The sequence below is a fragment of the Syntrophales bacterium genome (assembly GCA_023229765.1).
Classification (GTDB): Bacteria; Desulfobacterota; Syntrophia; order Syntrophales; family UBA5619; genus DYTH01.
On record JALNYO010000033.1, the window covers coordinates 1 to 43,218 of the forward strand.

At 51.3% G+C, this 43,218-nt stretch carries 36 protein-coding genes; 11 read left to right on the forward strand and 25 right to left on the reverse strand.

Annotation, left to right across the window (positions count from 1 at the left end):
• A partial coding sequence (locus tag M0P74_14120; protein ID MCK9364719.1) for an IS630 family transposase occupies positions 1-119 on the forward strand: 119 nt, incomplete at its 5' end.
• A 107-nt stretch (positions 120-226) separates the two neighbouring features.
• On the opposite strand, the gene M0P74_14125 is transcribed toward M0P74_14120, so the two are convergent.
• The 18 genes from M0P74_14125 to M0P74_14210 form a co-directional block, all read right to left on the reverse strand.
• Entirely contained in the window at positions 227-1,678 is a 1,452-nt protein-coding gene (locus tag M0P74_14125; protein MCK9364720.1) for a glycosyltransferase family 39 protein, read from the reverse strand.
• Positions 1,679-1,813: 135 nt separating this feature from the next.
• The gene (locus tag M0P74_14130) at positions 1,814-3,382 is read right to left on the reverse strand and encodes a hypothetical protein (protein MCK9364721.1); all 1,569 of its coding nucleotides are present in this window, start codon (positions 3,380-3,382) and stop codon (positions 1,814-1,816) included.
• Positions 3,379-4,488 carry a lipopolysaccharide heptosyltransferase II gene (waaF, locus tag M0P74_14135; GenBank protein MCK9364722.1) on the reverse strand — a complete coding sequence of 370 codons (1,110 nt, stop codon included), beginning with the start codon at positions 4,486-4,488 and terminating at the stop codon, positions 3,379-3,381. The genes M0P74_14130 and waaF overlap by 4 nt, the downstream gene beginning before the upstream one ends.
• Positions 4,489-4,540: 52 nt before the next feature.
• Positions 4,541-5,665, reverse strand: a complete 1,125-nt coding sequence (locus M0P74_14140) for a glycosyltransferase family 4 protein (GenBank protein MCK9364723.1) — start codon at positions 5,663-5,665, stop codon at positions 4,541-4,543.
• Positions 5,666-5,669: 4 nt separating this feature from the next.
• Entirely contained in the window at positions 5,670-6,746 is a 1,077-nt protein-coding gene (locus M0P74_14145) for a glycosyltransferase (GenBank protein MCK9364724.1), read from the reverse strand.
• A gap of 41 nt (positions 6,747-6,787) precedes the next feature.
• Complete coding sequence (locus tag M0P74_14150) at positions 6,788-7,801, reverse strand: glycosyltransferase (protein ID MCK9364725.1); 1,014 nt, start codon at positions 7,799-7,801, stop codon at positions 6,788-6,790.
• Positions 7,773-8,966, reverse strand: a complete 1,194-nt coding sequence (locus tag M0P74_14155; protein ID MCK9364726.1) for a glycosyltransferase family 4 protein — start codon at positions 8,964-8,966, stop codon at positions 7,773-7,775. Before M0P74_14155 ends, M0P74_14150 begins: the two co-directional genes overlap by 29 nt.
• 170 nt (positions 8,967-9,136) lie before the next feature.
• Positions 9,137-10,051, reverse strand: coding sequence for a glycosyltransferase (locus M0P74_14160; GenBank protein ID MCK9364727.1), 915 nt, complete (start codon positions 10,049-10,051; stop codon positions 9,137-9,139).
• 33 nt (positions 10,052-10,084) lie between these two features.
• Positions 10,085-10,807, reverse strand: a complete 723-nt coding sequence (locus M0P74_14165) for a hypothetical protein (GenBank protein ID MCK9364728.1) — start codon at positions 10,805-10,807, stop codon at positions 10,085-10,087.
• Positions 10,804-12,072 (reverse strand): polysaccharide ABC transporter ATP-binding protein, encoded by a 1,269-nt coding sequence (locus M0P74_14170; protein ID MCK9364729.1) that lies wholly within the window; start codon positions 12,070-12,072, stop codon positions 10,804-10,806. The genes M0P74_14165 and M0P74_14170 overlap by 4 nt, the downstream gene beginning before the upstream one ends.
• 108 nt (positions 12,073-12,180) lie before the next feature.
• Complete coding sequence (locus tag M0P74_14175) at positions 12,181-12,564, reverse strand: DUF6516 family protein (GenBank protein MCK9364730.1); 384 nt, start codon at positions 12,562-12,564, stop codon at positions 12,181-12,183.
• A complete protein-coding gene (locus M0P74_14180) occupies positions 12,561-12,884 on the reverse strand; it encodes a hypothetical protein (protein ID MCK9364731.1) in 324 nt (107 codons plus the stop codon). The genes M0P74_14175 and M0P74_14180 overlap by 4 nt, the downstream gene beginning before the upstream one ends.
• A gap of 222 nt (positions 12,885-13,106) precedes the next feature.
• A complete protein-coding gene (locus M0P74_14185) occupies positions 13,107-13,958 on the reverse strand; it encodes an ABC transporter permease (protein MCK9364732.1) in 852 nt (283 codons plus the stop codon).
• 110 nt (positions 13,959-14,068) lie between these two features.
• The gene (locus M0P74_14190) at positions 14,069-15,475 is read right to left on the reverse strand and encodes an O-antigen ligase family protein (GenBank protein MCK9364733.1); all 1,407 of its coding nucleotides are present in this window, start codon (positions 15,473-15,475) and stop codon (positions 14,069-14,071) included.
• Positions 15,476-15,539: 64 nt separating this feature from the next.
• Positions 15,540-15,794 (reverse strand): hypothetical protein, encoded by a 255-nt coding sequence (locus M0P74_14195; GenBank protein ID MCK9364734.1) that lies wholly within the window; start codon positions 15,792-15,794, stop codon positions 15,540-15,542.
• A gap of 10 nt (positions 15,795-15,804) precedes the next feature.
• Complete coding sequence (locus M0P74_14200; GenBank protein ID MCK9364735.1) at positions 15,805-18,075, reverse strand: AAA family ATPase; 2,271 nt, start codon at positions 18,073-18,075, stop codon at positions 15,805-15,807.
• Between the two features lie 51 nt (positions 18,076-18,126).
• The gene (locus tag M0P74_14205; protein ID MCK9364736.1) at positions 18,127-19,377 is read right to left on the reverse strand and encodes a polysaccharide biosynthesis/export family protein; all 1,251 of its coding nucleotides are present in this window, start codon (positions 19,375-19,377) and stop codon (positions 18,127-18,129) included.
• A gap of 9 nt (positions 19,378-19,386) precedes the next feature.
• A complete protein-coding gene (locus tag M0P74_14210) occupies positions 19,387-20,580 on the reverse strand; it encodes a nucleotidyltransferase family protein (protein ID MCK9364737.1) in 1,194 nt (397 codons plus the stop codon).
• Between the two features lie 657 nt (positions 20,581-21,237).
• Here M0P74_14210 and M0P74_14215 point away from each other — a divergent pair.
• The 3 genes from M0P74_14215 to ettA all read left to right on the forward strand — a co-directional run bounded on the left by M0P74_14215 (position 21,238) and on the right by ettA (position 26,860).
• A complete protein-coding gene (locus tag M0P74_14215) occupies positions 21,238-23,070 on the forward strand; it encodes an ABC transporter ATP-binding protein/permease (GenBank protein ID MCK9364738.1) in 1,833 nt (610 codons plus the stop codon).
• A gap of 265 nt (positions 23,071-23,335) precedes the next feature.
• The gene (locus M0P74_14220; protein MCK9364739.1) at positions 23,336-25,162 is read left to right on the forward strand and encodes an ABC transporter ATP-binding protein/permease; all 1,827 of its coding nucleotides are present in this window, start codon (positions 23,336-23,338) and stop codon (positions 25,160-25,162) included.
• A gap of 12 nt (positions 25,163-25,174) precedes the next feature.
• Positions 25,175-26,860 (forward strand): energy-dependent translational throttle protein EttA, encoded by a 1,686-nt coding sequence (gene ettA, locus M0P74_14225; protein MCK9364740.1) that lies wholly within the window; start codon positions 25,175-25,177, stop codon positions 26,858-26,860.
• Between the two features lie 248 nt (positions 26,861-27,108).
• On the opposite strand, the gene M0P74_14230 is transcribed toward ettA, so the two are convergent.
• From M0P74_14230 to M0P74_14250, 5 genes are all read right to left on the reverse strand, one after another.
• A complete protein-coding gene (locus M0P74_14230) occupies positions 27,109-28,020 on the reverse strand; it encodes a dihydrodipicolinate synthase family protein (protein ID MCK9364741.1) in 912 nt (303 codons plus the stop codon).
• 200 nt (positions 28,021-28,220) lie between these two features.
• Positions 28,221-28,709 (reverse strand): GNAT family N-acetyltransferase, encoded by a 489-nt coding sequence (locus M0P74_14235; protein MCK9364742.1) that lies wholly within the window; start codon positions 28,707-28,709, stop codon positions 28,221-28,223.
• A gap of 7 nt (positions 28,710-28,716) precedes the next feature.
• Positions 28,717-29,757, reverse strand: a complete 1,041-nt coding sequence (locus M0P74_14240) for a hypothetical protein (GenBank protein MCK9364743.1) — start codon at positions 29,755-29,757, stop codon at positions 28,717-28,719.
• Between the two features lie 147 nt (positions 29,758-29,904).
• Positions 29,905-30,876, reverse strand: a complete 972-nt coding sequence (locus tag M0P74_14245) for an ATP-grasp domain-containing protein (GenBank protein ID MCK9364744.1) — start codon at positions 30,874-30,876, stop codon at positions 29,905-29,907.
• 408 nt (positions 30,877-31,284) lie between these two features.
• Complete coding sequence (locus M0P74_14250) at positions 31,285-32,595, reverse strand: KamA family radical SAM protein (protein MCK9364745.1); 1,311 nt, start codon at positions 32,593-32,595, stop codon at positions 31,285-31,287.
• A 423-nt stretch (positions 32,596-33,018) separates the two neighbouring features.
• Between M0P74_14250 and M0P74_14255 the strand changes: the two genes are divergently transcribed.
• The gene (locus M0P74_14255) at positions 33,019-34,251 is read left to right on the forward strand and encodes an MFS transporter (protein MCK9364746.1); all 1,233 of its coding nucleotides are present in this window, start codon (positions 33,019-33,021) and stop codon (positions 34,249-34,251) included.
• On the forward strand, positions 34,251-35,405 hold the full coding sequence (locus M0P74_14260; protein ID MCK9364747.1) for a radical SAM protein: 1,155 nt from the start codon (positions 34,251-34,253) through the stop codon (positions 35,403-35,405). Before M0P74_14255 ends, M0P74_14260 begins: the two co-directional genes overlap by 1 nt.
• A 152-nt stretch (positions 35,406-35,557) precedes the next feature.
• On the opposite strand, the gene mnmG is transcribed toward M0P74_14260, so the two are convergent.
• On the reverse strand, positions 35,558-37,432 hold the full coding sequence (gene mnmG, locus M0P74_14265; GenBank protein ID MCK9364748.1) for a tRNA uridine-5-carboxymethylaminomethyl(34) synthesis enzyme MnmG: 1,875 nt from the start codon (positions 37,430-37,432) through the stop codon (positions 35,558-35,560).
• 164 nt (positions 37,433-37,596) lie between these two features.
• Here mnmG and M0P74_14270 point away from each other — a divergent pair, with 164 nt between their 5' ends.
• From M0P74_14270 to hisF, 3 genes are all read left to right on the forward strand, one after another.
• A complete protein-coding gene (locus M0P74_14270; protein ID MCK9364749.1) occupies positions 37,597-38,532 on the forward strand; it encodes a TIGR01212 family radical SAM protein in 936 nt (311 codons plus the stop codon).
• Positions 38,533-38,622: 90 nt separating this feature from the next.
• Positions 38,623-39,255, forward strand: coding sequence for an imidazole glycerol phosphate synthase subunit HisH (hisH, locus tag M0P74_14275; protein MCK9364750.1), 633 nt, complete (start codon positions 38,623-38,625; stop codon positions 39,253-39,255).
• On the forward strand, positions 39,248-40,027 hold the full coding sequence (gene hisF, locus M0P74_14280; protein MCK9364751.1) for an imidazole glycerol phosphate synthase subunit HisF: 780 nt from the start codon (positions 39,248-39,250) through the stop codon (positions 40,025-40,027). The genes hisH and hisF overlap by 8 nt, the downstream gene beginning before the upstream one ends.
• On the opposite strand, the gene M0P74_14285 is transcribed toward hisF, so the two are convergent.
• Positions 40,019-40,792, reverse strand: coding sequence for an SDR family NAD(P)-dependent oxidoreductase (locus M0P74_14285; GenBank protein ID MCK9364752.1), 774 nt, complete (start codon positions 40,790-40,792; stop codon positions 40,019-40,021). The two genes, hisF and M0P74_14285, sit on opposite strands and share 9 nt — an antisense overlap.
• Positions 40,793-41,363: 571 nt before the next feature.
• On the opposite strand from M0P74_14285, the gene pdxS reads away from it, so the two are divergent.
• Together pdxS and pdxT are read left to right on the forward strand one after the other, a co-directional pair.
• Positions 41,364-42,245 (forward strand): pyridoxal 5'-phosphate synthase lyase subunit PdxS, encoded by an 882-nt coding sequence (pdxS, locus tag M0P74_14290; protein ID MCK9364753.1) that lies wholly within the window; start codon positions 41,364-41,366, stop codon positions 42,243-42,245.
• Positions 42,246-42,264: 19 nt separating this feature from the next.
• On the forward strand, positions 42,265-42,978 hold the full coding sequence (pdxT, locus tag M0P74_14295; GenBank protein MCK9364754.1) for a pyridoxal 5'-phosphate synthase glutaminase subunit PdxT: 714 nt from the start codon (positions 42,265-42,267) through the stop codon (positions 42,976-42,978).
• Positions 42,979-43,218: the final 240 nt, after the last annotated feature.

Sequence of the window (43,218 nt, forward strand, 5' to 3'; positions counted from 1 at the left end):
CCAAAGCTATCAGCGACTTTATAACTGCTTATGGGCTAACTGCAAAGCCTTTCGTCTGGCGGAAAAGAGAAGTAAAAGGTTCGCAGCTGAAAAATACTATCGTTAACTTACGCAATTAAACACTAGCAAAGTTGAATATCGCATATGGTTTTGGTTATTGCCGGCCGATTTGTCGAAGCTATCCATTTAACGATAAAGTACCTAATGTGTTTTAAAAAACATGCCCCTATCTCAGCGAAAATACCGTCTGCCAATCCTTTTTACGAAAACTGACCGCCACCGGTTTGGAGAGGTTGTCATAGATGTGTGCACCGTCAATCGCAAGCGTCTCGTATCTGATGTTCATTGTTTTCAGGAACGTGACGAATTCTTTCTCCAGCGATGCTTCACCCGACCCGAAAAAAAAAGCCGGATTCCGCGAGTTAAGAACCTGCTCAGTATATTTTGGCCTTCTATCCCCAAACGGTTCATGAAATGGTAATAACATGGGCGAACCGATCAGTTCACCCTTCCCCATAAACATGATTGGATAGGCTGTCCAATAAGAGGCGTAGAACTCCCTGATGCCTCTACTGTTCATGATCCGTGCAACAGGCTGGGGATCAAACTGGGGTACTCTAAACTCGTGATTCCAACCAATCACCTGAAAAACACTTAAAAGAAGCAAAATGACAACAGAAACATTCTTAAAAGGGACATATATTCCGGACAACCCGAAAAGGGCGATGGGGATGATAGGGAAAATAGGCATAAAGTGACGGGGCGCGTGGAGACTGGCGGTCCACTGAAACAGGATAAACGTCAGTAAATAGAGCGCAAATTGTTGATAACAGAAATTCGGCGATCCTTTCGTTGCAATTCTTTTAAAAGAAAGTGCCATAAAAACAATGAAAACAATAATAAGCATCAGCCCGGAGGCAATCTGGATATTCCGTCCGAACACGACAGGCATTACATATTGCCCAAACATGAGGGGTGCATTAAATAGCCAATCCGCCAGATAAGCACTCTTCTGCAAACAAACACTTCGGAGCACTGCCAACGGAGACATGGCAAAATCGTCCCTGCCGATCAACAACATCCAAGCTGCTGCCCTTGTGAAAGTTCCTCCGCCTGTCATGAAATTATAGATAATAAGAGGGATGATTCCGATGATCCCTCCCCCGCAAAACAGCAATAATTGTTTAAGGCGGTTCTCTCCTAAGCGCCAGAGGGCTGGAATCGCAAAAACCAGAACAGCAGGAATAACGTAAAATTGAATATATACAAAAAAACCGCACGTGATCCCTAACAGGAAAGGGAGTTTCCCCACGGGCGGAATCTCTGCTTGATCCCTGATTTTCCAACTTAGCAGAACAATCAAAGCCGTGCCGAGAAACGACTCTCCATAACCACCAAAACCCCCCGTAGTGTAATTTAATACGATATAAGGACAAAATACCAAGAACAACGCACCTATCAAGGCTCCGGTTTCGCCGAAAAGTCTCCGATAGATGAAATAGAACAGCAATAAACCCGGTAAGACGATTAACATCATTGCAACTCGCAACTGAATAAATCCATCGCCAAAAATATGGAAAATCATTGCAGAAAGATAGGCTGCTGGAGCACCTGCATAATGATTTTCCCAATAGACGAGGGGGAATTCCTCCAGTGCGGCGATCTTTTGCGCCATCATGCCAAAAACCGCTTGATCGGCGTCTCCCAGACTTCCAGCCGGCGTGAATAAAAAAATGACCCGCGTTATCAAAAATAGCGTTGTTATTATAGCAATATGTGCTGTTATGTTAAAATCTCCTTAGGAAAAGGCTCTTCACCGCGCTGGTAATATCTTATAAATACGCAAGTTGTTGAATTTGCCTTCTGAGATATCAGAATAGGTTGATAATAGTTTGGAACACGGCCTGTCTTGCCAACAAAAATAGTAATTTATATGATATTTGTTGAGTTCCTTTAAAAGTTCGGGGTCATCAATTCTTGGCTTGGCAATGCCGTAGTACTTCGCACGTAAATGATAGGTAGCAAAAATCAAATCATCAAAGTGTCCGTTAGACACGATTCGTCCACTGACACCTATTTTCTTCAGTGCCTTTGAGAATAGATAGAAGTCCTTGCCCATTGTAGAAGTGGCTCTAAGATCGCGCAAAGGCATGAACATCATTGAAAGACATAAAAAGAGAATGGCAACTTTTTTCCGACCGTGTTCTCCAAAATCGTACCGGTCAATAAGATATCCCCCTAAAACAAAAATCAGCAAGATGTTCATGTAGAGGTACCTTTTTGTTACAAGCAAAGGCAAGTACCCTGCAGTATATAAAAAAATGGTTACGAGAATGAGAAAGACTCTGTTTACGAGTATCTCCCTTGTTGGCAGACCCATCAAATGAAGAACGGAAAAAATAATTATAGTCATCGAAAAAAGAGAACTTGCTTGGAAAGCATCTATGGCAGCGAAAATATTTTTGACGCTATTACGACCAATAGCAGCCATACGGTGCTTGATACCACCAAAAGGATGGTCCACTTCGGCAAACAACAGATTCGGATTATCCCAAACGCTTCCAGCCATAGGATCGGGCGGGGCTATAAACCCAATGCGGTCAAAAGGCATTCTCCAGTGATCACGGACTATTAACTTATAATTGTAGGAACCCGCATCATTGAATGTCACCCTGCCTGACTTTAAAGAGATGATAGAAATCCATAGGACGGAAATAAGCATGAAACTTGACAATCCCAGCAAAAAGCTCGCCAGTATCCTTTTTCTATGGAAGAGGTCCACCGTGGCAAAATATCTAAAAAGGTTCATTGCTGTAAAGTGTGACACAAAAAATGGAAAGGCAAATCCCTTGGTTAAATAAGCAGCTGCGCCGAGCAAGCCGCAAACTATACTGTTTCTATAGCTTTTGCCGTAATCCAAGGAAATAATTTTTTGCATATAAAAAAGTAAAATAACTGCAAGAAGAAAATCTGGATTTACGGTAATTAGGGTAAATGCATAAAATGCAGGAAAGAGCCCCAACATCAGTATATGGGAAACATCTTCAGAGACGGAAAAATCCAGAAGCAGTTTTTTCAAAGCAAAAAACGCAAAAACACCTGCTATCAAACCAATAAATTTGAAAGCTACAAGCCCCTCCATTCCCAACAGTAGGAAAGGTACCATAAGCCAAGATATCATTGGAGACCAAAAGCTATTGATTGCATCACTAATATGGCCAGTGGCATATTTTTCAGCAATTGCTATATATGTTGGGGCATCTGTATTGATATGATATTTATAGATATTTAGAAAAAATAATCCCATTATAAAATAGATAAGCAAGATTAAAGAAAAATAACGTTCATTATTAAAATAAATCCTTCTGAACCACACTTTCAAGATATCATCTCCCGGATGAACCTGATGACCTCCTCTGGCTTAATCAAGCGCATGCAGTCGTGCGTTTTTATTTTACAATATCCCAGATTGCAGCCGATGCAGGAAAGCTCGTTCCGGCGCAATACGCGGTGGCCCTCGCCGATCGGCATCCAGAGGTCACGGATCGTCGGCCCAATAAAGGAGATAGTCGGGATGCCGAGCGCCACGGCTATATGCAGAGGGCCGGAGTTGTTGCAGACAACCATTCGGCAGCACGCAAGCAGCGCCGACAATTTTCTCAAATCATCCTGAATTGCTACAACTACCTCCTCCGTGCTATCCGATAGGATTTCCTTAATGATGGGGCGATCGGCAGGGCTGCCGAACACGATGATTGCGGCGGAGGGTTCCCGACGAATCAGCTTGATCAGTTCAGCGTAATACTCTGCGGGCCACCGCTGGGTCGGGTAGTGGGCGCCTGGGTGGATGCCGATGATCTTCCGGCCGCCCAGCCCCTTTTCTTCCAGCCATGTTATTGCCCAGCGCTGTTCAGCGGCTGAAATATAAATTTTTGGCTTTCTCTCGGCGGCGGGGATGCCGATTGCACTAAGCAGGGCGAGCATAATGTCAACAAAATGTCCGCCAGGAATGCTCTTCGGTGGCGGGACGTTGAAGAGAACCTCACGGCCATAGGCAGCATACCCAAGCCGGTGGGCCGCACCGCTCAGAAAGGCAAGCCAGGCCGTATGCATTTCATAGTCGGCGCCGGGGTCGATTGCCAAGTCAAAACGCCGTATCCGTAATTGCTTCAAGAACCTGATCTTTTTCAAAATTCCCCAATGGCGATCATAGATTTGCACCGAGTCCACCGTGGGATTGTGTTGGAGAATCGCGGCATTGGCCGGACTGGCCAGCACCGTCAATTCCGCCTGCGGCAGCGCCTTTTTGAGCGCCGCGAAGGCCGGGGTGGAAAGAACCATATCGCCGATCCGATCCGTCCGGATAAATAATATCTTATGGATTTTTTGCAGGCTGATGGGGTCAGGACTTCCGGGAAGCAAGAGGCTGAAAATCTTCAGACAGCCGTATCGTGTCCACAAGTAAAGGGATTTAATAATTGTTTTCACTGAATATCACGACATTTTAGCGCAGACCAAACCTCAGGGACTATAAAAATTGCTATTTCCAGGCCAGTATCTCCTCGTAAAGCCGCTGGGTTTTGCATATATTCGCCTCGATGGAAAAGCGGCTCTCGACACGCTCTCTGGCCGCTTTTCCGAAGCGCCGCCGCAGGGTTGGATCCCGGGCAAGAATCAGCAGGCGCTCGGATAGTTTCGCGGCGTCGCCGGGCGGCACGATGAATCCGGAAACGCCGTCTTCGATCGCCTCCGCCGCGCCGCCGACATCGGTGGCGATAATCGCCTTTCCCATCGCCATCGCCTCGATGATCGCCCGCGAAAACGCCTCGCCAAAGGAGGAAGGTAAAACAAAAATGTCCGTCTCGCACAGAAGCTGCGGGACATTTTTTTCATGGCCGGTAAATATGATTAAATCAGATATTCCCAATTGTTGCGCCATTTTCTGACAGCTTCTCCAATAATCCTGATCAATGCTTTCCCCAACGCACAGAACCCGAAGGGCGGGATTTCCCGAGGCAAGCCGGGCACACGCCTCGATCAGATATCGCTGGCCTTTCATCGGCTCGATGCGCCCGATGCAGGTGATCACCAACTCTTCCGGAGCGATATTGTACTTCGGCCTGATTTGAGATGCTCGCCCGCTAATGGAAAAATCGTTCAGATCTACGCCGTTGTAGATGGTCACAAGCTTGCGGGGATGCCGGATAGCGGCGAAGCGCCCCCGAAGGGCATCCGCCACAAGAATCACCCGGGTTGCCAGGGCATAGAGGAGCGGATCGTAACGCTCCCGATCCGAAGAACGAACATGAAAAACCAGCGGGATACTTTTCCAGCGGGCGACGAGGCCGGCATAGAGCGTATTGCGGGGCCCATCGGTGTGAATCAGCCGGATATCGTGCTCTTCAATGACCTTGGCCAGAGCGGACAACGCCCCCAGCGGGGATAACAAAGCCAGACCTTTAATCCGGGGCAGATCCAGAATAAGAGCCGGTATTTCCCTTTGCCGCAGCGCCGCGGCAAAATCCTCATCGGTGGGCAAAAGGACATAGGGACAGTACTTGCGACGCTCCAACCTGGTGACGAGTTGGAAGAGACTCCGCTGGCCTCCCCACCGGAGGTTGCCGAAGGTGGACAGGTAGAGGATGTTTCGGGGTTTTGTCGTCATGAAACTAACCAATCAGCAACTGATCGTAGAGGGTCTCGATTTGCCTCGTCATCATCGACATGGTGAATCTCTCTTGGTACATCTGCGTTCCTTTTTGCCCCATCATTTTTCTCGCTGCCGGATCGGAAATGAGTTTTTCCAGCGACGTCGTCAGCGCCTCGACACTTCCCGGCGGGACGAGCAGACCGTTTTCGTTTTCCTGAATCAATTCGGGGATGCCGCCGATAGCGGTCCCGATAACGGGCAGTCCCGCCGCCATCGCCTCGATCAGGGCCACGCCCAGCCCTTCACGCAGTTGTGACGGCAAAACAAAGATATCTGCCATATTTAGAAGCGCTGAGATATCCGTGCGGATACCGGTAAAGATGACGGCCTTTTCGATCCCAAGCCGCCGGGACTCTTTGGAAAGTGGCTCCCGCAGCGGCCCATCACCGACGATGATCAGCCGCAACGCCGGGAACCTTTGGGTAAGTGGCGCCAACGCCGCCATAAGCAGGCCGTGTCCCTTGTTTTCAGTCAGCGACGCCACAATGATGATGACGACTGCCTCTGCATAGATGTTAAAGGAATTCCTCATCTTTTCACGACCACAGGCAGGATGACCGGGCAGAGCGACGCCATTGTAGATGAGCGCGGTTTTGTCTTGGTGGATACCCTCTGTCAAAGTGACAAATTCCTCCACCGCACGAGAAATACAGATAATCCGGTCGGTCCAGCGGGAAAGAAATCTCTCTATCCAGATATTCCGTTTGGAATAATCGTAATAGGTACTGTGAACATGGGTGATAATGACCGGAATGGAAGCCAAAATTGCCGCCAGCCGGCCGAAGGTGGATGCAAAATAACCGTGGGTGTGGACAAGGTCGAATTTTTCCCGCTTCATGAGGCAGGCAAGCCTCAATATTGCAATTGGATTATAGTAACTTTGCATACTTAGAATTCTGACCGGCACTCCTTGGGCACTCAATTCCGCGGCAATTTGTCCCCCCCGGGCCAGACACCAGACCTGAACATCGTACTTAGCTTTATCTAGGGATAAAACGATCGCCGCCAGTACCCGTTCCAGGCCCCCAACCTTCAAGTCTTCGACAATATGCAGTATTCTTTTTCGTGCAGGAGTTGTCACAGGTTTAGACCGATTGTGGCGAGGAGCTCTTTTATACGGTGAATATAGGTATGATTCGCGACAACTTCTCGCTGCCCTGCTTCCGCAATCGTCTTTCTTGCCTCCGGATGGTTCAGATAAAAGTTAATTTTCTCTTTGAGATCATTAATATCAGAGAATGATGCCAGGTGTTTTCCCTCCTCGAAAAGCGCAAAGACGTCCCGCTGTTGATCGCAGATTACGAAAGCGCCGCAGGCCAGCGCCTCAAAAATGCGGGGGCTGGCCTGATAGACGGGGAAGCTGCTCTGGGGGTCATGATAATGGGTGGCCAGGACGATTTTCCCGGCGCTGTATATTTTAACCCATTCCGCAAGCGTCGTATGAGCGGCGCGAACACAGCGGCGAAGCGGCGATGAGGAAGAAAGATTTTCCCAGCCCGGCCCCCATATCGCAAAATCAAATTCAGCTAATTTTTCAAATAACCTCGCCCGTTCCGGATAAAAAGAGCCGACAAAAACGATGTCGTTTCCGTATTTTTCACGAGCAGACGCGCCGATGTCAACCGGATGGTGAAAATCAGGATCGCAGGCCATCGGCAGCCAGCGGGTGTTTGTTATGCCCGCTTTCGAAAACAGCTCGATGGCCTCTGTACCCTGGCAGAAGAGATGATCGTAAACAGGCGCGGCGGCAAGGAGCGGCTGAAAATCAATAGGTGCATCAATCGTCCATAAAACCGCTCTCGTCCCCAGCTTTTTCATTTTTTCGACCGTTTCCGGTAAAATCCGATGCCCACCCGTTACGATCGCCAAATCCGGTCTGGCTTCCCCGGCCATCTTCAGCAGCCGCTGGTTGATGATCTGCAAATCAAACCGTTCCAGAAATGGCAATTTCCCCCTGATCCGTCCGGGGATAAGATGCCGCCGATCCTCAAAGATAACCAGCTCATGCCCCAGCGATCGGATGGCCTTTTCCAGGTACTCGGTAATAGTCAGAAAATGAGGATTATGATGGCCGGAAAAGAGGATTTTCATCTATTTTATTTTCAGCCTTTTTGGAAAGTTCATCATATAACTCCCAATACGCTTTTAAAATAACATCGGGATGAAGGTATTTCTTTGCAAATTGCAACGATTGCGCACCCATGTTTTTTCTTGTATCCTTGTTTTCGGCCAAAGCTTCTATTGCGGCAGCCATTTCCCCGGGATGCGCGGGAGAAACGACAAAACCATTCTGACCGACGGATACCATTTCAGGATTTCCGCCAGCGGACGTTACTACAGCGGGCAGTCCACAGGCAAACGCCTCTCCAAGAGCCACGCTTAAACCTTCCTGATGAGAAGGCTGAACGTAAATATCCGACGCGGCCAAGAAGGGCCGTACATCATGGCAATCCTCAATCATCAGACATCTGTTCATAAGTCCGGCTTTTTCTAAAATATCAGTCACTTTCTGCTTTATGGAGTCTCCGTTGTAGCGGTGATTTTCACTTCCCACAAGGATAAGTCGGTTATTGTGATTTTTTGTCAGCCTGGCAAACGCCTCGGCAAGGACCTCCTGACCTTTTACGGGATGGTAATTTGCCACACAGGTGATAACAAGCTCGTCGGACAGAATACCCAATTTCCCCCTGGATTTTTCCCTTTCTATTAGCGTAACCGGCTCAAAAAAACTGATATCTGGGGCATTATAGATCGTTTGTATGCGATCACGACTCAGAGTATGGACTGCAGAGAGTTCCTTTTGCAGCAGGTTGCTGACGCAGACATACCTGCCAATGTAACGATCGAGCTGCTCATATTGACGGATATGCTCTTTTACCCATCCGACATACGAGCGGCTATGGCAGGTCACCAGGAGGGGAATTCGATGACCAAGCGCAGCCCGGGCAGAAATCAGATCGGCATCGAACGAGTGGGCATGAATGATTGACGGGGATATGCCGGCCAATATATTTTTCATATTCCGAATCAGCCAATATGTTCGCAAAGGCTGGATAAATCGAGGCAGAGGTTTTATATTAACAACGTGAACATCCTGGTTTGCAAGAGCTTCACAAAATCCATCATTATTACCATAATGAACGAAATAGACCACCCATCCTCGTTCCATCATGCCTAGCGATAGAAATCTGATAACGGCGGTGACACCGCTAACGCCGGTCGAAGCAACAACATGAATCAATCTCTTCTTCACCATAACCAACGCGTTGATGTGGCCTCTTGCAAAATCCTGGATTTATTCATTTCACAAACATTTTCATCAAATTATTGCTCTGACCGTTGATTATCCGCATCCACGTTCTTTGAATTGGGAATAACCTCATTTAGAGGTCAAAAGCGGCTCTGCAAAGATCTCTGATGCCAACATTATGGGTTAATGAATTTTTTTAGATGGGCATAAGCTGTACTGCCCATAAAAGAGAGTAGCAATTGCAAAATGGATTTCACTTTGAGCAAGTAACTCTTACGAGGGGACTCGCGAAAAGCCGCTAAAAAATGAGTCCGCCCTCTTTTCATTAAACCATTTTTAAAACATCTAATGCCTAATTCGTAATAATGATGGGCATATATTACTTGGAACTCTTCAAAATCTTGTCTGTGTGAAGATAAGATTAACTCATAACCTCTAATAATTTTTTCCGGATAACTATCGGTATTGGCGCCATGCACAAAATAATTGATCAATGGCTTGTTGACGTATTCGATGGTATATTTTTTTGCGATGCGAAGGATCATTTCCCATTCTTGACCACTGGGAAGCGTTTCATCAAAAAGTCCGACCAATCTGAAGCACTCCTTTTTAATCATAGACGAACTGCCACCGCCAGTGATGCAATTGCCTCGGAGAAGCAAATTGAAAATGTGACCTCTTGCCTTTGGCAACACTTGACCGATTTGTTGTTGACTTGCACCATCAATAATATTCATCCCTGTGTAAATCAATCCAAGCTCTTCGGCGCCGTCAAGAAACATCCGTATTTGCATGCCTATTTTTTCGGGTAACCATTCATCGTCACTGTCTAAAAAAGCAATATAGTCACCAGTAGCAAGTTTAACCCCTGTATTCCTTGCGGCGTTTCCCCCTTTGTTAATAATATGTCTTATATATCGTATTCTATCATCGCCAATACTTTTTACAATATCTTCCGTATTATCCGTAGAGGCATCGTCAACGACAATTATTTCGTAATCTTGATAGGTTTGAATCAGAACACTCCGAATGGCCCTCTCAATAAAACGGCCATAATTATAAGTCGTTATTATTACACTTACTGTCGGCATTATCGATGTTTATCCTGACTGCTGTCTGGCCAATTACAGGGAGCTGATGTATCGATACTTTTCAGTTCCGATAACAAACTGATCTTTTATACCACTGTAAATTCCGGTATATATGTTTATCCCTTTATCCCTCAATAGCTCGACTAAGTCCCTGATCGTATCCTGTTCTCCAGCTCTCTGATAATCATCCAGAATAACCATAAACTCATCCTTGGGCTGAAACTTTTGAGCCAATAAACAGATATCATATCTCGAATAACGGTCAGATCCTAACGGTCCATCAATGACATATAAATCAAATATTTCATTGATGATACCGTCTATTCCATTATAACTTTTTACAATAAATTGATTTACTATTTTTTCTGTTACTTCCAATTGGATTATTTGGGAATTTTGCGACAAAGGAAATCTGCTAACAAAACCATTCGACCAATCTCTGCTTTGTTCAATAATGACATGTTTTACTTCAGTCAAACCGTTTTCAATAAATTTCGAAATAATTTTTGATGTTTCGCCGAGACCAAACTCAATAATTTTTTTCGGCTGATAATCCGCTAAAATTCTAACCAATACATATAAAAAAGAGTAGCTTGCCGCCCATCTCCCGGGATATATGGGAAGTTCTTCTAACCATTTTTTGCCTCTGATGGAATCGCGATAAATGTGCGCCCATATTAATTCTTGGGTTTGCTTGTTGATTTGGTCTGTGTGAAGATGTTCGTTAAGCCGCTGCTTTATTTTACCAAGAATCATATTATGACCCTATAATTTAATAAAATATTACCTTGGTTTTGTGGAACCGTCCGACCTGTCCCATAATAGTCTTTTTCAATAACAGAAAAGTGCATTACGTTACTAATCCAGTCGGCAACATCATTATTGACTTGACAGTACAGATTGCAACTATAATCGCCGGGTGCTAGCGGAAAATTTTGAATTACAAAAACTACTTTCCCCTTTAAAAAATCTATTTTTGCATCAACACTATCAGAACTTAACCATGCGACTCTATCTCCAACATAATTATTAATCCCAATGTCAAGCCTTGCACTTATGAAGTTTTTCTTTTGTTGTAATACAAACTCAATTTCAATGGATACCTCTGAAAATGTTTCTACTCTTGCTACTTGTTCTGAATGGGCACTTTTTATAATGCCGCGTGTGAATCGCAACAGTCCATTGCCTTTTCTGTTTTTAATTTCAGATAACAACACATTCTTAATTTCATATCCACCTATATATTGATTAATCACGTGTTGTGTATCACCAAAACTTTCTAAAATCCCTTGAGATATCAGTATTGATTTTTTACATAAATTTTGGATCGCCGCCATATTATGACTCACAAATAAAACAGTTCTTCCACCTTTGGCCACATCCCCCATCTTGCCCAAACACTTCTTCTGAAATTGCGCATCGCCTACAGCCAGTACCTCATCAACCACTAGGATCTCCGGTTCCAGGTGGGCGGCTACCGCAAAGGCCAGGCGCACGTACATCCCGCTGGAGTAGCGCTTGACTGGTGTGTCCAGATATTTATCCACCTCGGCAAAGGCAACGATTTCATCGAATTTACGTTTTATCTCTTCTCGTGACATACCCAGAATGGCGCCGTTGAGGTAGATATTCTCCCGCCCGGACAGTTCCGGATGAAAGCCGGTGCCTACTTCCAGAAGACTCGCAACGCGGCCCTTGATTGTTACCCGCCCGGTTGAGGGCTCAGTAATGCGGCTCAAAATCTTCAAGAGCGTACTTTTACCGGCCCCGTTGCGGCCGATGATGCCCACGGCCTCACCGCGTTTTATCTCAAAGCTCACATCCTTGAGCGCCCACACCTCTTCCATTGTGTCGCCCTGGATGATGGCCTTTCCCGTTGCTAAGTCTTTGGTTTTGTTCCAGAGGGTGCGGGCATTCTGCGCCAGCACGTCGCGCAGAGCTGTATAGCCACCATGTTGCGCCTGGTGGCCGATGGTGTATTTTTTACCGATGTTTTCAGCTTTTATGACGATGTCATTCATAGTGAAAAGTTAAAAGGGAAAAGCTAAAAGCTAAAAACGATTGTGAGGAGTCAGGAGCAAGAACGTTAGGGGTAAGGGGTGAGGTGTGAGGAGAGAAACCTCGTTCTTCTACATCCCCACATCCGACTCTAATACTTCTAAAACCCCTTGGAGGTCAATTGTAGCCGACTCTTTCGCAGCCTTATCATCTCCCAAATGAAGATGATAAGGAAAGGTTTCCAGTTCAGGATGATGTTTCGCATTATCCCATCTTTTAATCAGTATTCCCTCTTTATCCTGCCAATGGAACCGATATCCAGCTAAATGCACAGTATCTTCAGCATGCTGACAGTACATGCTTACTTCAAGAAGGCTTTCGTCCACCAGTATCGCCCGCACTCTCAGATAGCCGTCGGTCTCAACCTCTCTTTTCTTTACGACTTGAAATCGCTCCACCACGGAGGACACGGTAAGAAGAAGAATGCATTCCTCCAGATAATCATGAATATTCATGCAGAAGGACTCTCAAGTATGTTAAGCCGATCCACTGACCGTTCATACATTTGGTACATGGCAGACCACTCGAAGTAATCCTCTTTATCCCCGAGAGCCCCTTTTTCAAACCTATCAAAAAAATCCTCAGAAGACATCTGATAAGTGCTTTCAAAACGGGAAAGTTCTTTTTTCAACATATTAACTTCCTCGATTGTTTTTCCCTTTTCATACTCGATGATCTTTCCAATAGATCGAGATAGGTATTCGTTCTGCAAACCCTTTTCAAAGATCTTGCCGATATTTTGAATTGTTCCTTTGGTAGTTGAAACCGCCTGCATATAATCTCCTTCCTAATATCTTTTTAATGGGAGTTCGTTGGGATCTTTAAATTTGGTGGTAAAAAGCAGGAACCGCTCTCTCTCATATATTCGAAGTAAGCACCCTGATTGGTGCCGGATTGTAAGGCCCACGATGTTTCAAAGTCAAGCAGGACTTTTGATGAGAGCCTCAAAAGTTTGTCCGCAGGTTTTACATTGTCCTTGTTCATCCAATTACGGTTTTTATATCAGATCGGCAAAGGTTTTTTCCATTTTGCGGAAACGGGAAACGCCCAGCCATAAAAAGAAGACAATTATGGCAAGACTGAGCAGGAAACCGGGAAGGTAAATGGGGCTGTTGCCGCTGAGGATGCACCAGCGGAAACCGTCGATTACCCCCACCATGGGATTGAGATTGTAAAGTAGTCGCCATTGCTCAGGTACAACCTTGCTGCTGAATCCTACCGGAGAAACGTAAAGCCCGAACTGCACCACAAACGGAATTATATAGCGAAAATCCCGGTATTTCACGTTGAGCGCGGTAATCCAGAGACCTGGTCCCAGGCTGGCCAACAGGGCTAGGATGATGAAGCCCGGCAGCAGCAGTATCTGCCAGCCCGGTGCGAATTGATAATAAACCATCATGCCGATCAGGATAACGAAACTGATGAGGAAATCGATGAAGGCGGTAACAAGGGTCGCCGCGGGAATGATCAAGCGGGGGAAGTACACCTTGCCGATCAGATTGGCATTACTGATCAGGCTGTTGGACGATTCAGAGAGGGCGTTTGAGAAAAGGGACCACGGGAGCATGGCGGCAAAAACCATCAGGGCGTAAGGGGCGCTGCCGTCGCTGGGAAGTTTGGCGATGCGGCCAAAAATTACGGTAAAGACTACCATCGTCAGAAAAGGCCTGATAATTGCCCAGAGAATCCCGATGATGGTCTGTTTGTAGCGCACCGAGATGTCCCGCCAGGCCAGGATCAGAAAGAGTTCCCGGTAGCGCCAGAGATCGGCCCAGTAGTTTTTCTCCGTCCGGCCCGGCTCGATGATGAGGACGGGCTCTTGAAAATGTATTGAAGATGATTCAGTCATTTATCAAATAGTGTTGAGGGTGATCCTTCTTTTCACTTTTTACTGCTTTATTACACAGCTCCGCTCCCTCGATTACAATAAATCGAGATGGCGGTTTTAAAACACTCCTATTACAGGGCCTTCACGACGACCTTTTCTTCTGTAACTTCAAGAGGCAAGGTCGGAATCATGATCACCATTGCAGTCAAAAACCAGAACGGTTCCATAACCCGGACAATAATAAACGTGTTGGCGCCGATGCCATGGGCGATCATCGCCCAGAATCCTGCCAAGTACCCCAGCGTCAGCCCCTTGTACAGGGAATCTGTTGTTTTGCGGTAGAGGTTATGGACATTGGTGTAGATCGACCGCAAAAGGTAAAAAAACACTAAAAGGCCTATAATGCCGGATTCGGCCAGCACCCGGGGATATTGGGCATCCAGAAAGCCATATCCGGTAATCCCGTAGCCGACAATAGGATGTTTAATAAAATCGGACGTTAAAACAATTTTCCAGGATGCGAGCCGAGCCGATGTAGAGGTATCTATCCTGGTTTTGCCAAGCTGGATTTGTCCCTCTTCGACAGGCTGGGTAAATGTAAACAGCGCCCTTTCCTTGACGTTTTGGGGAAGCACAAAAGGGGCCACCAGCACAATAACAATAAGGGGAATAATAAGGATTGCCTTCTTTTCGTTGAAATAAATCAGGGTCAGATACATCGGCGCCAGTGCAAGCCAGGAACTTCTCGAGAGCGTCGCCGCGAGAGAAACAATTATAAAAAAAAGCAACGTTCCTAAATAGAATCTTTGTTTTTTAGTAACGCTGTTGAGAAGCAACCCCAAGACAATTGACATGATCAAGACGAGATATCCGCCCAGGGTATTGGGCTCCCCTTCCGGGCCCTCGAAAGGCGCCGATACCCGGCCTCCGGCAGGAATCTGGACTATCGCGACAATGCAGACGATAAAGCAAACCAGGAGGATGGCAAACAAAAAACGCTCAAGTTTCTTTTTGTCATTAATCTGGGTGACGGCCATAAAGAAAACGATAAAATATTCAAAGTATTTTAAAACAAAGAAAACCCCGGACAGACCCCGGACCCTGCCGGCCATGTAGCCCATCAAGGTAGAAACGAGACAGATTGCGAAATAGTAACCGATAGCCCGATTCAAGGGGGTGTTGGCAAACAGGCCGAGTTCCTTTCTAATGGCGGTCTTAAAAAACCAGCTCAGGCCAATGACCACAAGCAGAAAATCGTCCAGCCTCAAGCTGATCCCCGCCCGCCCGCGACCCTGTACAACCTCCGAGCCGCCGACGGAAAACTGCGGGCCGAGAAGCATGGAGAAGATCAGAATGTAAAGGGCCAGTTCCGCATTTGCAAAACTGGCAACGGCAAGAACGACGCCTACTGTGATCGCAATCGCTGTTGTCGTCGAAAGTGTCACGAACATGGTTCCGGCGGCCATCGTAACCAAAATGACGATCGCCATGACAAAAACCATCCTCGGATCGAATCCCTGATTGTAGAGCTTCCCCATCAACACATCCCCTGTCGTCGCATTCCTGTAGCCCTGCCGGCAGCGCGTCTGCCCAAAGCAATTGTCACTGCTGTTTTATGCCGCCGCGCTCTCGTTCGACCGCCTGGAACTTCCTTTCAATATCCATGGGACGATATACGGGATCTTTGTACCTGACGAATTGATCGTACCAGACAGGCATGAAGTTGACAAGAAAACTGGCCGCGATGGCGATCAGCAAAATCACCAGCAGCCAGATAATGTTTCGTTTCCAGGCCTTCCTTCTCACGGTCCGCTTGAATTCACGCTCAAATTTTCGCTGCTGCTGCATGCTTTCCATGACTGCACTCTCATAAATGCGGTTTTTTCAAGCCTTTAACACGGTCACGCAACTTCTCGTATATTCTGACCAGCTTCTCCGGCAGCAGGGCTTTGAGCTTCTCTCGTTTGGTTTTGCGCCGTCCTGATTTTCCATAATCGCCATAATAGTAGTAGTACTTGTCCTCGGATGTGAAATCAGGGCTGATTTCGGCCTTCACGCCGTTGAGGACAATGCCCAGCATCTGCGCCTTGACATGATCGAGCTGGGATTTTGCCCTTCTCAGGGCGCCCCGGGCCACGCGGCCAACCTGATAGACGATAATTACGGCATCGGCCTTGGCACTCCAGACCGTCGCATCCGTCGCCGCAAGTACAGGAGGGGCATCAATAAGAACGAAATCGTAAGCGGCTTTCATCTGTATGAGAAGATCGGTAACTATTTTGGAGCTGATCAGTTCCGCCGGGTTAGGCGCGCCGGAACCGCTGGTCATCAGGAAGAGGTTGTCCAGCCCGGGGGTCAAGGTTACCTCGTCAATGGTCATCTTGCCAATCATCAGATCCGAGATGGAGCGAACAGCTTCCTTCCAGTCGTAATTGCCAAGAATGACATCGGTAAAACCAGGTATCTGCGCAATTCCGAAGGCCCTGGCAACCGTTGGCCTGCGGAAATCGCCGTCGACCAGCAGTACTTTATGGCCGGACTGGGCAAGGGTGATGGCCATATTGGAAATCACCGTTGATTTCCCCTCTCCTTGATATGTACTTGTAATTACTATTACTTTTGCTTCCTTTTCGATTGTCATAAAACTGAAATTGGTTCGCAGCGCCCGGTAATTTTCCGCAAGCGTCGAGGAGGGCAGAAAATGCGAAATCAATTGAAAATGCCTTTTTATGGACGCTTCACTGGCATCAGCGGGCATTCCCACCTTGATGCTGTCCCGCACATCCTCCAGATTCAAAAAAGGGATCATGCCGACCACCTTGGTCCCCAAAAATTCCTCGATTTCTTCAATCGCCCCGATGGAGGTATCGAAGGTTTCGATCAGAAACGCGAAGACAATCCCGAGCACCAGGCCGATGATCATTCCCAGCATGATGTTGGTTCCGACTTTGGTGGGATTAATGGGGGCAATGGGTTCAAGCGCCGGTTTGACTATCTGCACCTCATCCACCCTCTCCGCCTCGGAGATCAGGGCTTCCTGGTAGCGCTTTTCGATCAGCGTATAAACCTCCAGGGCGATGCTGCGCTCCCTCTCCAGACGAACGAGTTCCAACCCGATTTCCGGGACCTGCTGAAGAAGCCCCTGTTTTTGCGATATCTGAATCTTCAGGTCTTTCATATCATTATCGAGAGCCTTAGTCTGAGCCACAAGCTGTGACTGCATCGACTTGACGACTTCCCGGATTTGATTCTGCAGCTCTACAACCCGCGGGAATTTATCCGTGTAGCTCAAAAGGAGCATGTCTCTTTGCAGCAGCAACTGAACCAGATGCTCCGTCAAATCCCGATATCCCTGGGACATTCCGTCAAAATAATATATGGTTTCGGAGGTGATCGGCTTTGTCAGCGACTCCTGAAGCAGGCGCTCAATGGCTACTGCCCTCTGGGATATCGATTTTTGCCGGTCAAAAAGCTGGACAAGGCCGTCGATCTGGGCATTCAGGTTGCCGCCGTTTACATCCCCCAAAATGCGTTGATTCTTCTCCCGGAAATGCCGCACGGCCTCCTCGGTCTTATTGAGTTTCTCCAGCAGAGTAACCCTCTGGGATTCAATGAATTTTTTCGCTTCCACCGCCTTACGGTTGACGTCAACGGAATGCTGCTCCCGGTAACCCTGGGCTACGGCATTGGCAAGCCGCTGGGCGAAGAGCGGGTCGTTTGAGGTGGCGATGATATTGATCATATTGGCCGTAGCATCCAGCTCGGTATCAATTTTCCCCTTGAGATCGAGAATAATATTTATGTACTTGGTGTTATTCCGCACCTCTTCGGGGGTAACCGCCGGGGGGATGAACCCCAACTGTTTGGCAACCACCTCCATGATGTAATAGCTCTTGATCATCGCGGCTTGTGTGTCCAAAGAACCTGTGGATGTGCCATAGCCATAGCCCTGCGTATAAACGGTCTGCGCCGGTTCAAACTTTATTGTGGCGTTTGTTCTATAGATCGGGGTCGGTTTGGTCAGCGTCGCGGAGATGAAACTGAACGTGGTCATCGCCAGAAACGTAAAGATGATGATTAGTTTCCTTTTTTTGATGATACGCCAGTAATCTCTGATACTCAGGTCGTATTTGGTCATCGGGGTTCTCTCTTAGTATTTTCTGAATTCAGATCATTAAATCGCCGCCACTCAGAATTTTAGCCAGTTGGGATCCTTCATCCAGGCATCCCTGAACATCAACGGTGGCGCGCCAGTAGTCAGGAACCCCAGGAGCGGGTTGATATTCGCGATAAACTCGTTGATATCGCCGATCACCATTCGCGGCACATAGACCAGGTCGCCATCCTGGAGAGCAATGTTCTGCGCAAGGTCCCCCCGCTTGAGGATATCATCCAGATTTGCCGAAAGCACAATCGGTTTGCCATGGTTCTCGACATAGCCTCTGATAATTTTTATATCTTTTTTGACAGCGAGAGAGGTTGTGCCGCCGGTAAGCGACATCGCGGTCAACAAATCGCTTGCGTCCGAAAGGCTGAAGACGCCCGGACCGTTCACCTGGCCGAAGACAAATACCCTTCTGGCGAAAGTCGGTTCCTCGGTAACGGTTACCATATCGCCGTCATCAACAATGACGTTGTTACTCATATCGCCGCCAAAGAGGGCCTTGTAAAGGTTGAGCGTGTACTTTTTGCCCTTTCTGACCAGCTCCACCTTGCGCAGATCCCCGTTTCCGCCATAATTGTAGTCCGAACGCATAGAACTGCGCTGCGGGATGCCCGTGACGGGCCCTCCGGCCAGGTTGATCATATCGAGAATGGTCATTTTTCCTTTGATGGGATACTTGCCCGGCCCCGACATGCCCGTTCCCTGGATATTGTTGATTCGCCCAAAAATGAGCACTGCTTTGCTGTTATATTCCTTGACAAGAACATCCAACCGGGGATTTTTTATGTAATTTTTTACCCCGCTAATAAGAATCTGGCGCAGTTCTCGGACGGTATGGCCGGCGGCAGGAATATCATCGCCGTAACTATAGGTGATATTGCCGTCAGACCGGACAGTCACATTGAAGACCGTCTGCATGAAACCCTCCGCAGTTCCCAGCATCTGCTGACCAGCGGCATTTGAATAGGAAGAATAAGGCATCCAGTAGGTCAGAGTCAAAACATCCCCCGGCCCGATTATGTACTCCGAAATGCCGTTTTCCTCCTTGAAGACACTGTTTTGGGAGGTTTTAGTCAATTGCAGGATTGCCTCGGTCTCCTCCCTCGCCTGCTTTTCAGCAGCGGCTACCTCCACCGCCGGCGGTCGGTAATCTTTTACGGGAACACCCTTTATCACCCCGACCGACCCGCATGCGGAAAGAAGGCCCGCGAGCAGGCACATAAGCGCGCTGAAAAGCAGATTTCCCCTGGCCCTGGTCAATTTGATCTCTTTCATTGTCTGCCCTTATCCCCGTAAAACAAAAATAATGTGCGCAACAACCTCCCGTAATCTTCGAAAGTACCATAACATTCTGAATTTTTGATTTTTCGCATAACTTCTCTGCAGGAGGATATGGCGCGGCGGAAAAAAAATCCGGAATAAGAAACGGCTTTTCTCCCGCAGACCTCTACTCATCGCCAAATATACTAAAATGCTGCCGCCGCGAAAGCGCCGATTGTGTAAAAGAAGGGAAAGAAAGCTTTGCTCTCCAATGGTTAAACCAGACGGACAGAGCTTTTTCATTATCACCCCAGAAGATAAAAACGATGTGTAGCGTTCAACAATGGTCAGGCCCAAAAAAACAAATTTTTCTAACCCGAACCTCTTGGCCTCCTGAACGACAAAATCCCAATCTATCCGATCTTTGTGCGCGTTTATGGCATAAAAAATATCATAAATCAAGATAAGTCTGTCAAACGAATGGTTTATCCGCAAAGCGTGTTCGCACAGATAGACGACCTGGTGTTCCGGACAGAGGATGAGGACATCCGCGTCTGCTAACCGGGCGGGAATCGCCATTTCCCAGAGGCGCTCCGGATCGATATTTTCAGAGAACATGTACGCCGGAACCGAGGTGTTGACCGGGTGCCAGTGAATATGGATGTTGGGAAAGGATCCGTCGTCTTTCCGGTAATCAAGGCTGGCCAGATACCCCGGCGGGTTTTGGAGGGCCTCTTCCACAAAACTGTCGGCTGCCGCGTAACCAAGCTCCGCAAGCCAACTATCAACCCTGTAAACATCATTTTTGTGGACAAGGATGTCCGCATCTGACATCCCGCGAGTCGCAAAACTCGGATAACAAAGTTCGGCCAGGGCAATGCCTTTGAGGACTATAAAGGGGATGGTTTGCTCGTTAAATTTTTGAAATATCGGTTGAAGCGCGACCGTCGCAATCATGTTTCTCTTCAGATTGCCGTAATAAAGCTCCGCCAGTGAATGATAAGCCTCCTTCGGGATAAGATCGGCAAGATTGTGCCTTTCAATGTAATAAAAAAAGAGAAAGGCCACCCCTTCTTCCGCCAATAGATGAACAAAATCGCCCCAATTTCCCCTCTTGTCGATATCGGCGATAAGCGCCCTGACACTCTTTGGCGCCCCGGAATCGGTCAGGGCGGCCAAAATTTTAACAACAAGATTTTTTTGAATTCTGGGTTTCATATTACCTATGAGCCAATTGCAAAACCATTTGTCATTCCCGAAAGCGAAGCTTAATGTTCATAATGTCTCTATCGGGAAAGCGAAGCTTAATGTTCATAATATGGTTTTTCAAGCAGTTAGAACCAGATTATGAACATTAAACTTCGTTTTATGAACATTAAGCTCCGCTTTCCCGCTAAGAATCGTTGCGGGAATGACAAGAATGGGGAGTTTTGCAATTACCTCCTCTGGATAACTATCATTTCCGGATGATGCTGAAAATAACCATCTCTCCTTTTGGGTAGCCCGTAAAAAACGGACAACCCTTTGAAGAGCGCGGGACCTTGATGAAAAGATGGGACAACATAACATATAACCCGCATCCGGCAAAGGCAAAACGGGGACGGGGGTGTGCGACAAATTTATGGGTAGAGCAGTTTTTCACCCCTCTTTAGCAAAGAGGGGTTGGGGGAGATTTGATGGAGAATAAATATCCCTTTGCTTTTATTATGAATCCCCCCTGCCCCCCTTTTCCAAAGGGGGGATAAGTCTCTGCAAGTATATGATACCCACATTTTTGTCGCAGACCCCGGGGACAGCGTCATGATTGTCTCCGATAACGTTTGCCTTCTCAACACGTCTGGACAAAACAGGCCATTCTGGTGTATCTGAAGCGCCATGAAACAGCTTGTTAAACTATTTCCTTTCCTGAGGCCATACGCCAAAACCTCCCTGCTGGCGCTGGCGCTGCTGACGGCGCTGGTTTTTTTTGACCTGGCGATACCGCGTCTGGTGCAGCGGATTATCGATCAGGGAATCGGAGGAAAAAATCCCGGGATTGTCCTGAAAACTGCGCTTATCATGCTTGGGATTTCGCTTTTGAGTGCAATTTTCACGATCGGCAACAACTACTTCTCTGTATTGACGGGGGAGGGGGTGGCCTTCCGGCTGCGCGAGGCGCTATTCGCGAAGATTCAAACCTTTTCGTTCGCCAACCTCGACGAGCAGAAAACCGGCCAGTTGCTGGTGCGCATGACGAGCGACGCCGGCGCTCTCCAGCGCGTCGTGCTGATCACGCTCAGAATCGGCACACGCGCGCCCTTGCTGATGATCGGCAGCCTGTCGCTGATGATCAGCACCAACCCCGCGCTCGCCCTGACTATGCTGCCGCTGCTAATTATTACGTCCACAATCATCATCCTTTTTACCGTAAAAATGGAACCGCTCTTCAGCATTGTCCTGCGGCAACTAGATCGCCTCAACACCATCCTGCAGGAAAATATTGCGGGCATCCGGCTGGTTAAATCATTTGTCCGCGCCCCCCATGAGGAAAGGCGTTTTGAGGAGGCCAATGAAGCTTATACAGACCGATCAGTACGGTCCTTGCGGATCATCTCTACCATGTCTCCAATCCTGAAGCTGTGCATCAATGCCGGAATCGTGGTTGTCGTATGGGCGGGCGGCATCAGGTCGGTCGGGGGCGAGATGTCCGTGGGCGAGATCGTCGCCTTTACCAACTACCTGCTGACAACGATGATGCCGCTGATAATGCTGACCGTTCTTTCCAACGTCTGGGCGGGGGGCATCGCCTCGGCAAAGCGGATTGGCGAGGTGCTCAATACCGTCCCCGCCGTCGGCGACCAGCCGGACGCGCTCACGCTGGCCGGACCGGTTGCGGGAAAACTGGTTTTGGAGGATGTTTCGTTTTGCTATAACAGCGGAAAAGCGGAACCTGATCGTCACAAAGCTGGGATTGAAGATTACTCCGCGGAGCTGGATGTTCACAAAACGAATGCCGGCTTTAATAAAAACGAACCGGCTCTATCTGGCATAAGCCTGATTATCGAAGCCGGGCAAAAAGTGGCGATCCTCGGCGCAACCGGCGCCGGCAAAACAACGCTGGTGAATCTGCTGCCGCGCCTCTACGATGTCTCCTCGGGAAGAATCCTGCTCGACGGGACGGATGTCCGTAAAATCCGTCAGGATTCACTGCTGGCGCAATTCGGGCTTGTCCCGCAGGAAACTATCCTTTTTTCCGGCGCCATTCGGGATAATATCCGCTACGGCAATCCCCAGGCAAGCGACGAGGCAGTGGAAAAAGCTGCCCGGATCGCCCAGGCGCACGAATTTATTCTCAATCTTCCCGCAGGTTACGACACGCATGTGGAAGAGCGGGGCGTCAACCTCTCCGGGGGGCAGAAACAGCGGCTCGCGATCGCACGGGCGCTGTTGACCCGCCCGGCGATCCTGATTCTTGACGACAGCACCAGCTCTGTTGACGTAGAAACAGAGACCAAAATTCATGCGGCGCTGGAGAGCAGCGACTACCGCCCCACGACAATTATCGTCGCGCAGCGGATCAGCACCGTATTGAAGGCGGACAAAATCGTGCTTCTGGAACAGGGACGTATCGCCGCCGAGGGCACGCACACCGAGCTGATGCAAGGCAGCGCCATTTACCGGGAGATTTATCAATCCCAGCTTGGCAACGGTCTTGAAAGCGAAGCTTAATGTTCATAAAACTGGAGGGACGCGCTCCGTCGCGTCCGCAACCGTCGGAAAAAAATCATTGCCTATACATAATTTATGCACGCATTTTATGTGAAAACAGAATTTATACCAATAATATCGCTGAGTTACATTGTGATGTTATTGGGGCTTTCGGCAAACGCCCCAGACGCGACGGAGCGCGTCCCTCCAATGTTCATCCTTCTTTGCGACGGCGCGCCGTCAGGTGAGTTTCATGTGAAAGAGGTTCGGTAAGGGGTATTTTTAGATGAGAATTCCGTATCAAGGCCGGGCGACCGGAAGAGCCCACGGCGCGCTATCCCGCTACGGCAAGGCGTTCAGAGGCAAAGTCGAGAAGGCGCAGGATCCCCGCCACTCCCTGAGGAGGCTGTCTTCCTATCTGTCACCTTACCGCCTTCAACTGATTGTCGTCTGCGCGATTATCATAATCTACACCATCCTCGGGTTGGTTGGCCCTTATCTGATGGGCATGGCAATAGACAAGTTTATTGCTGTCAAAAAACTCTCCGGACTGAGGGAAATAGCTCTTTTGATGCTGCTCGCCTACGTCCTCGAAAATCTACTTCATGGTCTTTCAGCCTGGATGATGGCCGATATTTCGCAGCGGGCCTTGAAGAAACTGCGCGGCGAGATGTTTTCCCATCTGCAGCGGCTGCCGCTTAGTTTTTTCGACAACAACCCGGCAGGCGAGCTGATGAGCCGCCTGACCAACGACATCGACGCCGTCAATCAGACGGTCTCCCAGAATTTCACCTCGCTTTTTGCAAGCGTCCTGTCGCTGGCCGGAATAATCATCGCGATGTTTGCGCTGAATTTCTGGCTGGCGCTGGTCTCCCTGCTGATCATCCCGATAATCCTCGTGTTTGCCAATTTTATCGCCCGCTATACGCGTCGGGGCTTCCGGGATCTGCAAAAACATCTCGGGGAATTAAACGGGGTGATGGAGGAGGCGATCAGCGGTCAGAAGGTGGTAAAAACCTTCGGGCGGGGTGAAACGACGCTGGCGACTTTTCGCCGCAGCAACGAGGCGGTGTTTCATGCGGCTGTTTCGGCAAACGTCTATGCCATGCTGCTGATTCCACTGACAGGCGTTCTCGGCAACTTCTTTATCATTGCGCTGGCGGGCTTCGGCGGCTGGCTGGCGCTGGGAGGCTTGGTCAGCGTCGGCGTTATCGCAACCTTCATCAACTACGCACAGAACTTCATCAGCCCCTTGCGTCAACTCGCCGGCATGTATAACTCGATCCAGGCCGCGCTGGCCGGGGCAGAGCGGGTCTTCGAGATCCTCGACACGCCACCCGAAGCGGATGAGGCCGCGGGGGCCGCACCGCTTGGTTCGCTTACGGGGGATGTCGCCTTTGAAGATGTAAGTTTTGGATATAATAAGGGAAATAATATTATAAAGGAAATGACCTTCACAGCCAGAAACGGGGAAACGCTGGCCCTGGCGGGGCCGACCGGCGCCGGCAAGACAACCATCATTAACCTCTTGACAAGATTCTACGAGGTGGATAAGGGTCGGATCACCATTGAAGGCAGGGACATCCGCACCATCGGCAAGGCCGATCTGCGCCGTCAACTGGGCATAGTGTCCCAGGATACCTTCCTTTTTTCCGGAACGGTGCTGGAAAATATCCGGTACGGCCGGCTTGCGGCAACCGACCAAGAGTGCATGGAAGCGGCAAAGCTTGCCGAGGCCGATCCCTTTATCCGCCAGCTCCCCAATGGCTACGAGACCGGCCTCTCCGAGCGGGCCGGCAATTTAAGCCAGGGACAGCGGCAGCTTTTATCGATCGCCCGGGCGATTCTCGCCGCTCCGGCCATCCTGATCCTGGACGAGGCCACAAGCTCCGTCGATACCCGCACCGAGATCAGGATACAGACAGCGCTTTTGAGGCTCATGCAGGGGCGCACCAGTTTTGTGATCGCCCATCGCCTGAGCACCATCCGCGACGCCTCTCAACTGTTGGTAATCGACAAAGGAGAAATAGTGGAACAGGGGACGCATCAGGAACTGCTTGGCAAAAAAGGGCTGTACCACCGCCTCTATCTCAGCCAGTTTTATAATAAATAAAGGAGAAAGCACATGGCAATCGATCCCAACAAGGTTATTTACTCGATGATTGGAGTGGCAAAGTTCTACGACAACCGCCCGGTTTTGAAGGACATCTACCTGTCCTATTTCTACGGCGCGAAGATCGGGGTGCTGGGGCTAAACGGCTCCGGCAAAAGTTCGCTGCTCCGGATACTGGCCGGCGTCGATCACGATTTCAACGGGGAGACGATCCTTTCCGCCGGCTACACGGTCGGCCTGCTGGAGCAGGAACCCCAGTTAGACAACACAAAAACGGTCCGCGCGATAGTTGAAGAAGGCGTGCAGGACACGGTAAATCTCGTCAATGAATACAACGAGATAAACGAAAAATTCGCCGAGCCGCTGTCCGATGAAGCAATGACGAAACTGCTCGACCGTCAGGCAACCGTCCAGGAACGTCTTGACGTCCTCGATGCCTGGGACCTCGATTCCCGCCTCGAAATGGCGATGGACGCCTTGCGCTGCCCGCCCGGCGACACGCCGGTGAAACTGCTTTCAGGCGGCGAGCGCAGGCGGGTCGCCCTCTGCCGCCTTTTGCTGCAAAACCCCGACATCCTGCTCCTCGACGAGCCGACCAACCATCTCGACGCCGAATCCGTCGCCTGGCTGGAGCATCACCTGAATTCCTACGCCGGCACCGTCATCGCCGTCACCCACGACCGCTACTTCCTCGACAACGTCGCCGGCTGGATCCTCGAGCTGGACAAGGGGCAGGGAATTCCCTGGAAGGGGAACTACTCCTCCTGGTTAGAGCAGAAGCAAAACCGTCTGCGTCTCGAGGAAAAGACGGAAAGCGCCCGTCAGGCAACCCTCCAGAGGGAGCTGGAGTGGATCAGAATGTCGCCGAAAGGAAGGCACGCTAAAGCCAAGGCCCGGATCAGCTCGTATGAAAACCTCCTCTCCCGGGAAACGGAGGAGCGGGCAAAGGATCTGCAGATCTACATTCCGCCCGGGCCGAGGCTGGGGAAACTCGTCATCGAAGCCCAGGGCGTCAAGAAATCCTTTGGAGACCGGATACTTGTCGAGAACATGACCTTCAGCCTGCCGCCCGGCGGGATCGTCGGCATTATCGGGCCGAACGGCGCCGGCAAGACCACCCTCTTCAAGATGATCATCGGCCAGGAAACACCGGATTCCGGGACAATCCGTGTCGGCGAAACGGTCAAACTGGGCTATGTCGATCAGAGCCGGGACATCCTCGATCCGGAAAAGACGATCTGGGAGACGATCTCGGAGAAGCAGGAGGTTATTGTCCTTGGAGATCGCGAGGTAAATTCAAGGGCTTATGTGTCGCGGTTCAATTTTTCCGGAACCGATCAGCAGAAAAAGGTGGGCCGCATCTCCGGCGGCGAGCGGAACCGCGTCCATCTGGCGAGGATCTTGAAGGAGGGGGCCAACGTCCTTTTGCTCGACGAACCGACGAACGACCTCGACGTCAATACGATGCGGGCCCTCGAAGAGGCGCTGGAGAATTTCGCCGGCTGCGCGGTGGTCATCAGCCACGACCGCTGGTTTCTCGACCGGATCGCGACGCACATCCTCGCCTTCGAGGGGGACAGCGCCGTTGTCTGGTTCGAGGGGAACTATTCCGAATACGAAGCGGACCGCAAGGCGCGCCTCGGCGCGGCGGCAAGCCAGCCCCACCGGATCAAGTACCGGCAACTTACGAGAATCTGATTCTTTTTAACACATGAGGTAATTGTTCTTCAAGCCCACGCTGCCTGGGGGGTCTACGACAAAAATGTGGGTATCATATACTTGCAGAAACTTATCCCCCCTTTGGAAAAGGGGGGCAGGGGGGATTCATAATAAAAGCAAGGGGATATTTATTCTCCATCAAATCTCCCCCAACCCCTCTTTGCTAAAGAGGGGTGAAAAACTGCTCTACCCATAAATTTGTCGCACACCCCTGCCTAGGCGCAATCCTAAAGCGGCCTCAGCAAATTCCCGAGTTTGGCTATCAACTGTTCCGTGTTTTCCCTGCGGGCAGGGATAAAGGGCGGCCGCACGTTTCGCCAACGCGCATCTCCCCTCTGCAGGGCAAGCATCCCTTTCATCGCCGGAATGGGGACATACTCTTCTACCGTCTTGCGAAACGCCACTATTTCATTGTTGACCCGGTCCAGATCATCGGATTTTGCACCACTGGCCACATCAAACGCGTAACGAATCGCCGCCGGGTTGACATTGCAGGTAGCGGAGATGCAGCCCATCCCGCCCTGCTCCATGCCCACCCGCAGAAAAAGCTCGGAGCCGGGAAAGACCGAGATGCCGGGGGCGGCAGCAATAACCGCCTTGGTATTCTCAAAATTTCCGGAACTGTCTTTGTAGGCAAAGATCGTCTCGGGGAAATCCCGGGCCAACCGGCCAGCCAGGGCCGGGGAGAACCCTATTCCTGCCAGGGGGGGAATATGATACATGCAGATTCTGAGCATGGGACGATCAATCGACTTAATCAACCAGACAAAGTAGTTATACAACCCGTCATCACTGGCATTTTTATAAAAGAATGGCGGCAGGACCATCACCGCCTTGCACCCGCGATCTATCGCGTGGCGGCACAGCGTGACAGTTTCGGGAAGATTGCAAAGACCGGTCCCCGGCATCAACGCCGCGGGGTCAATCCCCCCGTCAATAAGCGCGTCCACCGCCGCCAACCTTTCCGCCACAGACATGCTGAGCGCCTCGCCGGTAGTGCCGAAGGGGGCGAGATAATGGATGCCCTGGTCAAGCAGCCATTTTGCGTGACTGAGGTACAGATCGGCGGCAATGCTCAGATCGTCGTTGAAAGGGGTTAGTATGGGCGTCATCACGCCTGTCGTTTTGGTTTTTTTCATTCTGCCAGCAGCCTCCTTTTTTCCATCATGTCGTTCGCCAACTCTCCCGACCGTCTGTTCTTTGTGCAATGGGACGTCTTAACTTAATCTTGAACTTCGGGCGATCGTCGTTCGAAGACTGTCATATGGTTCCTATTTCTGTCAAGAGCAAACGAGAACTGTCGGCTTTTCCTGCGCTAAAAAAACTTTTTTCTCCTCCCTCAAAACGCCTTTACGAAAATGATTTTGCCGTCTTGCGGGGCGTAGAAATCTTCAAGGAAGGCCGCCTCGCGATAACCGCACGCCGTGTAGAACAGGCGGGTCGGTGCGTATTGGGGGCGGGAGGAGGTGTCCACGTAGATGCGTTGCGCTCCCCTTGCGGCCATGACTTGCTCCGCGGCCTCCAGCAGCGCCCGGCCGATTCCCCGGCCCTGCCCCGACGGGTGGACAGCTATCCAGTAGAGGTCAAAGCTGTGCACGGTCCCCGGGATCGGCCCGAAACAGGCATAGCCGACAAGACGGTTTGTCTCTTCGGCGAGAAGAAAAAAATAGCCGCTGCTTTCGCCTTTTTTAAGTCGCTCCTCAACAAGTTCCCTGGCGATGTCGATCTCCTCGGTCGAGAAAAATCCGGTCGCCGCGACCAGCAGGCCGACGGCGTCCCTGTCTTGTCGGCGCACCTCGGCACGGTATGTGATTTTCTTTTCCTGCATAAATAACTCACGCTGCATCATTGATTATCCGCGAGAGCACCTCGGCGTGGCTCATTTTGAATTGGGCCGCGGCCGCGAGAAATCCCGCGTCCGGCGAGAGACAGGGATTGGCGTTCACCTCCAGAATCCACGGGCGCCCAGCGGCGTCCACCCGGAAATCAACACGGGCGTAACCCCGCAGCTCAAACAGCCGCCAGCATGCGAGCGCGAGTTCCTTCAGGCGCGCCAGCAGCGGGGCGTCGCTTTGAGGAAAGGCAAAGCTTCTCGCCGTTTCGGCATACTCGAACGACTTCTCCTCCCACTTTGCCCTATAGCCGACAACCCGCACCTTGCCCAGCGGGTAGCCATCAAAGCGTATCTCCGCCGGTGGCAAAACCAACGGATCCCCTTGTTCCGGAAGAGGGGCAGCGCCTCCCGCGGAGTCTTCCCCTTTACATTTTGGCGTTGGATTTTCTCCGGCTATCAGCGACACGTTGAACTCCCGGCCTTCGATGAATCTCTCGGCAAACCAGCTCCCGCCCAGAGTCTTTCCCCGGGCGGCCATCTCCTCAATAATCTTCGTTTGATCCGCGGCGAAAAACACGGATTCCTCATCAAGGCCCACCGAGGCGTGTTCCCAGAGCGACTTGACGATCCATGTCCCTTGGCCTGTCGTCATTTTTGGTTTTTCACTCTCGGAAACCCAGGGCGGCGTCGGCAAGCCTGCCCCGGCAAGAGTTCTCTTCGCGAGCAGTTTATTGGAGGTGAGAAACATTGCCTCCGTCCGCACTCCGGTGTAGGGAATCCCCAGCGCATCGAGCAGAGCCGGAGCCAGATGGATCAGACTGCCCTTGCCCGAGAGCGACTCAACCAGATTGAAGACAAGCGACGGTCTGATATTTGACAGCTTCTGCAGGGACTCTTCAAGGTTCAGGGAGACGGAAACGACGCACGGTTCGTGCCCGAGCCGGGCAAGAGCGTCGGAGACGAACGCAACCTCGGCGAGCCCATCCTGTTCATCCGGGCCCGCCCCTTTTGCAACTTCTCCGTGCATTATCGCTATCTTCATCTTAGAAGCTCTCTTTTCTCGCCATCTTACGTCATTTTCGGACGAATGCAGAGCCGGCCTTTTTTGGCCCTGCCCAGTAAAAGAATTTACATTACTTTTTTACGGGACCTGCCATTGCGGTGCTCACGCAGGAGAAAATCTGCTTGCTCACAGACGCTTCAGCGCGGAGTTAACAATCCCGGATATCAACTCCTGATAGGAGACGCCGGCAAGGTCGCAGAGAATCGGCAAATCCGAATGCCCTGGCCGCAGTCCGGCGAGCGGATTTACCTCGATGAAATTGGGAACCCCGTCGGCGTCAGCGCGCAGGTCAATCCGCCCGCCGTCGCGACAGCCTAACCCGCGCCAGGCTGCAAGGGCCGTTTTTGCGGCGGCAGCGGCGATTTCATCCTTACCCAGGCGATATTCGATACGCCCTTTCCACGCTTCCTTGTTTGCGTAGGAGTAGATATCCTGTTTTGCCTTTTTAGTAAAAAGCACCTCCATCACCGCGGGAACGTACGCGTTCGCACCAGTGCCGATAATGCCGACGGTAAATTCCCGTCCCGGCAGAAAGGACTCTACGAGAACGGGCTGTTGGAAATTTGCCAGCAATGCCGAGCAGACACGCACAAGCTGCTTCTGTTCGCTGATTTTCGAGGCGGCGGTGATCCCCTTGCCCGTGCCTTCGGCGACCGGTTTGGCAAAGAGCGGAAACGCCATTTGCAGCGCCTCCGCTTCCAAAACGGTCTCGACAACGGCGAAATCCGGGGTCGGAATCCCGAGGTCGCGGATTACGCGCTTGGTCATTCCTTTGTGCAGCGTCAGCGCCAAGACAAGCGGATCGGAGAAGACACAGGGAATATCCCAGGCCTCGAGCAGTGCGGGTATCTGCGCCTCCCGACCTGCTCCCCTGAGCCCTTCGGCAATATTGAAGACTAAATCCCACCTCTCTCCGGCAACCAGCCGCGGGGCAAGCATCCGGATATTGCCGATTGGCTCTGTATCGAAGCCCAAGGCCCGCAGAGCCCCCTCGATCGCCGCGATCGTCTCCGGACTGTCAAACTCCGCCGTTGCTTCGTCCGTAAAACCCGCGGCTCGGTAGTCATCCCGCAGGTCGTAGGTTATCCCGATTTTCATTTAAAAACAGCCCTTTATAATTATTAATGCCCTTTGGACTAACACGGCGTTCCGCCGGTATGAATCTTTACAGTAACTACTCTGGTTGTTTAGACTGTAATCTGTTGGGACTGCGCAAATGACCCCAACCCACCTAAACACCTGCAGACTATCCACCTGAGCAGTTACCCTTTACAATGAAATATGTTGCACCGGCGAAAACCGGTGCAGATGGCGTGGCAGAACTGGTTCGCGGCTTTCACCGGTGTGACTCTTTGCCTTATCTCGGGAGAATGTCGCCGGCATCAATGTTTCACGTGAAAAAGCATCCGTTTTCACCCTTTATCCGGGAAAAATGGCCGTGCTTCTGATGATTTGCGGCAACTTTTCCGAGGGGAAATTGCCGCTTGGCAAAGTTGCCGTCCTGCTTCAATGCTTCAACGCAGTCAAGTCGGGTGAGTCGCCCCAATGATCCGGATAGCGAAAGAGGCGCCCCTCATAATTGCGCAGCAAAAGATAGCCGTCTTCGCGACCCGCGACATATTCCGGGAGAAGCGGCACCTTCCCGCCGCCGCCGGGGGCGTCGATCACGTAGGCGGGAACAGCGTAGCCGGAGGTAAACCCCCGCAGCCCCCTTATTATCTCAATCCCCTTGGCAACCGGCGTCCGAAAATGGGACGAACCGACAATAGGATCGCACTGGTAAAGATAGTACGGTTTGACTCGCAGCTTGAGCAGGCCTTGAAATAATTTTTTCATCGTCTCAATATCGTCATTTATCCCGGCCAGGAGCACGGTCTGGCTTCCCAAAGGAATACCTGCATCGGCGAGGCGCTCGCAAGCCCTTGCGGTATCCTGAGTCAGCTCGTCCGGATGGGTCATGTGGATGCTGAACCACAGCGGATGATAACGCCTGAGCATCTTTACCAGCGCCGGCGTGATCCGCATCGGCAAAACCGCCGGGATCTTGGTACCTATTCTGATTATTTCCAGATGGGGTATCCGCCGCAGATTGCTCAAAAGCCATTCCAACTGCTCATCGGCCAATGTAAGCGGGTCTCCGCCCGACAGCAGTACATCCCTGATCTCTGGATGCGCGGCTATATAGGCGATCCCCTGCCGCCATCTGGCGTCAATGGAGTCGCTGTTTTCACGGCGCCCGACACTCCGCGAGCGCGTGCAGTAGCGACAGTAGGTTGAACACGCGTTCGCAACCAGAAACAAAACCCGGTCGGGGTAGCGGTGGACAATGCCCGGCACTGGGCTTGTCGCATCCTCGTGGAGCGGATCGTCTTCCTCTCCGACGCTGCGAAAATTTTCCCAGGCGGAAGGGACAACCGTCCGGCGCAAAGGCTGAAGAGGGTCAATTGGATCTATTAGACTCAGGTAATACGGTGTTATCGCAAGCGGCAAAGAGGCGGAAATGCCGCTAAACACCTGACGCTCGTCGTCGGAAAGAAGGAGCATCTTCTCCAGCGATTTTACGTCGCGGATGCAGTTGCGCAACTGCCAGTGCCAGTCATTCCACTCTTGTTTGGTTGTGTGGGGGAAAAAATGTCTTCGGAAGGCCCTTTGTCTGCTGTTTCCCTCCGCAAAAGCAAGCGGCGCCGGGATGCCTGGCAATAAAGGGGCTAACGGGGTGTTTATAGAAAGGTCAATGCGTCTGTCCGTTTGCCTGTGATGTTCGGTGCGGTTGCCTGGAGGCTCCGCATCTTCCTCTAAAAGTGACTCGTCTTCCATTTTTTTAAGCCTCCTGTATTTTTTCCTTGTAAAAGGTCCTTTTTATTTTGAACCGGGAAGTGTTTCCCGATCCCCATCCTTCGTTCATTTATCTGTAAATATCAAAACGATACATCTACTATCCTTGTGTGGCGCACTACGCTTTTTGCATATCCCTGTCAAGAAAAATTTACGGATATTTCCGCGCCAGAAAAATAGAGAGGATATTCACCGCCAATCCTGCTCCAGCGCAGGCATAATGTGCCCTCCCAACGGTCGATCAGGCGTTGCTCTTTGCCAAAGCCTGCAATATCAACATTGGTCTTTATAGCGACATCTATCCTTTGCGAAGCGCTTGCTCATTTGCAAGAAAATTTCCCGTCAAATTGTCTTGACACGCCCTATGCTACTTCATAAACTGCCGTCGCCAAGAGGAGGCCATTTATGACGAAGAAGTTTAATGTCCATCATGCGAATCAAGCAGGACCGAGTCGTTCTCAAGCGGTCATGTTTATCGTCATGCTGGGGGTGGTGAGTCTCTTTGCCGACATGAACTATGAAGGCGGCCGCAGTCTGTCCGGCCAGTATATCAACCTGCTGGGGGCAAGCGCCTTTGCCCTTTCCTTGGCCGCCGGGCTGGGGGAATTCCTCGGTTACGGGCTGCGATTTTTTTCCGGAGTTCTGGTCGATAAAACAAAAAGCTACTGGTTTATCATGTTTACCGGCTACGGCATCCAGCTTTGCGCCCTGCCGGCTCTGGCCCTGACTGGGGATTGGCGCTGGGCGGTGGCGTTGCTGCTTCTGGAACGCATCGCCAAGGCCTACCGCAAGCCGGCTGGCGACGCCGTCTTGGCATACGCCTCTTTTGCGCCAGGCAGGGGCTTCGGCTTCGGTCTTCATGAGGCGATGGATCAGATCGGCGCCTTCCTGGGACCGGCCCTGCTTTCAGCCCTGCTTTTTTTCAACAAGGACGGGGCTGGCCTGGGCGGACTCCGGTTGGGGCTGTTGCTGCTTTTTGTGCCGGCTGCCGGTGCGGTGCTGGCCCTTGCGGTGGCCCGCCACTTTTTTCCCCATCCGGACCACTTTGAATTGCCGGACAAAGCCCCGCTCATCGGAACCGCCGGCATCTCCCGGGGCCTCTGGATCGTGATCATCGCCGCAGGCTTTCTGGCTGCGGGGATCACCGATTTTCCGCTGATTGCCTTCCACCTTAACAAAACTGGAAATTTCCCGGCAGCGGCCATCCCCCTGCTGTACGCAGGCTCTATGGCAGTGGACGCAGCCGCAGCCCTGCTCCTCGGAAAATTGTACGACAGGCTCGGGTACCCGGCGCTGCTTATTCTGTTTGTCGTGGAAATTTTCACGGCGCCACTGCTTTTTCTGGGCGGGACGACGGCTATTGTCGTCGGGATGACCCTATGGGGTGTCAGTATGGGCACACAGGAGTCAGTGCTGAAAGCGGTCATTGCCGATCGCTCCGCCAAAGACTATCGGGGACGGGCGTTTGGACTGTTTCAGACCGTGTTCGGCGCCTTCTGGTTTGCCGGAAGCTCCCTGCTGGGATGGCTTTACGGGGTCAGCATTCCCGCCTTGGTTGCTGCCTCGGTTGCTTTACAGGGAATCGCCCTGATATTGTCAATCGCCGCGGGGACAGTGTTGAAAAAGGAGGAGAACTGATGACTATGGATGAACCTTTTGAACAGGGGCCGATTCGTCCGCCCAGCGAGGCCAACAGCCTGCTTTTGCGTCTTACCCGCAACTGCCCGTGGAACCGTTGCGCGTTTTGCCGCAGCTACAAGGATGCGCGTTTTTCGCTCCGGGGTTTTGAGGATATCCGCCATGACATCGACAACATGGCGGCAATTGCCGACAGGCTGCGGACCCTTTCCGTTCGCGAAGGGGAAAAGGGGCGTATTTCTGAAGAAATAATACGAATGGTTTGGGATCATCACCCTTTCTATGGCGAATACGAACGAACGCTTGCCATGTGGCTCTATTACGGCGGGGAGTCCGTATTTCTGCAGGATGCGGACTCCCTCGTGATGAAAACGGACGATGTCATAACCATCCTCCAATACCTGTGCCGCACCTTTCCCTCCATCCGCAGAATCACGACCTATTGCCGCTCTCATACCGCCGCACGAAAATCCGTTGCCGAGCTGCAGGGCCTTAAGGAGGCCGGCCTGACCAGAATTCATGTGGGCTTGGAAAGCGGTTCCGACAGGGTGTTGAAGATGATCAACAAAGGCGCGACCGCGGCAGTGCACATCGCAGCGGGAACCAGGATTAAGGCCGCCGGGATTTCGTTAAGCGAGTATGTAATCCCTGGTCTGGGCGGAATGGATTATTCCCGGGAAAACGCCTCCGAGACAGCAAGAGTTATAAACGAGATCGATCCGGATTTTGTACGCCTGCGCACCTTGCACGTTGTGCAGGGAACACCGCTTGCGGAAATGATGCAAAAGGGGGTGTTCACACCGCCCGGCGACGAGAACATTCTCCGGGAAATTCGCGAATTCATTTATTGTTTAACTGGCATCGGTTCGACAGTAGTCAGTGATCACATCCTTAACCTGCTGGAGGAGGTGCAGGGCAAGATGCCGGATGACAAAGAGAGGATACTGAATGCAATAGATCGATATTTTGCCCTTTCCGAAGAAAAACGGCGGATATTCCGTCTGGGGAGAAGAAGAGGCCTTTACAGGAATCTGGACGATTTATCTGCTGGCCAAACCTATCAGGAATTGCAGGAAACTGTGGATTATTATGAAAAGCAGGGCAAAGGGTTTGCGGACAAAAAAATATCCTCCATCATGAACGACTATATCTGACGCAAAATATGAGTGCATTTTCCTATAATGAGGCATCACGAAGGCATCCGCAACTATCCGGCGAAAAGGCCAGTCAATAAGTGCATCCTCTCCGCGCCACTGCAACCTTTGCTCGCAGGGATTGTTTTTTCGTCAATAACTGTCTGGCAGGATTACTGTGAATGCCTGTATTCGCGCTTTTTTATCGCAACAAGCAGCGCCGTAATCGCCGCATCTGTTATGCCGGGGATACGCCCCGCCTGACCGATGGTAGCCGGAGCGACGCGGGTGAACTTCGCCTGCAGTTCGTTTGACAACCCGGGGACGGCGGCGTAATCAATATCTGCCGGGATAGTTACCCCGTCGAAGCCCTTCCTTTTTCTGATTGCTTCCTGCTGTCTTTGTATATAGCCCTCGTATTTTGCCTCAATTTCGATCTCTTTTTTCACGAAGCAGTCCGGAATTTCCTCCCAGCCCGCAAAGCGAGAAAGGTCATCATGGGACACTCCCTCGCGTTTGAGCAGTTGAAACAGTGTGACCGGATTTTTAATCGGAGCCGTGTTCAACTCCGTCAGAACCTTTTGCGTCTCCTCAGTGGGAAAAATCCGGGCGGAAGAGAGCCGCTTGATGCCGCCGGAAATGCGGCTGATGTTATCCTGCTGCTGCTTGTATTCTTCATCTGTTATCATCCCCAATTCGTGGCCTTTTCCCGACAGTCGGATCGTGGCGTTGTCTTCGCGCAATAAAAGACGGTATTCAGCGCGGGAGGGGAACATCCTGAACGGTTCATCCACGCCGCGCGTAACGAGATCGTCCACCATCACCGCCAGATACGCCTCGGACCTTTCCAGGATGAAGGGGGGCCGTTTCTGCACCGCGAGCGCCGCGTTGACGCCGGCCCAGAAACCCTGACCGGCCGCCTCTTCGTAACCGGAGGTGCCGTTTATCTGGCCGGCCAGGTAGAGGCCGGCAACCATTTTTGTCTCCAGCGTCAATTTTAGTTGGGTTGGCTGGACAAAGTCGTATTCAATCGCATAGGCCAAACGCATGATCTCCGCCTCTTCCAGTCCGGGAACGCTGTGGACGATCTCTTCCTGCAACGCGGGAGGCAGGCTGTTGCCCAGCCCTTTTGCGTAAATTTCCTCGGTTTCGATTCCCTCCCGCTCCAGTACAACGGGATGGCTTTCCTTGCCGGAGAAATGCATCACCTTGTCCTCCAGAGACGGGCAGTAGCGGGCGCTGACGCCGGTAATAGCCCCGGAATACAACGGAGAAAGATGGATGTTGGCGTGGATCAGCCGATGGGTTGCCGCGGTCGTCGCCGTAAAAAAAGAGGGCAGGCGCTCGGTGCGGAGCCTTTGGGTGCGAAATGAAAACGGTTCCGGATCGGGATCGCTGTCCTGGCGTACGGTTTTAGAAAAGTCTATCGTGGAGGCCTTCAGACGCGGGGGAGTGCCAGTTTTAAACCGTCCCATTTCAAAACCGAGCGATTTCAGGCAGGCGGAAAGCTCCAGGGAGGCAATTTCGCCGGCCCGCCCCGCCTGATAGCGGACGTCGCCAATATGAACCAGTCCGTCCAGGAAGGTACCGGTCGTGATCACGACCGCCTTTGCCCTGTAAAATACGCCAGGTTGATCCACAACACCGCAAATATCCCCGTCTTCTACAATGAATTTTTCCACGAGCCCCTGGCGGAGGTGAAGATGCGGCGTCTTCTCCAGGACGGACTTCATTGTCAGACGATACAGCTGCTTGTCGCACTGAAAGCGGGTAGCCTGCACCGCCGGCCCTTTGGAGGCGTTCAAGCGGCGGAAATGGACAGCGGTCTGGTCGGCAATACGTCCCATCTCGCCGCCGAGGGCGTCCACCTCCTTAACGATCTGGCTTTTGGCCAATCCGCCGATCGCCGGGTTACAGGGCATAATCGCAAGCGAATCAAGACTGATGTTGAAAAGCAGCGTCTCGCAGCCCAGCCGCGCCGCGGCGAGCGCGGCCTCGCAGCCTGCATGGCCGCCGCCTATCACAATTACGTCATACTCCCTGCTCATTGGTCTTTCTGTCTCCCCGCGCAATTGTCTTTCAAGTCATCATCTGCAACAGCATTTCCCCCTTACTGACCCGCTCTTCTGCAGACCCTTGTCCAATCCACCCTTGCAGTTCGACCGTTAATCTACTATGATCCCCCCAACGAACGCAACCAAAAAGGAAAAACGTGCCTAAGCCTGCTTTCTGGAAGAATAATAAACGTTATTACGATCTCAAGAGTTACTGGAAAAACCTCTTCGGCGTCCCCGTGCACAAGCTTATCATCGATGCCGGGCTCACCTGTCCCAACCGGGATGGGAAGGTTGCCCGCGGGGGTTGCACTTATTGTGACGGACGGGGATCGGCCCTGCGTCAGGCTGGGTCTCTGCCTTCAGTAGGCGAGCAGCTTCGCCAGGGAAGGGAGTTTTATGGCCGGAGTACCCAGGCGAAGAAATTTATCGCCTATTTTCAGACTTTTACAAACACCTATGCCCCCGTGGAAACGCTTCGTAAACTTTACGACGAGGCGCTGGCCGGAGATGACATTATCGGCCTGGCGATTGGAACCAGACCTGATTGCGTGCCGTCTGAAACGATTGCCCTGATCCGTTCTTACGCACAGCTTCATCATGTCTGGCTGGAGCTTGGCCTCCAGTCGATCCATGACCGGACATTACAGGAAACGAACAGGGGCCATGATGCGGACACCTTCCGTGATGCGGTCGCCCGCGCGGCCGGCGCTCCGCTTCTGCTCTGCGCTCATATCATTGTCGGCCTTCCCGGCGAAACAAGGGCGATGATCATGGAAACGGCGCAGGCGATCGCCGAAATGCCGCTACAGGGGATAAAAATACACTCGCTCCTTGCGCTGCAGGGGACTCCAATAGGCAACCGTTTTCAGCGGGGAGGGGTTGACCTGATGAGCAAAGAGGAGTATGTTAATATTGTTTGCGACATCCTGGAGCTGCTGCCGCCGACGATGGTGATTCAGCGGCTGACGGCGGACGGATACAGGGATATCTTTCTCGGCCCCCCGTGGGCGGCAAACAAGCTGGCCGTGATAAATGCGATTAACCGCGAGCTGGAGAAAAGGGACAGTTGGCAGGGGAAACATTTCACGTGAAACAATATTATAAAAATACATCAAATCATAGTCTTGCATGTTTTTTTGTGGGAAGCGGGGCATGATTCTCTCCGTTGAAAGTGTGTATTAATGATCGGAATCGTCGATTACAAGGCGGGCAATTTGACCAGCGTGGCGCGAGCGCTTTCTTTTTTGAAAGAGCCCTGCGTCGTTACGCATGACAGCAAAGTGCTCGACCGTGCAAGTCATATCATCTTTCCCGGTGTGGGAGCTGCAGGGGCGGCAATGGCCAACCTCCGGGAGCGCGGACTTGACGAACAACTGCGCAAATGGGTGCAGGCAAAGAAACCGGTGCTCGGCATCTGTCTGGGCTCCCAAATTATCTTGGACCGCAGCGAGGAAGACAACGCCGCCTGCCTTGGCATCGTTCCCGGCACCGTGAAGCGGTTTCCGCTGGAGCTCCAGGACGGACCCCAGAGACTCAAAATACCCCACATGGGATGGAACAGCGTCGAGTTCAAAAAATGGCATCCAGTGTTTGCGGGTATTCCCCGTGAATCCGAGTTTTACTTCGTTCATTCCTTCTACACCGCGCCCGCTGATGAAAACTGCGTCGCCGGCTGGACAGATTATGGGATTCGTTTCTGCTCCGCCGTGGCGCGGGGCAGCCTGGTCGCCGTTCAGTTTCACCCGGAAAAAAGCGGCCGTCCCGGTTTGACACTATTGGCCAATTTCTGCCGCTGGAGAGGCGATTATGCTTAGCAAAAGGATTATCCCCTGCCTCGACGTCCGCGACGGTCGTCTGACAAAAGGGATTAAATTTCAGCAAAACGTGGATATCGGCGATCCGGTCGAAGCGGCACGCAAGTATTATGAGCAAGGCGCCGACGAAATTGTCTTTTACGACATCACCGCTTCTGCCGAGCGGCGGACGATCATGCTGGATGTCGTCAAACGGGTTGCCGAAACGATCTTCATTCCGTTTTCCGTGGGGGGCGGCATCAAGACACTGGAGGAGATGCGACAGGTAATCCTTGCCGGAGCGGAGAAGGTCAGCCTTAACTCGTGGGCTGTGCAGCATCCGGAAATAATAACCGAGGGGGCGAGGGCCTTCGGCAATCAGTGCATAGTTTTGGGTATGGATGTAAAAAAGGCGCCGGTAAGTCAGCAGATCCCCTCCGGATACGAAATCGTCATCAATGGCGGACGAACGCCAACCGCCCTGGACGCCCTCTGGTGGGCAAAAGAGGGAGAGAGACTCGGTGCGGGGGAGATCTGTCTGAACTCTATCGACACAGATGGAACTCAAAATGGCTATGAACTGACCCTTACCGAAATGATCTCCACCGGCGTCGGAATCCCGGTAATCGCCTCCGGCGGCGCAGGTCAACCGGAGCACCTGCTCGACGTTTTAACTACGGGGAAGGCCGATGCCGCCCTGATCGCCTCGATGGTTCATTACCGCAGCTATACGATCTCTTCAATAAAGACCTTTCTTGCCGAAAACTCCGTCAGAGTACGCCAATTATGGTAATTTTCTGTCAACGGCAATCCCGCTGGCAGCTTGACATACGGGCATTAACTCAATCCTGGTTATATTGACATGCGGCGGCTGAGAAACCGCCCAAAGCACCGCATCAGCCACGGACTCGGGACGAAGAGGCTCGACCCCTTCGTAAACCTGCGCCGCCTTACCTTCATCGCCCTTAAACCTCACCTGCGAAAACTCTGTGCCGCCCACCATGGCCGGCTCTATATTGGTAACTCGGACAGCGGTCCCCAGAAGATCGGCCTTCAAATTGAGCGAGAACTGCTTCACAAAAGACTTCGTGGCTCCATATACGTTGCCGCCAAGGTAGGGATAAGTGCCGGCAACCGAGCCAATATTCACAACATGACCGCGGTTTCTGGCGACCATCCCCGGTAAAAGCAAATGGGTGATGTGGGCCAGCGCTGTACAATTTATATCTATCATGTCCTGCCAGTCCCTCCACGAAGATTGTTGCGCAGGCGCCACGCCCAAGGCCAAACCGGCATTGTTGATTAAAATATCGACGGCAGAAAAAGCGTCCGGCAGCTCTTTAAAATGTTGGGCCAGTTTTGCGTGGTCGCGAAGATCACAATTCACCAGATAGCAAGTTGTCAAATCTCGCAGCTCATGGGCAAGCGCCCGCAATTTTTCTTCGCGGCGCGCAATTAAAATAAGCTTTACTTTGGCCTGCGCCAATTGCTTGGCCACCGCCCGCCCAATGCCGATCGATGCGCCCGTCACGACAGCAACGCTATATTTTTGAATCATAACAAAATCCTCCTCTTTTGAGATGGCCAAAACTTGTTTCGCTCAACGACCACTAAATAGAAACGAATGAGGTAATTGCAAAACTCCCCATTCTTGTCATTCCCGCAACGATTCTGAGCGGGAAAACGAAGTTTAATGTTCATAATCTGGTTCTAACTGCTTGAAAAACCATATTCGTCCCCGAATGCCGTTATCGGAGATAGAGACATTATGAACATTAAGCTTCGCTTTCGGGAATGACAAATGGTTTTGCAATTGCCTCGAATGTTTATAGATTTAATTGACACAAGTGCTTGCCGAATGCAAGACAGATCCTTGCAACGTCAATCCCCCTCTGGTTGTACCCTTTCTGTGAAATGCGGCACTTGAGCGTACAACAAAAATAACTGCAAAACTCTCAACATTATTCTTGACGTCCCTGCACGGATGCCATAAAGGTAAAGATTGCCGTTTCTGCTGCGGTAAATGCAACTGATTGACGCAGGGAAGTAAAAAGGGTAAGTGAAGCTGTCTGTTGCTGACGCAACACGGCCGGCAGGATTGTATATTTTCACAAAGGGGGAAAGCGGTAATGGAAACAAAACGATACGAGCTGAATGTCCAGTTGGCGCAGATGCTCAAGGGTGGCGTTATCATGGATGTAACAAATGTGGAACAGGCGAAAATCGCCGAAGAAGCAGGCGCTGTGGCGGTCATGGCCCTCGAAAGGGTTCCTTCAGACATTCGCAAGGACGGCGGAGTGGCCAGAATGTCGGATCCAGTGATGATTGCCGAAATCAAAAAGGCTATGACGATTCCGGTTATGGCGAAGGCGAGGATCGGCCATTTCGTGGAGGCGCAGATCCTTCAGGAGCTCAAGATTGATTACATCGATGAAAGCGAGGTGCTGACACCGGCGGATGAGGAGTGCCATATTGACAAGACGAAATTCTCGATTCCTTTCGTATGTGGGGCGCGCAATCTGGGCGAGGCGCTGCGGCGGATCGCCGAGGGCGCGGCGATGATCCGCACGAAAGGTGAGGCGGGAACGGGAAACGTCGTTGAAGCCGTGCGGCATATGAGGACGGTGAACCGAGAAATTCGCAGACTTGTCGGCATGCCGCAGGAAGAGGTAACAGGCTTTGCCAAGGAAAACGGCATTCCCTATGAGCTGGCGCTGAAGGTGCGGGAACTCGGGCGGCTGCCGGTTGTAAACTTTGCCGCCGGCGGAATCGCGACTCCTGCCGATGCGGCGCTGATGATGCAGCTCGGCTGTGACGGGGTCTTTGTAGGCTCCGGGATATTCAAATCGGCGGCTCCCGCTAAGCGCGCCCGGGCCATTGTCAAGGCTACCGCCTACTTCAACGACCCAGCCAAGGTGCTCGAAGCGTCGATGGACATCGGCGAGGCGATGCCCGGTTTAGAAATTTCCTCTATTCCCGAGGAACAGCTGTTAGCCGGCCGTGGCTGGTAAACAATAAAATACTAAAGCAATGAGCAGCTTTGATTTCAGTAAACAGGAAGGCGCCAGCGGAACAATCGGGGTTCTGAATCTCCAGGGCGACGTATTCGAACATCTCGATCACTTGGAGAGAATCGGCGTTGCGTGCCGTTCCGTAAAACATGCCTATGAATTCGATCATCTGGCGGGGCTTATTATCCCCGGCGGTGAAAGCACCTGTCTTTCCAGACTGCTGCACATCTATGGCATCGATCAGGCGATCATCAGCAACTGCAAAGTGGGAATGAAAATCTGGGGGACCTGCGCAGGAGCGATACTCCTCGCCCGAGCGATAAAAGGTGAGACTCCTCATCTGGGCCTGATCGACATGGAGATAGAACGCAACAGTTTCGGCAGCCAACTGGACAGTTTTACGTGCGAGGCTTCAGTGCCTAAAGTTTCCCCTTTGCCAATGCCGCTTACGTTCATCCGCGCCCCGAAGATTACCCGCGTTGGCAGCGGGGTCGATATTCTGCTGCGGCAGGACGACTTCATCGCGGCTGCGGAATCCCCGGCTGTTCTGGCCACGGTTTTTCATCCGGAATTGACGCCTTCTTTGGAGTTTCACCGTTATTTCGCCCGTAAATGCGGCCTGCTCCCCCTCTCGGAAGGAGCTGCCGAAACGCCCGGGTGGGATAGGACAAGCTGGATGCGGCGCGTAAGCAGCGGAGCAGACAAAAGAAGGGCGGGTAGCGCGCAGAAATAACCGTTTTCACTATAAATGAAGACAAAGGCAAAATAGGGAAGGAAAATGATTATGGAAGACCTGAAGGGATTTGAGAAGAAATATCTGCGCGGTCTGGCCCATAGCCTGAAACCCCTAGTACCATGTAACGCCTATAACTTCGGATAGAGACGCTTCAGCTTGATCCGAGCATCGGAGGTCGTAAATTGCCAGTTAATTTTTCTGGCACTGTTATTTCGGTCTCTTTCCCATGCGGCCACT

Bases quoted from the DNA above. Each gene is read 5' to 3' on its own strand.
- M0P74_14125 (MCK9364720.1), bottom strand. From the start codon at position 1,678: ATGATGGCGCAAAAGATCGCCGCACTGGAGGAATTCCCCCTCGTCTAT.
- M0P74_14140 (MCK9364723.1), bottom strand. From the start codon at position 5,665: ATGACGACAAAACCCCGAAACATCCTCTACCTGTCCACCTTCGGCAAC.
- M0P74_14150 (MCK9364725.1), bottom strand. From the start codon at position 7,801: ATGAAAATCCTCTTTTCCGGCCATCATAATCCTCATTTTCTGACTATT.
- M0P74_14155 (MCK9364726.1), bottom strand. From the start codon at position 8,966: ATGGTGAAGAAGAGATTGATTCATGTTGTTGCTTCGACCGGCGTTAGC.
- M0P74_14160 (MCK9364727.1), bottom strand. From the start codon at position 10,051: ATGCCGACAGTAAGTGTAATAATAACGACTTATAATTATGGCCGTTTT.
- M0P74_14165 (MCK9364728.1), bottom strand. From the start codon at position 10,807: ATGATTCTTGGTAAAATAAAGCAGCGGCTTAACGAACATCTTCACACA.
- M0P74_14170 (MCK9364729.1), bottom strand. From the start codon at position 12,072: ATGAATGACATCGTCATAAAAGCTGAAAACATCGGTAAAAAATACACC.
- M0P74_14175 (MCK9364730.1), bottom strand. From the start codon at position 12,564: ATGAATATTCATGATTATCTGGAGGAATGCATTCTTCTTCTTACCGTG.
- M0P74_14180 (MCK9364731.1), bottom strand. From the start codon at position 12,884: ATGCAGGCGGTTTCAACTACCAAAGGAACAATTCAAAATATCGGCAAG.
- M0P74_14185 (MCK9364732.1), bottom strand. From the start codon at position 13,958: ATGACTGAATCATCTTCAATACATTTTCAAGAGCCCGTCCTCATCATC.
- M0P74_14190 (MCK9364733.1), bottom strand. From the start codon at position 15,475: ATGGGGAAGCTCTACAATCAGGGATTCGATCCGAGGATGGTTTTTGTC.
- M0P74_14195 (MCK9364734.1), bottom strand. From the start codon at position 15,794: ATGGAAAGCATGCAGCAGCAGCGAAAATTTGAGCGTGAATTCAAGCGG.
- M0P74_14200 (MCK9364735.1), bottom strand. From the start codon at position 18,075: ATGACCAAATACGACCTGAGTATCAGAGATTACTGGCGTATCATCAAA.
- M0P74_14205 (MCK9364736.1), bottom strand. From the start codon at position 19,377: ATGAAAGAGATCAAATTGACCAGGGCCAGGGGAAATCTGCTTTTCAGC.
- M0P74_14210 (MCK9364737.1), bottom strand. From the start codon at position 20,580: ATGAAACCCAGAATTCAAAAAAATCTTGTTGTTAAAATTTTGGCCGCC.
- M0P74_14215 (MCK9364738.1), top strand. From the start codon at position 21,238: ATGAAACAGCTTGTTAAACTATTTCCTTTCCTGAGGCCATACGCCAAA.
- M0P74_14220 (MCK9364739.1), top strand. From the start codon at position 23,336: ATGAGAATTCCGTATCAAGGCCGGGCGACCGGAAGAGCCCACGGCGCG.
- ettA (MCK9364740.1), top strand. From the start codon at position 25,175: ATGGCAATCGATCCCAACAAGGTTATTTACTCGATGATTGGAGTGGCA.
- M0P74_14230 (MCK9364741.1), bottom strand. From the start codon at position 28,020: ATGAAAAAAACCAAAACGACAGGCGTGATGACGCCCATACTAACCCCT.
- M0P74_14235 (MCK9364742.1), bottom strand. From the start codon at position 28,709: ATGCAGGAAAAGAAAATCACATACCGTGCCGAGGTGCGCCGACAAGAC.
- M0P74_14240 (MCK9364743.1), bottom strand. From the start codon at position 29,757: ATGAAGATAGCGATAATGCACGGAGAAGTTGCAAAAGGGGCGGGCCCG.
- M0P74_14245 (MCK9364744.1), bottom strand. From the start codon at position 30,876: ATGAAAATCGGGATAACCTACGACCTGCGGGATGACTACCGAGCCGCG.
- M0P74_14250 (MCK9364745.1), bottom strand. From the start codon at position 32,595: ATGGAAGACGAGTCACTTTTAGAGGAAGATGCGGAGCCTCCAGGCAAC.
- M0P74_14255 (MCK9364746.1), top strand. From the start codon at position 33,019: ATGACGAAGAAGTTTAATGTCCATCATGCGAATCAAGCAGGACCGAGT.
- M0P74_14260 (MCK9364747.1), top strand. From the start codon at position 34,251: ATGACTATGGATGAACCTTTTGAACAGGGGCCGATTCGTCCGCCCAGC.
- mnmG (MCK9364748.1), bottom strand. From the start codon at position 37,432: ATGAGCAGGGAGTATGACGTAATTGTGATAGGCGGCGGCCATGCAGGC.
- hisH (MCK9364750.1), top strand. From the start codon at position 38,623: ATGATCGGAATCGTCGATTACAAGGCGGGCAATTTGACCAGCGTGGCG.
- hisF (MCK9364751.1), top strand. From the start codon at position 39,248: ATGCTTAGCAAAAGGATTATCCCCTGCCTCGACGTCCGCGACGGTCGT.
- M0P74_14285 (MCK9364752.1), bottom strand. From the start codon at position 40,792: ATGATTCAAAAATATAGCGTTGCTGTCGTGACGGGCGCATCGATCGGC.
- pdxS (MCK9364753.1), top strand. From the start codon at position 41,364: ATGGAAACAAAACGATACGAGCTGAATGTCCAGTTGGCGCAGATGCTC.
- pdxT (MCK9364754.1), top strand. From the start codon at position 42,265: ATGAGCAGCTTTGATTTCAGTAAACAGGAAGGCGCCAGCGGAACAATC.